Annotated in this window: 56 protein-coding genes, 2 tRNA genes and 1 pseudogene (2 of these 59 only partly in view); 21 read left to right on the forward strand and 38 right to left on the reverse strand. The window is 65.2% G+C overall.

The genetic code is table 11. The features are described 5' to 3' along the window. On the forward strand, positions 1-262 hold the end of the coding sequence (locus ACSSV8_RS10150) for a redoxin domain-containing protein (protein WP_354538676.1). 473 nt of this gene lie to the left of the window's left edge; 262 of the gene's 735 nt are visible here — the last part of the coding sequence; its start codon lies beyond the left edge, outside the window; its stop codon occupies positions 260-262. Here the strand turns inward: ACSSV8_RS10150 and ybgC are convergent. Then, on the reverse strand, positions 245-622 hold the full coding sequence (ybgC, locus tag ACSSV8_RS10155) for a tol-pal system-associated acyl-CoA thioesterase (protein ID WP_354538677.1): 378 nt from the start codon (positions 620-622) through the stop codon (positions 245-247). The genes ACSSV8_RS10150 and ybgC overlap by 18 nt on opposite strands. An 89-nt stretch (positions 623-711) precedes the next feature. Here ybgC and ACSSV8_RS10160 point away from each other — a divergent pair, with 89 nt between their 5' ends. Both ACSSV8_RS10160 and ACSSV8_RS10165 read left to right on the forward strand, forming a co-directional pair. Next, positions 712-1,965, forward strand: a complete 1,254-nt coding sequence (locus tag ACSSV8_RS10160; protein ID WP_454282361.1) for a DNA polymerase IV — start codon at positions 712-714, stop codon at positions 1,963-1,965. Positions 1,966-2,154: 189 nt separating this feature from the next. Beyond that, positions 2,155-3,396 (forward strand): NAD(P)/FAD-dependent oxidoreductase, encoded by a 1,242-nt coding sequence (locus ACSSV8_RS10165; protein ID WP_454282362.1) that lies wholly within the window; start codon positions 2,155-2,157, stop codon positions 3,394-3,396. 6 nt (positions 3,397-3,402) lie between these two features. Here ACSSV8_RS10165 and ACSSV8_RS10170 read toward each other — a convergent pair whose 3' ends face one another. Then, positions 3,403-3,885 (reverse strand): transglycosylase SLT domain-containing protein, encoded by a 483-nt coding sequence (locus ACSSV8_RS10170; RefSeq protein WP_454282363.1) that lies wholly within the window; start codon positions 3,883-3,885, stop codon positions 3,403-3,405. A 120-nt stretch (positions 3,886-4,005) separates the two neighbouring features. Here ACSSV8_RS10170 and ACSSV8_RS10175 point away from each other — a divergent pair, with 120 nt between their 5' ends. Further along, a complete protein-coding gene (locus tag ACSSV8_RS10175; protein ID WP_454282364.1) occupies positions 4,006-4,857 on the forward strand; it encodes an SDR family oxidoreductase in 852 nt (283 codons plus the stop codon). Between the two features lie 112 nt (positions 4,858-4,969). On the opposite strand, the gene groL is transcribed toward ACSSV8_RS10175, so the two are convergent. The 9 genes from groL to ACSSV8_RS10220 form a co-directional block, all read right to left on the reverse strand. Then, a complete protein-coding gene (gene groL / locus ACSSV8_RS10180; protein ID WP_454282365.1) occupies positions 4,970-6,610 on the reverse strand; it encodes a chaperonin GroEL in 1,641 nt (546 codons plus the stop codon). Positions 6,611-6,666: 56 nt separating this feature from the next. Then, on the reverse strand, positions 6,667-6,978 hold the full coding sequence (gene groES, locus ACSSV8_RS10185; protein ID WP_454282366.1) for a co-chaperone GroES: 312 nt from the start codon (positions 6,976-6,978) through the stop codon (positions 6,667-6,669). 336 nt (positions 6,979-7,314) lie between these two features. Further along, positions 7,315-9,447: a polyribonucleotide nucleotidyltransferase gene (gene pnp, locus ACSSV8_RS10190; protein ID WP_454282367.1), complete on the reverse strand. Its 2,133-nt coding sequence runs from the start codon at positions 9,445-9,447 to the stop codon at positions 7,315-7,317. 347 nt (positions 9,448-9,794) lie between these two features. Beyond that, positions 9,795-10,064 (reverse strand): 30S ribosomal protein S15, encoded by a 270-nt coding sequence (gene rpsO, locus ACSSV8_RS10195; RefSeq protein WP_354538684.1) that lies wholly within the window; start codon positions 10,062-10,064, stop codon positions 9,795-9,797. A 138-nt stretch (positions 10,065-10,202) separates the two neighbouring features. After that, the gene (locus ACSSV8_RS10200; protein WP_454282368.1) at positions 10,203-11,243 is read right to left on the reverse strand and encodes a calcium-binding protein; all 1,041 of its coding nucleotides are present in this window, start codon (positions 11,241-11,243) and stop codon (positions 10,203-10,205) included. Between the two features lie 143 nt (positions 11,244-11,386). After that, positions 11,387-12,688 (reverse strand): histidinol dehydrogenase, encoded by a 1,302-nt coding sequence (gene hisD / locus ACSSV8_RS10205; RefSeq protein WP_454282369.1) that lies wholly within the window; start codon positions 12,686-12,688, stop codon positions 11,387-11,389. A 63-nt stretch (positions 12,689-12,751) separates the two neighbouring features. Next, on the reverse strand, positions 12,752-13,222 hold the full coding sequence (locus ACSSV8_RS10210) for a DUF2948 family protein (RefSeq protein ID WP_454282370.1): 471 nt from the start codon (positions 13,220-13,222) through the stop codon (positions 12,752-12,754). Then, positions 13,219-14,487, reverse strand: coding sequence for a UDP-N-acetylglucosamine 1-carboxyvinyltransferase (gene murA / locus ACSSV8_RS10215; protein WP_354538688.1), 1,269 nt, complete (start codon positions 14,485-14,487; stop codon positions 13,219-13,221). Before murA ends, ACSSV8_RS10210 begins: the two co-directional genes overlap by 4 nt. 6 nt (positions 14,488-14,493) lie before the next feature. Next, positions 14,494-14,658 (reverse strand): hypothetical protein, encoded by a 165-nt coding sequence (locus ACSSV8_RS10220; RefSeq protein ID WP_354538689.1) that lies wholly within the window; start codon positions 14,656-14,658, stop codon positions 14,494-14,496. 221 nt (positions 14,659-14,879) lie between these two features. On the opposite strand from ACSSV8_RS10220, the gene ACSSV8_RS10225 reads away from it, so the two are divergent. Further along, positions 14,880-14,954, forward strand: a tRNA-Thr gene (locus ACSSV8_RS10225). Between the two features lie 210 nt (positions 14,955-15,164). On the opposite strand, the gene ACSSV8_RS10230 is transcribed toward ACSSV8_RS10225, so the two are convergent. The 6 genes from ACSSV8_RS10230 to ACSSV8_RS10255 form a co-directional block, all read right to left on the reverse strand. After that, positions 15,165-15,905: an aspartate/glutamate racemase family protein gene (locus ACSSV8_RS10230; protein ID WP_354538690.1), complete on the reverse strand. Its 741-nt coding sequence runs from the start codon at positions 15,903-15,905 to the stop codon at positions 15,165-15,167. A gap of 8 nt (positions 15,906-15,913) precedes the next feature. Continuing rightward, the gene (locus ACSSV8_RS10235) at positions 15,914-16,636 is read right to left on the reverse strand and encodes an ABC transporter ATP-binding protein (protein ID WP_354538691.1); all 723 of its coding nucleotides are present in this window, start codon (positions 16,634-16,636) and stop codon (positions 15,914-15,916) included. A 3-nt stretch (positions 16,637-16,639) separates the two neighbouring features. Beyond that, the gene (locus ACSSV8_RS10240) at positions 16,640-17,422 is read right to left on the reverse strand and encodes an ABC transporter ATP-binding protein (RefSeq protein ID WP_354538692.1); all 783 of its coding nucleotides are present in this window, start codon (positions 17,420-17,422) and stop codon (positions 16,640-16,642) included. Next, a complete protein-coding gene (locus ACSSV8_RS10245; RefSeq protein ID WP_354538693.1) occupies positions 17,419-18,405 on the reverse strand; it encodes a branched-chain amino acid ABC transporter permease in 987 nt (328 codons plus the stop codon). Before ACSSV8_RS10245 ends, ACSSV8_RS10240 begins: the two co-directional genes overlap by 4 nt. A gap of 4 nt (positions 18,406-18,409) precedes the next feature. Continuing rightward, complete coding sequence (locus ACSSV8_RS10250) at positions 18,410-19,279, reverse strand: branched-chain amino acid ABC transporter permease (RefSeq protein ID WP_354538694.1); 870 nt, start codon at positions 19,277-19,279, stop codon at positions 18,410-18,412. Positions 19,280-19,384: 105 nt separating this feature from the next. Further along, entirely contained in the window at positions 19,385-20,572 is a 1,188-nt protein-coding gene (locus tag ACSSV8_RS10255) for an ABC transporter substrate-binding protein (RefSeq protein ID WP_454282371.1), read from the reverse strand. 223 nt (positions 20,573-20,795) lie between these two features. On the opposite strand from ACSSV8_RS10255, the gene ACSSV8_RS10260 reads away from it, so the two are divergent. Further along, positions 20,796-21,563 (forward strand): GntR family transcriptional regulator, encoded by a 768-nt coding sequence (locus ACSSV8_RS10260; RefSeq protein ID WP_354538696.1) that lies wholly within the window; start codon positions 20,796-20,798, stop codon positions 21,561-21,563. Here ACSSV8_RS10260 and ACSSV8_RS10265 read toward each other — a convergent pair. Both ACSSV8_RS10265 and ACSSV8_RS10270 read right to left on the reverse strand, forming a co-directional pair. After that, positions 21,533-21,700, reverse strand: a pseudogene (locus ACSSV8_RS10265) (hypothetical protein); the annotation flags it as partial. The gene ACSSV8_RS10260 and the pseudogene ACSSV8_RS10265 sit on opposite strands and share 31 nt — an antisense overlap. 67 nt (positions 21,701-21,767) lie before the next feature. Then, positions 21,768-21,844: transfer RNA gene (locus ACSSV8_RS10270), tRNA-His, on the reverse strand. Between the two features lie 115 nt (positions 21,845-21,959). Here ACSSV8_RS10270 and ACSSV8_RS10275 point away from each other — a divergent pair. After that, positions 21,960-22,148: a DUF6324 family protein gene (locus tag ACSSV8_RS10275; RefSeq protein WP_354538697.1), complete on the forward strand. Its 189-nt coding sequence runs from the start codon at positions 21,960-21,962 to the stop codon at positions 22,146-22,148. Here the strand turns inward: ACSSV8_RS10275 and ACSSV8_RS10280 are convergent. From ACSSV8_RS10280 to ACSSV8_RS10320, 9 genes are all read right to left on the reverse strand, one after another. Beyond that, positions 22,143-22,583, reverse strand: coding sequence for an MmcB family DNA repair protein (locus ACSSV8_RS10280; protein ID WP_454282372.1), 441 nt, complete (start codon positions 22,581-22,583; stop codon positions 22,143-22,145). The two genes, ACSSV8_RS10275 and ACSSV8_RS10280, sit on opposite strands and share 6 nt — an antisense overlap. 266 nt (positions 22,584-22,849) lie before the next feature. Then, positions 22,850-23,182, reverse strand: a complete 333-nt coding sequence (locus ACSSV8_RS10285; RefSeq protein ID WP_354538699.1) for a hypothetical protein — start codon at positions 23,180-23,182, stop codon at positions 22,850-22,852. Between the two features lie 94 nt (positions 23,183-23,276). Then, a complete protein-coding gene (locus ACSSV8_RS10290) occupies positions 23,277-23,876 on the reverse strand; it encodes an extensin-like domain-containing protein (protein ID WP_354538700.1) in 600 nt (199 codons plus the stop codon). After that, the gene (locus ACSSV8_RS10295; protein WP_454282373.1) at positions 23,873-24,790 is read right to left on the reverse strand and encodes a prephenate/arogenate dehydrogenase family protein; all 918 of its coding nucleotides are present in this window, start codon (positions 24,788-24,790) and stop codon (positions 23,873-23,875) included. The genes ACSSV8_RS10290 and ACSSV8_RS10295 overlap by 4 nt, the downstream gene beginning before the upstream one ends. Continuing rightward, positions 24,787-25,872 carry a histidinol-phosphate transaminase gene (gene hisC, locus ACSSV8_RS10300; RefSeq protein WP_454282374.1) on the reverse strand — a complete coding sequence of 362 codons (1,086 nt, stop codon included), beginning with the start codon at positions 25,870-25,872 and terminating at the stop codon, positions 24,787-24,789. Before hisC ends, ACSSV8_RS10295 begins: the two co-directional genes overlap by 4 nt. A gap of 175 nt (positions 25,873-26,047) precedes the next feature. After that, on the reverse strand, positions 26,048-26,185 hold the full coding sequence (locus ACSSV8_RS10305; protein WP_354538703.1) for a hypothetical protein: 138 nt from the start codon (positions 26,183-26,185) through the stop codon (positions 26,048-26,050). A gap of 141 nt (positions 26,186-26,326) precedes the next feature. Further along, on the reverse strand, positions 26,327-27,055 hold the full coding sequence (locus tag ACSSV8_RS10310; RefSeq protein ID WP_454282375.1) for a lysophospholipid acyltransferase family protein: 729 nt from the start codon (positions 27,053-27,055) through the stop codon (positions 26,327-26,329). Further along, positions 27,052-27,945 carry a cell division protein FtsX gene (locus ACSSV8_RS10315; protein ID WP_454282376.1) on the reverse strand — a complete coding sequence of 298 codons (894 nt, stop codon included), beginning with the start codon at positions 27,943-27,945 and terminating at the stop codon, positions 27,052-27,054. Before ACSSV8_RS10315 ends, ACSSV8_RS10310 begins: the two co-directional genes overlap by 4 nt. Positions 27,946-27,953: 8 nt before the next feature. After that, positions 27,954-28,631, reverse strand: coding sequence for a cell division ATP-binding protein FtsE (locus ACSSV8_RS10320; RefSeq protein ID WP_454282377.1), 678 nt, complete (start codon positions 28,629-28,631; stop codon positions 27,954-27,956). Positions 28,632-28,795: 164 nt separating this feature from the next. Between ACSSV8_RS10320 and ACSSV8_RS10325 the strand changes: the two genes are divergently transcribed. Further along, a complete protein-coding gene (locus tag ACSSV8_RS10325) occupies positions 28,796-29,620 on the forward strand; it encodes a zinc-ribbon domain-containing protein (protein ID WP_454282378.1) in 825 nt (274 codons plus the stop codon). Between the two features lie 180 nt (positions 29,621-29,800). Here the strand turns inward: ACSSV8_RS10325 and ACSSV8_RS10330 are convergent, their stop codons facing one another. From ACSSV8_RS10330 to argH, 5 genes are read right to left on the reverse strand one after another with little or no spacing between them, the layout of a single operon-like run. Next, positions 29,801-32,380 carry a TIGR02302 family protein gene (locus ACSSV8_RS10330; RefSeq protein WP_454282379.1) on the reverse strand — a complete coding sequence of 860 codons (2,580 nt, stop codon included), beginning with the start codon at positions 32,378-32,380 and terminating at the stop codon, positions 29,801-29,803. A gap of 39 nt (positions 32,381-32,419) precedes the next feature. Then, positions 32,420-33,685 (reverse strand): diaminopimelate decarboxylase, encoded by a 1,266-nt coding sequence (gene lysA, locus ACSSV8_RS10335; RefSeq protein WP_354538709.1) that lies wholly within the window; start codon positions 33,683-33,685, stop codon positions 32,420-32,422. Positions 33,686-33,726: 41 nt separating this feature from the next. Beyond that, positions 33,727-34,035: a DUF2834 domain-containing protein gene (locus ACSSV8_RS10340; RefSeq protein WP_354538710.1), complete on the reverse strand. Its 309-nt coding sequence runs from the start codon at positions 34,033-34,035 to the stop codon at positions 33,727-33,729. Beyond that, the gene (locus ACSSV8_RS10345; RefSeq protein ID WP_354538711.1) at positions 34,032-34,232 is read right to left on the reverse strand and encodes a lipoprotein; all 201 of its coding nucleotides are present in this window, start codon (positions 34,230-34,232) and stop codon (positions 34,032-34,034) included. Before ACSSV8_RS10345 ends, ACSSV8_RS10340 begins: the two co-directional genes overlap by 4 nt. Further along, positions 34,229-35,620 carry an argininosuccinate lyase gene (gene argH / locus ACSSV8_RS10350; protein ID WP_454282380.1) on the reverse strand — a complete coding sequence of 464 codons (1,392 nt, stop codon included), beginning with the start codon at positions 35,618-35,620 and terminating at the stop codon, positions 34,229-34,231. The genes ACSSV8_RS10345 and argH overlap by 4 nt, the downstream gene beginning before the upstream one ends. Before the next feature lie 24 nt (positions 35,621-35,644). Here argH and ACSSV8_RS10355 point away from each other — a divergent pair, with 24 nt between their 5' ends. From ACSSV8_RS10355 to ACSSV8_RS10365, 3 genes are all read left to right on the forward strand, one after another. Further along, complete coding sequence (locus ACSSV8_RS10355; RefSeq protein WP_454282381.1) at positions 35,645-36,211, forward strand: TlpA family protein disulfide reductase; 567 nt, start codon at positions 35,645-35,647, stop codon at positions 36,209-36,211. Between the two features lie 274 nt (positions 36,212-36,485). Further along, a complete protein-coding gene (locus ACSSV8_RS10360) occupies positions 36,486-37,595 on the forward strand; it encodes an efflux RND transporter periplasmic adaptor subunit (RefSeq protein ID WP_454282382.1) in 1,110 nt (369 codons plus the stop codon). 24 nt (positions 37,596-37,619) lie between these two features. Further along, entirely contained in the window at positions 37,620-40,724 is a 3,105-nt protein-coding gene (locus ACSSV8_RS10365; RefSeq protein ID WP_454282383.1) for an efflux RND transporter permease subunit, read from the forward strand. A 58-nt stretch (positions 40,725-40,782) separates the two neighbouring features. Here ACSSV8_RS10365 and ACSSV8_RS10370 read toward each other — a convergent pair whose 3' ends face one another. Genes ACSSV8_RS10370 through ACSSV8_RS10385 form a run of 4 tightly spaced genes read right to left on the reverse strand, consistent with a single transcriptional unit; the run spans position 40,783 to position 44,656 of the window. After that, positions 40,783-41,340, reverse strand: coding sequence for a PqiC family protein (locus ACSSV8_RS10370; protein ID WP_454282384.1), 558 nt, complete (start codon positions 41,338-41,340; stop codon positions 40,783-40,785). A gap of 3 nt (positions 41,341-41,343) precedes the next feature. Continuing rightward, positions 41,344-43,410 carry an MlaD family protein gene (locus ACSSV8_RS10375; RefSeq protein ID WP_454282385.1) on the reverse strand — a complete coding sequence of 689 codons (2,067 nt, stop codon included), beginning with the start codon at positions 43,408-43,410 and terminating at the stop codon, positions 41,344-41,346. Next, positions 43,407-44,060 (reverse strand): paraquat-inducible protein A, encoded by a 654-nt coding sequence (locus tag ACSSV8_RS10380; RefSeq protein ID WP_454282386.1) that lies wholly within the window; start codon positions 44,058-44,060, stop codon positions 43,407-43,409. Before ACSSV8_RS10380 ends, ACSSV8_RS10375 begins: the two co-directional genes overlap by 4 nt. Then, positions 44,039-44,656: a paraquat-inducible protein A gene (locus tag ACSSV8_RS10385; RefSeq protein ID WP_354538719.1), complete on the reverse strand. Its 618-nt coding sequence runs from the start codon at positions 44,654-44,656 to the stop codon at positions 44,039-44,041. The genes ACSSV8_RS10380 and ACSSV8_RS10385 overlap by 22 nt, the downstream gene beginning before the upstream one ends. Positions 44,657-44,903: 247 nt before the next feature. Here ACSSV8_RS10385 and ACSSV8_RS10390 point away from each other — a divergent pair, with 247 nt between their 5' ends. From ACSSV8_RS10390 to ACSSV8_RS10415, 6 genes are all read left to right on the forward strand, one after another. Continuing rightward, positions 44,904-45,137, forward strand: a complete 234-nt coding sequence (locus ACSSV8_RS10390; RefSeq protein ID WP_354538720.1) for a hypothetical protein — start codon at positions 44,904-44,906, stop codon at positions 45,135-45,137. Positions 45,138-45,156: 19 nt separating this feature from the next. Continuing rightward, positions 45,157-45,492: a hypothetical protein gene (locus ACSSV8_RS10395; RefSeq protein WP_454282387.1), complete on the forward strand. Its 336-nt coding sequence runs from the start codon at positions 45,157-45,159 to the stop codon at positions 45,490-45,492. After that, positions 45,483-46,394, forward strand: coding sequence for an MFS transporter (locus tag ACSSV8_RS10400; RefSeq protein ID WP_454282388.1), 912 nt, complete (start codon positions 45,483-45,485; stop codon positions 46,392-46,394). The genes ACSSV8_RS10395 and ACSSV8_RS10400 overlap by 10 nt, the downstream gene beginning before the upstream one ends. Positions 46,395-46,447: 53 nt before the next feature. Continuing rightward, a complete protein-coding gene (locus tag ACSSV8_RS10405; protein ID WP_354538722.1) occupies positions 46,448-47,206 on the forward strand; it encodes an alpha/beta fold hydrolase in 759 nt (252 codons plus the stop codon). Beyond that, complete coding sequence (locus tag ACSSV8_RS10410; protein WP_454282403.1) at positions 47,206-48,183, forward strand: alpha/beta hydrolase; 978 nt, start codon at positions 47,206-47,208, stop codon at positions 48,181-48,183. Before ACSSV8_RS10405 ends, ACSSV8_RS10410 begins: the two co-directional genes overlap by 1 nt. Positions 48,184-48,258: 75 nt before the next feature. After that, complete coding sequence (locus ACSSV8_RS10415) at positions 48,259-48,987, forward strand: alpha/beta fold hydrolase (RefSeq protein ID WP_454282404.1); 729 nt, start codon at positions 48,259-48,261, stop codon at positions 48,985-48,987. 4 nt (positions 48,988-48,991) lie between these two features. Here ACSSV8_RS10415 and phaZ read toward each other — a convergent pair whose 3' ends face one another. Beyond that, complete coding sequence (gene phaZ / locus ACSSV8_RS10420; RefSeq protein ID WP_354538723.1) at positions 48,992-50,266, reverse strand: polyhydroxyalkanoate depolymerase; 1,275 nt, start codon at positions 50,264-50,266, stop codon at positions 48,992-48,994. 105 nt (positions 50,267-50,371) lie between these two features. Between phaZ and ACSSV8_RS10425 the strand changes: the two genes are divergently transcribed. The 4 genes from ACSSV8_RS10425 to ACSSV8_RS10440 form a co-directional block, all read left to right on the forward strand. Further along, positions 50,372-52,174 (forward strand): PHA/PHB synthase family protein, encoded by a 1,803-nt coding sequence (locus tag ACSSV8_RS10425; protein WP_354538724.1) that lies wholly within the window; start codon positions 50,372-50,374, stop codon positions 52,172-52,174. 139 nt (positions 52,175-52,313) lie between these two features. Beyond that, positions 52,314-52,763 (forward strand): phasin, PhaP, encoded by a 450-nt coding sequence (locus tag ACSSV8_RS10430; protein WP_354538725.1) that lies wholly within the window; start codon positions 52,314-52,316, stop codon positions 52,761-52,763. 150 nt (positions 52,764-52,913) lie between these two features. Then, positions 52,914-53,465: a polyhydroxyalkanoate synthesis repressor PhaR gene (gene phaR / locus ACSSV8_RS10435; RefSeq protein WP_354538726.1), complete on the forward strand. Its 552-nt coding sequence runs from the start codon at positions 52,914-52,916 to the stop codon at positions 53,463-53,465. A 6-nt stretch (positions 53,466-53,471) separates the two neighbouring features. Continuing rightward, on the forward strand, positions 53,472-54,319 hold the 5' portion of the coding sequence (locus ACSSV8_RS10440; protein WP_454282389.1) for a LysR family transcriptional regulator. 118 nt of this gene lie beyond the right edge of the window; the window shows 848 of its 966 coding nt (coding positions 1-848); its start codon is at positions 53,472-53,474; the stop codon falls past the right edge of the window.

The following is a 54,319-nucleotide window of genomic DNA, read 5'->3' on the forward strand; positions in this document are numbered from 1 at the left end:
GCACATCCGGCTGATCTTTGAGTATCCGATCTTCATCGGCCGCAATATCGAGGAGGTGCTGCGCACGACCCGCGCGCTGCAACTGCATGACGCGACCCGCGTGGCGACGCCTGCCGACTGGGATCAGGGCGATCTCGTCATCATCCCCGACACGCGCCCGGAAAGCGAGGTCATCCGGCAATTCGGTGCGCAGTCGCAGACCCTGACCCCGTATCTGCGGGTGGTCGAAAACAAAAGCGGGCGCTCAGGGCCGCAGCACTGAGGGAAGCCGCACCGGCGCGCCGTTTGGCCCGACGCAGACAACCGTGACCATGCCGCGGAAAAGCGCGGTGGTCCCGCGCATCACAACCTGTTCCATCACCAGACGCGCCGCGCTGACCGAGGCGGTTTCGGTCACCACCTCAAGCGCATCGTCGAAATGCGCGGGAGCCATGTAATCCGCCTCCACCCGGCGCACGACGAAAACCGTGCCGCCCGCGCGCATCGCGTTCTGGTCCATCCCCAGATCGCGGACCCAGGCGCTTCGGGCGCGCTCGATGTATTTCAGGAAATTGGCGTGATAGACGATACCGCCCATGTCGGTATCCTCGTAATAGACGCGAACGGGGAAACGATGGGTCATGGCGCACCTGTCTCGGGAAGCAAGACCGAAGCTAGACCGTCACGAAGGGACTGCCAAGGCGGTGCCCGACGGTGTAGACTGAACGCGTCATGCCAAGCCTCTGCCGCGATTGCCTTCACCCGTTCGAGCGCGCGCCGCGCTGCCCCGCCTGCGGCAGCCCGCGCATCGTCGCGCATCCCGAACTTTGGAACCTCTCCATTGCACACATGGATTGCGACGCGTTCTATGCCAGCGTCGAGAAGCGCGACAATCCGGCGCTTGCCACGCGCCCGGTGATCATCGGCGGCGGGCGGCGCGGCGTGGTCTCGACCGCGTGCTATATCGCGCGTATCCGGGGCGTGCGCTCGGCCATGCCGATGTTTCAGGCGCTGCGGCTCTGCCCCGAGGCCGAGGTGATCCGTCCGCGCATGGCCGTCTATGCCGAAGCCTCCCGCGCCATCCGCGCGATGATGCTGGATCTCACCCCTGCCGTGGAACCGCTCTCGCTCGACGAGGCGTTCCTTGACCTCTCGGGCACGGCGCGGCTCCACGGCGCGCCACCTGCGGTGATGCTGGCAGGTCTGGTGCGGCGGATGCGGTCAGAGCTTGGCCTCACCGGCTCCATCGGTCTCAGCCACAACAAGTTTCTCGCCAAGATCGCCTCGGATCTCGACAAGCCGCACGGGTTTTCCGTCATCGGGCAGGCCGAGACCGCCGATTTCCTGCGCGACCGTCCGGTGAGCCTGATCTGGGGCGTCGGCCAATCGACGCTGGCGGCACTCCATGGCGCGGGCATCCGCAGCTTTGCCGATCTGCTGCGCTGGGACCGCATGGATCTCGTGGCGCGCTTCGGCGCGATGGGTGAGCGGCTCTGGCACCTTGCACGCGGGCAGGATTACCGTCGGGTCTCAGCCGATGCGCCGGTCAAGTCGATCTCCAACGAGACCACCTTTGCCGAGGATATTTCCGACGCGGATCTGCTCGACGGGCACCTGTGGCGGCTCTCGGAAAAGGTGGCAGACCGCGCCAAGGCGCGCGGCCTTGCCGGCCGCGTGATCACGCTCAAGCTCAAACGCGCGGATCACGGGCTGCTTACCCGCCGTCAGTCGCTGCGCGAGCCGACGCAGCTGGCCGATACGCTCTACCGCTCGGCTCGCGCCCTGATGGACCAGACCCCTCGGGGCGTGGCGTGGCGGCTCCTCGGGGTCGGGCTATCGGACCTCCTGCCAGAGGCCGGGGCCGACCGCGCGGGCGACCTGCTTGATCCCGACGCGCCCCGCCGCGCCGAGGCCGAGCGCGCGACCGACCGCATCCGCGCCCGCTTCGGCCCGGATGCGATCCTCAAGGGCCGCGCCCTGCGCTAGAGCACGATGCTCAAAAGTGGGAACCGGTTTTGAGCTTCTCGAACATGCGAAATCAATAAGTTAGAGCGCGTCGCGTGAATGCGAATGAACGCGACACGCTCTAAGCGCGCGGCAATCCCATATCGGGGCTTGCGCCCGCGCCCGCGCTGCGCTTCCTTGGTGGCGCTCCAACCCATGAGGCCCGCGCGCATGTCTCCTTCCCGCACCGTCATCGTCATCGGGGCCGGTATCTGCGGCCTCTCGGCTGCGATCTGGCTCACCCGCGCAGGCCATCGCGTGACGCTTCTCGACCGGGAACACCCCGGCGCGGGCGCGTCCTTCGGCAATGCTGGGCTCCTGGCGCAATGGGCCATCGTGCCGGTCAACACGCCGGGCCTGCTGAAAACCGCGCTCAAATACCTGAGCGATCCCGACGCGCCGCTCTGGCTGCGCTGGCGCGACCTGCCGCGCCTTGCGCCCTGGCTCTGGCAGTTCGCACGCAACGCCAACCCGCGCGATACGGCGCGCATGATCGAGGGGCTTGTCCCCATCCTCACCGACAGCGTCGATCAGCACCGCGCGCTGACGCGCGGCACCCAGGCCGAAAAATGGCTCGCCACCAGCGATCTGGCCTACGCCTATGACAACCGCGCCGCGTTCGAGGCCGACGCCTATGGCTGGCGGTTCAAGCGCGAGGCCGGGTTCACCCCCGAGGTGATCGAAGGCGATGCCGTGCAGGAGGCCGAACCGATGCTTGGCCCTGCGATCCGCTGCCTCGCGATCCTGCGCGCACAGGGGCATGTGCTCAACCCCGGGGCCTATATGGCCGATCTCGCAGCGGTATTGCAGGCCGAGGGCGGCGCGTATCGCCGCGCCGAGGTGCGCGACATCACGCTCACCGATGGCCGCGTCACCGGGGTCGAGACGGATCAGGGGCCGATGCGCTGCGATGCGGCGGTGCTGACGGCGGGGATCTGGTCGAAACCGCTGATGCGCAAGCTGGGCCTCAAGGTCCCGCTCGAGGCCGAGCGGGGCTATCATCTTCACCTCGCGGAACCGTCACAGATGCCGCGCCAGCCGTTGATGATGGCCCGCGGCAAATTCGGCGTGACGCCCATGGCCCACGGGCTGCGCTGCGCCGGAACGGTCGAGCTTGGCGGGATAACGGCCCCCCCCTCGCGCGCCCCCTTCGCCATGATCCGGCGCGAGATCGGCCGCGTCTTTCCCGATCTGCGCTTTGAGGGGGCCGAGGAATGGATGGGCTTTCGCCCCTCCACCCCCGACAGCCTTCCGCTGATCGGCGAGATCGGCGCAACCGGCGTCTATGCAGGCTTCGGTCATCAGCATATCGGGCTGACCGCCGGACCCAGGACCGGCCGCCTCATCGCCGACCTGCTCAGCGACCGCCGCCCCAATCTCGACCTCGCGCCCTATGACGCCAACCGGTTCTAAGCGCCCTCAGGCGGCGCGCAACCCGGTCTCGACCAGCAGCCCCTTGCGCTTGGCCTCGTAATAATAGCCGCGCGCATACCACATGATCGCCGCATCCGGATCGCCCCCGGCCACCAGCCACGCGCCGCGCAGGTATTTCACGCCGTATTTCAGGTTCGTTTCGGCATCGAGCAGTTCCGAGGGCGGGCCGCTATGGCCCATGGTGCGCGCGGTCTGCGGCAGGATCTGCAACAGGCCATAATAGGGCCCGTTGCGCGCCTCGGGCCTATGCGTGCTCTCACGGATCGCCAGCCGATGCACAAGAGCGCGCGGCACCTCGTAGTGATCGGCATAGTGGTTGATGAGGCGCCGCAATTCCGGCGTCTCGTTGGGATGGAGCGGCGGGTCGAACAGATCGGGCGGCGCGGCGCGGCTCACCTCGGGCGCTTGCGCACAGGCGGCAGCGGCAAGACAGAGGGCAAGGGCGGCGCGGCGACTGAGACGGGACATGACACCTCGCATGTGAACGGGTCGCGCAAACCATGCCCGTCCGCGCGCGCGTCGTCCACCTCGCCTTTCATGCACAGGCGGAAGCTTGCCAAACCCCGTCTGCCCGGCCACAAAGAACGCATGACCAAAGTGCTTCTCTCCTTCGGGCACGGCTATTCGGCGCAGGCGCTGGCGCGGCTGCTCTTGCCTCAAGGCTGGCGCATCATCGGCACCACGCGCGACCCTGCAAAGGTCGCGCAGCTTGCCGGAACCGGCATCGAGCCGGTCCTCTGGGGCGACGACCTCTCCGCCGCCTTTGCCGCCGCCACCCATCTGCTTGGCTCGGCTGGCCCCTCGGAGGCGGGCGACCCGGTGCTGGGGCGCTACCGCGCCGAAATCGCGGCGCTCGCCCCCGGCCTCGACTGGGCGGGCTATCTCTCGACCACCGGCGTCTATGGCGATCATCAGGGCGGATGGGTGGATGAGGAAACGCCCCTCACCCCCGCCACCAAACGCGGCCGGTTGCGCGTTGCGGCGGAAACCGACTGGCGATCCATCCCTGGCCTGCCGCTCCATATCTTCCGGCTCGCGGGCATCTACGGCCCCGGTCGCGGCCCGTTCGAGAAGGTGCGGCAGGGAACCGCGCGCCGCATCGTCAAGCCGGGGCAGGTGTTCAGCCGCATCCATGTGGAGGACATCGCGCAGGCGCTCGCCGCCTCCATCGCGCAGCCCCGGCCCGGTGCGGTCTACAATCTCTGCGATGACGACCCGGCTCCGCCCGAAGACGTGATCGCCCATGCCGCGCATCTCCTTGCCCTGCCCGTGCCCGAGGCGGTGCCCTATGACAAGGCCGACCTCTCGCCCATGGCCCGCAGCTTCTACGCCGAATCGAAACGCGTCTCGAACCGCCTCCTGAAGGAAGAACTGGGCGTCACCCTGCGCCATCCCGACTACCGCAGCGGTCTCGCCGCGCTTCTGGCCGAAGGCGATTGACCGCGCGTTTCATCGTTCCAAAAATACTCACGATCCCCCTCACAGGGGCGCGCGCCAATGAAAAAGGGCCGCGACGCGCGCGACCCTTTCCCGTTTGCCTGCAAGGGCTGGCTTACATCATGCCGCCCATGCCGCCCATGTCGGGCATCCCGCCGCCGCCGGCGTTCTCTTTCTGCGGCTTGTCGGCGATCATCGCCTCGGTGGTGATGAGCAGACCGGCAATCGAGGACGCATCCTCAAGCGCGGTGCGCACAACCTTCGCCGGGTCGATCACGCCGAACTTGAACATGTCGCCATATTCTTCGGTCTGGGCGTTGTAGCCGAACTTCGGATCGGTGCTCTCGCGCACCTTGCCCGCGACAACCGAGCCGTCGACACCGGCATTCTCGGCGATCTGGCGCAAGGGTGCCTCGAGCGCGAGGCGCACGATCTCGATTCCGCGGTTCTGGTCCGGGTTGGCCCCGGTCAGACCGGCCAGTGCCTTGGCACCCTGCACAAGGGCCACACCACCGCCGACAACGACACCTTCCTGCACGGCCGCGCGGGTCGCGTTGAGCGCGTCATCGACGCGGTCCTTGCGCTCCTTCACTTCGGTTTCGGTCATGCCGCCGACGCGGATCACCGCAACACCACCGGCAAGCTTGGCCACGCGCTCCTGAAGCTTCTCGCGGTCATAATCCGAGGTGGTGTCCTCGATCTGCTGACGGATCTGCGCCACGCGGGCCTCGATCTCTGCCTTGTCGCCCGACCCATCGACGATGGTGGTCTCGTCCTTGGTGATCGAAACCTTCTTGGCGCGGCCGAGCATGTCGATGGTGACATTCTCAAGCTTCATGCCAAGATCCTCGGAAATCACCTGCCCACCGGTCAGGATGGCGAGATCCTGAAGCATGGCCTTGCGGCGATCACCAAAGCCCGGTGCCTTCACGGCCGCGATCTTCAGACCGCCGCGCAGCTTGTTGACAACGAGTGTGGCAAGCGCCTCGCCTTCCACGTCCTCGGCGATGATCAGAAGCGGCTTTTGCGACTGGATCACCGACTCAAGAAGCGGGACCATCGGCTGAAGGCTCGACAGTTTCTTCTCGTGCAGCAGGATCAGCACGTCATCGAGATCGGCCACCATCTTGTCGGCATTGGTGACGAAATAGGGGCTGAGGTAGCCGCGGTCGAACTGCATCCCCTCGACGACCTCAACTTCGGTCGCCAGACCCTTGTTCTCTTCGACGGTGATCACACCCTCGTTGCCGACCCGCTGCATCGCATCGGCGATGAAACGGCCGATCTCTGCCTCGCCATTGGCGGAAATGGTGCCGACCTGCGCCACTTCGTCGGAGTTCTCGACCTTGCGGGCCGCGGCCTTGATGTGCTCGACGACCTTGGTGGTGGCCAGATCGATCCCGCGCTTGAGGTCCATCGGGTTCATGCCGGCGGTGACGGCCTTGAGGCCCTCTTTCACGATGGCCTGCGCCAGAACGGTCGCGGTGGTGGTGCCGTCGCCGGCCTCGTCATTGGTGCGCGAGGCGACTTCTTTCACCATCTGCGCGCCCATGTTCTCGAACTTGTCTTCCAGTTCGATTTCCTTGGCGACGCTCACACCGTCCTTGGTGATGCGCGGCGAGCCGAAGCTCTTTTCCAGCACCACGTTGCGGCCCTTGGGGCCGAGCGTCACCTTGACGGCATCGGCCAGAATGTTGACACCGCGCAGCATGCGCGAGCGGGCGTCGTTGTTGAAACGGACGTCTTTAGCAGCCATGTTCAGACTCTCCTGATAACTTGTCTCGACTTGCGAATGGGAAACGGCTGGACGGCTCAGGCCGCCTTGGCAGCCGCATCGTCCCCGATGATCCCGAGGATGTCGCTTTCCTTCATGATCAGCAGCTCTTCACCATCGACCGTCACCTCGGTGCCGGACCATTTGCCGAAGAGGATGGTGTCACCGGCCGCTACGGCCATGGGGATCAACTCGCCATTGTCCTTGCGTGCGCCTTCGCCCACGGCAACGACCAGACCCTGGCTGGGCTTTTCCTTGGCGGTGTCGGGGATGATCAGACCGCCCTTGGTCTTTTCTTCGCTCTCAACGCGACGGACGAGGACGCGATCATGCAGCGGTTTGAATGCCATCTTCGAGGCTCCTTGGCTCAAAGTTTCTATTTTCATGGCCCCTCAGGGCCATTAGCACTCTCTCTTGCTGAGTGCTAACGAGGGACAGGTAAGGAGTGGCTCGTTCCCTGTCAACACCCCATTTCGGTAAAAATTGACCGCGCCCTGGCCGCAGCGCGGTTGTCACATCGTTGGTCGAACCGGGCATGACCTGATCAAAGCCAAAATGGCGCCATGGTGCCACACAAGATAAGGCCAACAGGCGGACAACGTCCCTGCGCCGGAACCGCACGCGACAAGAAAAAAGCGCGCCGCAAGGACTGCGACGCGCTTTTCCTCATGCTGAGAAAAGGCGGCTCAGTCTGCCGCTTCTTCCGCCTTGACCTCTTCGCCGGTCGCCTGATCGACGACCTTCATCGACAGGCGGACCTTGCCACGATCGTCAAAGCCCAGAAGCTTGACCCAGACTTCCTGACCTTCCTTGAGCACATCCGAGGGATGGTTCAGGCGGCGGTTCTCGATCTGGCTGACATGCACCAGCCCGTCGCGCTTGCCGAAGAAGTTCACGAAGGCACCGAAATCGACGATCTTGACGACCGTGCCCTTGTAGACGCCACCCTCTTCGGGCTCCGCCACGATGGACCAGATCATGTCATAGGCTTTCTTGATCGACTCGCCATTGGGCGAGGCGATCTTGATGATGCCCTCGTCGTTGATGTCGACCTTGGCACCCGAGAGCTCGACGATCTCGCGGATCACCTTGCCGCCCGAGCCGATCACTTCGCGGATCTTGTCGGTGGGGATCTGCATGGTCTCGATCCGCGGCGCGTGGACCGAGAAATCATTGGCCCCCGTCAACGCCTTGCTCATCTCGCCCAGGATATGCATCCGGCCCTCGCGCGCCTGCGCCAGGGCCTGCTTCATGATCTCGGGCGTGATGCCCGCAACCTTGATATCCATTTGCAAGGACGTGATGCCCTCCGCCGTGCCCGCCACCTTGAAATCCATGTCGCCGAGGTGATCCTCGTCGCCAAGAATATCCGACAGGATCGCGAACGATCCGTCGTCTTCGAGCACGAGGCCCATGGCCACACCCGCGACCGAGGTCTTGAGCGGCACGCCCGCATCCATCATCGCAAGCGACCCGCCGCAAACAGAGGCCATCGACGAAGAGCCGTTCGATTCCGTGATCTCGGACACCAGACGGATGGTATACGGGAAATCGGTCGCGGGCGGCAGCACCGCCTGAAGCGCGCGCCAGGCAAGCTTGCCATGGCCGATCTCGCGGCGACCCGGAGGGCCGACGCGCCCCGCTTCGCCCACCGAATAGGGGGGGAAGTTGTAATGCAGCAGGAAGTTCGACTTGAAATTCCCGTGCAGCGCATCGACGAACTGCTCGTCATCGCCTGTGCCGAGCGTAGTGACGACCAGCGCCTGCGTCTCGCCACGGGTGAACAGAGCCGAACCATGGGTGCGCGGCAGAAGGCCGGTTTCGCACACGATGTCACGGATCTCATCCAGACGGCGGCCGTCGATGCGGTTGCCGTTCTTGACGACATCGCCGCGCAGCACGGTCGATTCGAGCTTTTTCAGCGCGGCCCCAAGGTTGGCATCCTCAAGCTGTTCCTCGCTCAGTTGCGCCTTGATCGCTTCCTTGGCTGCGGAAATCGCATGGGTGCGCTCCTGCTTGTCGCGGATGGCGAAAGCGGCGCGCATCTGCTCTTCCCCGGCGGCCTTCACGGCAGCGTAAAGCGCGGAATAATCCGGCGGGGTAAAGTCGAACGGCTCTTTCGCGCATTCCTCGGCAAATTCGATGATCAGGTCGCAGACCGGCTTGATCTGCTCATGCGCAAAGGTCACGGCACCCAGCATTTCGTCTTCCGTAAGCTCATAGGCCTCGGATTCGACCATCATCACCGCGTCGCGCGTCGCCGCAACCACCAGATCGAGCCGCTGCTCGGGGTTGTTGCGCAGATCGTGCATGTCGTCGATCTCGGGGTTGAGGATATATTCCCCATCCACAAAGCCCACGCGGCAGGCACCAATCGGCCCCCGGAACGGCGCGCCCGAAATGGTCAGCGCGGCGGAAGTCGCGATCATCGCCACCATATCCGGGTCATTGACCAGATCGTGGCTCAGCACGGTGCACATCACCAGCGTTTCATGCTTGAAGCCGGGCACGAAAAGCGGGCGAATCGGTCGGTCAATCAGCCGCGCGGTCAGCGTTTCCTTTTCGGAAGGACGCGCCTCGCGCTTGAAAAAGCCGCCGGGCACCTTGCCCGCCGCATAGTATTTCTCTTGGTAATGGACCGTCAGCGGAAAGAAATCCAATCCCGGCTTCGGTTCCTTGGCAAAGGTCACGTTGGCCATGACCGAGGTCTCGCCAAGCGTGGCGATCACGGAGCCGTCGGCCTGACGGGCGATCTTGCCGGTTTCCAGCGTGAGCGTCTCTTCGCCCCACTGCATCGTCTTCTTCGTTTCGTTGAACATCATGTATCCTCTTGGAGGCTCTCCCGGGCGTATCCCGGGTCCTCCGTTTCCATGGCGGCCCCATTGCCGCCGACCCCTTTCAACCATACCATGCGCCGGGGCCAGGGCGTCACGTCTCAGATGTGGGGGCCGCATACATGTTTTTTGGCGTTTTGGAAAGAGCGGACAATGCGGGACCGACGGCCGCCGCAAGCAGCGGCGCAAGCGCCGGACGGGCGAAAATTCAGCCGGTCATGCGCCGATGCGATCCGATGAAATTGCGGATGGCTTGTGATGTCCGCGGCGGTTCGTCCAAAGACAAAAGGGGCCGCAAAGGCCCCTTTCCGTCGCGGTGACGGGCTCTGCGCTCAGCGGCGGATGCCGAGACGCTTGATAAGGTCGGTATAGCGTGCCTCTTCCTTGCGCTTCAGGTAATCAAGCAGCTTGCGGCGCTGCGCAACCATCATCAGAAGGCCACGGCGGCCGTGGTTGTCCTTCTTGTGGGTCTTGAAATGCTCGGTGAGCGTGGTGATCCGCGAGGTGAGAATCGCAACCTGAACCTCGGGAGAGCCGGTGTCGCCCTCCTTGGTCGCGAATTCCTTGATGACGCGGGCCTTTTCTTCGACAGTGATCGACATCGGGATCTCCTTTTATCAAAAATGTGGCGGGCACAAGCCGGGATGTCGTCCAGCAAGGTCCGGGTCGCGACGGGTCAAAACCCGAAGGATAGACGCATATAGGAGAGTTGCGCCGGAATGAAAAGCGGGAATCGGCTCTCACAGCCGCGCGATTGTCATCAACTCCGCTTGCGGCACCAACGCGACATGCGCGAGCGTCACGCCGGCCGCATCGGCGATGCGCGCGATCTCCACCCCGTCGAGCAGGAGGCGTTGATCGGCGGGATTGTCCGCATCGGGTTCAAGAGAGATATCCGGCTCGGGCCCGGTTTCGTCATAGAACACCATCAGCATGTCATCGGAGGCGGAGAAATCGAGGATCTCCGCCTGATGGTCCGCCGTCAGCCAATCGCCGAGCAGGACCGTATCCGCGCCGCTGCCGGTTGTGACGATGTCGCCCCGCCCGACAAGGATCACGTCATCGCCGCCGCCGCCATTGAGAAAATCGCGCGCATCGTCGATATCGTCGAACCGCGCGGTCCCGGGATCGTCAACGATGCCGATCACGGTGTCGTTGCCATGCCCGCCAAAGAGCGTGTCCGCCCCCATCCCGCCATGCAGCCAGTCATCGTCAAGCGCGCCATGCAGCGCATCATCCCCGTCGCCACCACGAAGCGTATCATCGCCCGCGCCCCCCACGAGGCTGTCACCGCCTGCGCCGCCCAGGATCACGTCATCGCCGTTATGGCCAAGCAGCCGGTCTTCCCCTGCGTCCCCGTCAAGCCTGTCGCCGCCGTCATCGCCGTGCAGCGTATCCGACCCCTCGCCGCCCCGGATCACGTCATCGCCCGCACCGCCGCGCACCTCATCGGCACCCGCGCCCGCCCCGATCGTGTCATCGCCATCGCGCCCGAAGATCATGTCCGGGGCATCGCTGCCGGTGATTGCGTCGCCCGACGCACCGCCTTCGACAATGACGGAACCTAGTCCGGGCAAGGGCCCATCGTCATTCCCGTCCTCGCCGGCCGTGTCGCCAATGCCCGCAATCACGTCGAGAAGATCAGGCCCGGCGACATCGTCCGCGACACTGTCCCGAGGCTGCGGGTCGCCCGGTTCCTCCTCGCCGATCTCATCGCCGAAACCGACAAAGGCCGTGGCCGAAACGGCCACCAGACCCAGAAGACTGGCGAACAGCAACATGGCATCACCTTGCAAACGACCAAGCCACAGTGCCACGAGTATTCGCACATCGGCAACGACAACCGGAATTTTCAGTTAACGCGTCGGTGCGTCGCGCAGGGCAGGGCGCAAACCACCGATGCCTGTCAGCGCGCCCATTGCCCTCAGCGGTTGAGATGATCGAGCCGCGCGCGCACCGAAAGGCCATGCGCCTCGAGGCTCTCGGCGCGGGCCAATGTCTCGGCGGCGGGGCCGATGGCGGCAAGCGCCTCGGGGGTCATTTTCGCCAGCGTGGTGCGCTTGAGGAAATCGAGCACCGACAGGCCCGAGGAGAACCGCGCCGAGCGTGCCGTGGGCAGCACGTGATTCGGCCCGCCCACGTAATCGCCGATCGCCTCGGGCGTCCATGCGCCCAGAAAGATCGCGCCCGCATGGGTGATCCGCGCCGACAGCGCGTCCGGGTCGGTCACGCAAAGCTCAAGATGTTCGGGGGCGATGCGGTTCGACAGGGTGGCGGCGGTGGCAAGGTCCGGCACGGTGATGATCGCGCCATAATCGCGCCAGCTTGCGCCGGCGATGGCGCGCCGCTCCAGCGTCTCGAGCCGCGCCTCGATGGCGGTGGCCACGTCGCGCGCGAGCGCCGCATCGTCGGTGATGAGAAGAGCCTGCGCGCTTGCGTCATGCTCGGCCTGGCTCAGCATGTCGAGGGCGATCCAGTCGGGATTCTGGCCCTTGTCGGCGATGACTAGTATCTCGGACGGCCCTGCGATCATGTCGATGCCGACGCGGCCGAACACCCGCCGTTTGGCGGCGGCGACATAGGCATTGCCCGGCCCGGTGATCTTGTCCACCGGTGCGATGGTTTCGGTGCCATAGGCCAGCGCCGCGATGGCCTGCGCCCCGCCGATGCGGTAAACCTCGTCCACCCCGGCCAGCCGCGCCGCGAGCAGCACCAGCGGATTGGCCTGACCGTCCGGCGTGGGCACGGTGATGGCCAGGCGTTCGACACCCGCGACCTTGGCCGGGATCGCGTTCATCAGAACCGAAGAGGGGTAAGAGGCCAGCCCACCCGGCACGTATAGCCCCGCCGCCGTGACGGGCGACCAGCGCCAGCCGAGCGTGGCGCCGTTCTCCTCGGTCCAGCTTGCGTCCTGCGGCATCTGGCGCGCGTGATAGGCACGGATGCGGGCCGCGGCCAGATCAAGCGCGTCGCGCTCTGCCTGCGGCACCTGCGCGATGAGCGCGTCAATCTCGGCCTCGGAAAACCGCAGGGTCCCGGGCGTGAGGGTCAACCGGTCGAACGTTTCGGTCAGTTCGATCACCGCCGCATCGCCGCGCGCGCGCACATCGGCGATGATCGCGGCCACGGTCGCGTCCACATCGGGGCTGTCCTCGCGCTTGGCCGAGAGCAGCGCGATGAAACGAGCCTCGAAATCAGGCTGGGACGCGTCAAGGGTAACGGGCATGGACGGCTCCTTTGGACAGGCGGGATAGCCGGGGCGCGGATCAGGCTCAAGCCCTGTCGGTGTTCAGATATCGTGCTGCGGCACCTTGCCCGAGGGCGCGCGGTAAGGGCGGGTCACGTCCTTGAGCGACACCTCGAGCGCCTCGACCGAAAGCCGGATCGCACCATCGCCCGCCAGCGTCAGGATCACGTGGCCCGCACCGTCCCCTGACGGCTCGAAGGCGAGCGACAGCAGCGACAGCACGGTGTCGCTGTCCGAGCGGTCGATCCCCTGGCTGGCCACGCTCAGCACGTTGTCGATCACAAGCAGTGATTGCACACGCTCCGGCCCGTGGCGTTCGCGCGCGGCATCCTCCCAGCGGAACCGATTGATGAGCAGCGCAAAGCGGCGGTCGCGCGCCACCCAGGTCATTTCGGTGATCGGAAAGACCGCGTCCTGTGCAAGGCCCGAGATCACCTGCAAATCGTCGGGGGCGAGCGCGCCCAGATTGAGCGGGGTTTCGCGCCCGTCCTCGAAGGTGGCATCGCGTGTCATTGGCCGCTGATCCTCTCGATTTTCGCGCCGACGGCGCTCAGCTTTTCCTCGACCCGCTCGTAGCCGCGATCAAGGTGGTAGACTCGGTTTACGATGGTCTCGCCCTCCGCCGCCAGCCCCGCAAGGATGAGCGAGACCGAGGCGCGCAGATCGGTGGCCATCACCGGCGCACCCTTGAGATGCGCGACGCCGGTGACGGTGGCGGATCCGCCATGCACCTCGATCCGCGCCCCCATGCGCATGAGTTCGGGGGCGTGCATGAAGCGGTTCTCGAAAATACGCTCCTCAAGCACCGAAACGCCGTCCGCCGTGCTCAGCAACGCCATCATCTGCGCCTGAAGATCGGTGGGAAATCCGGGAAACGGTTCGGTGACCACGTCGACCGCGCGCACCCGGCCATTCCTGCGCGCGACCTTGAGGCCCGTGGCGGTCTCTTCCACCGAGATGCCCGCCGCGTCGAGCCGCTCGCAGAAGGCGGCGACAAGCTCGATCCGCCCGCCGAGGCATTCCACCTCGCCACCGCAGATCGCGGGCGCCAGCATATAGGTGCCAAGCTCGATCCGGTCCGGGACAACCGCATGGGTCGCGCCGCCAAGCCGGTCCACGCCCTGAATGGTGATGGTGGACGTGCCCTCGCCCTCGATCTGCGCGCCCATCTTGCGCAGGCATTGCGCAAGATCGACGATTTCCGGTTCGCGCGCGGCGTTTTTCAGCACGGTCGTGCCCTTGGCCAGGGTGGCCGCCATGAGCGCGTTTTCCGTGGCCCCGACCGAAACGAAGGGGAACTCGACCGTGCCGCCCCTGAGGCCGCCGGGGGCCTTGGCATGAACATAGCCGTCGCGCAGTTCCAGCTCCGCCCCCATCGCCTCGAGCGCCTTGAGATGCAGATCGACCGGGCGCGCGCCGATGGCACAGCCACCGGGCAGCGAGACCACCGCGTGCCCGTCCCGCGCCAGCATCGGCCCCAGCACGAGGATCGAGGCGCGCATCTTGCGGACGATGTCGTAATCGGCGACATGATTGTTCAGATCGTGCGAGGACAGCGCCAGAACCTGCCCGCCCTGCATCTGTGCCACCTCCGCCCCCAGCGACTGCAAAAGCGTGGTCATCGTCTTGATATCCGACAGGCGCGGCGCGTTTGTCAGCGTCAGCGGTTCTTCGCTCAGAAGAGTCGCGGGCATGAGCGTGAGACAGGCATTCTTGGCCCCGGCAATCGGGATCTGCCCGCTGAGCGGGCCATTGCCCGTGACGATGATGGAATCCATGCTGCTCTAGTCCTCGTTCTTGTTCTTTGTAACGGCCCCGTCCTGAGCCGTGCCCCGCGCATGGGCTTGCGCCTTTCGCCGCGCCAGATTGGCCTTTAGCGCGGATTTGAGCCTCTCCTCCCGGAGAGCGGCACTGGCGGCGGGGCGTTTTTCGGGACGTTTTTCGGTCATGAAGCCTCTCTTATAGCAGGGGCGAAATTGCGTCCAGTTACCCCTTGCACGAGGGACGAGAAGCGTCTAATCAGCCCGCCACATACTGTTGCTGTTGCGCAGAGGTGGCGTTTTTCCGAACAAGGACGCATTCCTGATGGCAAGACGGCAACACCTGAAGAGCTTTCCAGAGCACGGTTGGCCCGGGGCATCGCCCCGAGTGGAGTTCTGGAATGGGTTAGGCTGTGGTAGCTCAGTGGTAGAGCACTCCCTTGGTAAGGGAGAGGTCGAGAGTTCAATCCTCTCTCACAGCACCATTCTCCCGAAGTAAGTCAAGCGGTTGGGCAAAACGTCCGAAATCTCCGGCCTGTTACCCCGCACCACCCCAACACGCCCGGCCAGATGCAGAACCGCCCCCCGGAATCGTGGGGTAGCAAGCAATCGGCCAAATTTGCGACCTCTACGACCCAACCGAGTGCCCGAACCATTTCAGGGCTGCCGGATCTGTCTCAAGCGAGCTGAAAAGGTCAGGTGCCTTCAAGCAGGGGACTTTCGTCGGGTATACGCGCGCTGCACTGCTTGATGACCGCAGGCGCATAGGCCCCGCGCTTTGACGTGGCCAGTCCAGCCGAAACAAGCGCCTCGGCCATGCCGACGGCGCAGGCGATCCCGTCGATCACCGGAATGGTGAACTCGGCGGACAGATCCTGCATGAGGTCCGCCATGCCGGCACAGCCAAGCACGATTGCCTCGGCCTTGTCCTGCGCAATGGCCGCCGCGATCTCGGATCGAATCTGATCAAGGCTGGCCGGGTCGCCCTCCTCGAGCTTCAGGACGGGAATATCGGTTGCTCGGACACTGGCGCACTTCGCATCCAGCCCGTAGCGCCGCAGATTGTCCGAAATGCCCGCCACCGACCGGCTGAGCGTCGTGACCACCGAAAAGCGATGCGCGAGCATGGCCGCCGCGTGATAGCCCGCCTCACCGATCCCGATCACCGGCACATCGAAGAGGCAACGCAGCGCGTCCAGCCCGGTATCGTCGAAACAGGCGATGACGACCGCATCGACATCCGGGTGTCGCCGCGCCTCCTCGATCAGGCCGGGCAGGCAGGCCGCGACATCGTAGAAGCCCTCGATGCTCGGCGGGCCGGAGCGCGAGTTGGTGGCGATCACCTGCGTGTCGGGACGCGCCACCCGGCGCGCGGCAAGCTCGGCCTTGCGGGTCATCGAGACGGTCGTGTTCGGGTTGATCAGTAACAGTTTCATGCCGCCCCCTAGACGTCGCCGCCAAGATAGGCGGCCTTGATCCGGTCATCGTGCAGCAACTCGCGCGAGTTGCCTTCGATCACCACCTTGCCGGTGCTGAGCGCATAGGCCCGGGTCGAGATCGACAGCGCCATGCGCGAGTTCTGTTCGACCAGCAGCACCGATACCCCCTCGTCGCGGTTGATCGCCACGATCGAGCGGGCGATATCCTGCACCAGCTTTGGCGCGATCCCGAGCGACGGCTCGTCAAGCAGCAGGAGGCGCGGCCGCGCCATCAGGGCGCGCCCGATCACCATCATCTGCTGCTCACCGCCCGACAGCGTGCCGGCCGATTGCTTGTAGCGTTCCCTGAGCCGCGGAAAGCGAGCAAGAACGCTGTCGAGCGTGTCCTGAATGTCCGCATCCCTGCCCCGCGTGAACGCCCCCATCATGAGATTGTCGCGCACGCTCATATAAGGAAAGACACGGCGCCCCTCGGGGACCATGGCGATGCCACGCGCGACGATATCGGCAGGGTTGGTGCCATCAATGCGCTCACCCTCGAAATGGACGCTGCCCGAGCGGGGCCGCGCCAGCCCGGTGATCGCGCGCAGAATCGACGATTTTCCTGCCCCGTTTGCCCCGATCAGCGCGACCGTCTCACCCTTTTCAAGGTCGATGGAGACACCCTTGAGCGCATAGACATGATCGTAATAAAGCTCGACATCGCGGAATTCCAGCATCTTGCCCATGGCTCAGATCCCTATCTCGTCATCGGCACTGCCCAGATAGGCCTCGATCACGCGCTCGTTGTTGCGGATCTCCTCGGGCGTGCCCTCGGCGATCTTTTCGCCGAAATTGAGCACGACGATCCGGTCGGAGATCTTCATCACGGCGGGCATGTCATGCTCGACCAGAAGCACGGTCACGCCGCGTTCGTCGCGCACCTTGCGCACCAGATCGACCATTTTCATGGTCTCGTCGTGGTTCATTCCGGCAAAAGGCTCGTCCAGAAGCAGAACCCTCGGATCGGTCGCAAGACCGATGGCGATGCCGAGCGCGCGCAGGTTGCCCTGCGGCAGGTTCGACGCCTGCTCATCGGCAATCGCGCGCATCCCGAGAAAGTCGATCAAGTCATCGGCATAGTTGCCAAAGCTCTCGACATCCTCGCGCGCGCGGCGCGTGCCCCAGAAATACCCGGCCAGAGACGCCCGCGCGCGCAGGTGCTGCGCCACGATGACGCTTTCGCGCACCGTCATCGACTTGAAGATCGTTGTCTCCTGAAAGGTGCGCACAATGCCCATGCGCGCCACGATATGCGGGCTGAGGTTCGAGATCCGCTCGCCGTTGTAAAGCACCTCGCCGCTCGTGGTGGGCAGAAAGGACGAGATCATCTTGAACAGGGTCGACTTGCCCGCGCCATTGGGGCCGATCACCGACAGGATTTCGTTCTCGTGCACGTCGAAGGAGATGTCGTTATTGGCCGTCAGCCCGCCGAATTTCTTGGTGACGTGTCGCAGTTCGAGAAGCGCGCTCATTTGCCCGACCCTCCCCGTTTCGGCAGACGCAGGCTCAAAAGCCCGTTGGGCAGAACGAGGATCAGCACGATCAGCAGACTGGAATAGATCAGCATCTGGTATTTGCCGAACTCGAACAGCAGATCCCACCCGAAATAGAGCACCAATGTCCCCAGCATCGGCCCGAACACATAGCCCAGACCGCCGAGAAAGCAGTTGAGCATGAAGTTGACGCTATCGGCGACCTGAAAGCTGGACGGGTAGACCGATTGCGCGATGGAGCCGAACATCGCCCCGCCGATGCCGCCGAAAAAGGACGAAATGGCAAAAATCACGATCCGGATATAGGCGATGTTGACGCCGATGGAGCTGGCCAGTTCCTCGTTTTGCTGCATCGACCGGCACAGATGGCCCAGCCGCGAATTGACCAGCCGATACATCGCCGCGAAAGTCAGCACCATCAGCACGGCGGTGGTGTAGTAGAACGCCTGCCGCGGACTCTCGAGGTCCGCGAAATCGGGGATGAGCGTGATCCCCAGAACCGACAACTCCCCCGGCAGCGGGATCGAGGTGATGCCCTTGGCCCCGTTGGTGATTGGCAGCGCCAGAGCGGTCAGCGTGACGACCTGCGTCAGAACAAGGGTGATCATGGCAAAGTAAACCCCCCGAAGCCGCAGGATCGGCAGACCGATCAACACCGCGCAAAAGGCGGCGAAAAGCCCCGCAATCGGCAGTGACAGCCAAAAGGACATCCCCGCCTTGGTCACCAGGATAGCCGAGACATAGGCCCCGATCAGCGCAAAGGCACCCTGTCCGATATTGATCCGACCGATATAGAAGGTCAGCCACACCCCCGCGCTTGCGATGGCCAACAGGCCGACCGAGGTCAACGTGAAGAACAGGTCGTTGCGCCCCATGGCGGCGATGGTCATGGGCACGGCGACGAACACCAGGGCCAGAAACACCGACAGACCGACCCATTCGGTTTTCGACAGGTTCAGCATCCCCTCACCCCCACGGCTTGCCCATCAGCCCTTGCGGGCGGAAGGCCAGGAAGATCATCAGCGACACGAAGATCATCAGATAGGTAATGTCGCCATATTGCGAGAGCACGGCCAGGCCGATCGCCTCGAGAAAGCCGAGGATGATGCCGCCCGCGATAGCGCCCGAAATGACGCCCGCGCCGCCGATCATCACCATCATGAAGGCCTTTATCGAGGTTGGCCCCCCCATCCCGAGATTGACCCCGGTGATGGTGACCAGAAGCCCGCCGACCAGCCCCGCGAGCATCGCGCCCAGGGCAAAGCCGATCATCGAATACCGCTCGACATTGACACCCATCAACTGCGCCGCCGTGCGGTCCTGAGCCAGCGCGCGCAGGGCGCGCCCGGTTCTGGAATGCTGCATGAAAAGGATGAATCCGACAATCGACAGGATCGCCAGACCGCAGATCAGGATGCGGTCATAGGGCATGATCAGGCGGAAATCCCAGTTGAACACGCCATCAACGATCTTGGGCACGCCGCGCTGTTTTTCGCCGAAAACAAGCAGGATCACCGCATCGAACAGGAACGCGAGCCCTGCGGCCAGAAGCATCGTGCTTTCTTCGCGCGAGGATCGTCGGATCACCGGCCCGAAGAGGAATTTCTCGATCAACGCGCCCAGAACGAACAGCGTGACGCAAGACATCAGCAGCCCCACGACAAACGGAAAGCCAAGCTGCCCGTAGAACGTGTAAGTGACAAAACCGCCGAGAACATACATTTGCCCATGGGCAAAATTGAGGACGTTCATCAGCGCGAAGATAAGCGTAAGCCCGAGGGCGATCATCGCGTATTGCGCGCCCAGATAGACCCCGTTCGCAAGAATTTGTTCCATGCCGTCCCCGCCGGTTTGTCAGTGTCCGCTCCGGGCCATGGCGCGGCCCGGAGATGAGCATGTCTGCGGCCGGGCATGACACCCGACCGGGAGGGCGCGCGCCGCTCAGTCGACCTCGGCGACGAACAGCGTCTCGAACCCGCCATCGCGGTAGACGTTGACGACCAGCGGCACCGCCACCTGACGCTTTTGCCCGAAGGACGTCATGCCGACGTAACGCAGCTTTGCATCGCCCACCATGTAGGGGTTGGGGGCCTCGAACGTGTCCATTGTCGCCTTGAACGCCTCGACATCACCAATCCCGGCCGGGTTGGCCTTGAGCGTCTCGAGGATGTATTCGAGCGCATAGACCTTGGTGTTGGACTCGTCGTTGTATTCGCCGAACATATCGGTATAGCGCGTCACGAAGTCGCGCATCATGTCCGAGGCAAGTTCGGGCGTGGAGGCTCCGCCGACCGAGATGAAACCGTTGGCCAGCTCGCCCGCACCCTCTTGCAACACCTGCGCATCCTGCGCGGTTTCGGTCGAGATGATCCTCTGGAAGCCCAGTTCGCGCGCTGAGCGGATCAGTTGCGGCGCATTGGCGGGCGATACGCCCGACAGCACCAGCAGATCCGGCCGCGTCCGCATCACCGGCGTCAGCACCGGGGTGAAATCGGTCGTGTCCACCTGATAGGTCACGCTGTCCGAAACCACTTCAAGACCGAGTTCTTTCGCGGCGGCCACACCGCCGTCACGCTGGCTGAGGGGGTCGGATTCGTTGGCCGCGATGAACGCCACCGTTTTCACGCCCTCGTTTTCCATCAGGTATTTGTAGATCGCGGGCCCGGACTGGTAATTGGCCACCATGCCCAGGACGGCGTTCGAGGCGGGGGGCGTGTATAGCTCCTTGGGAAAGGCATAGGGGAAATAGATGATGCCATTGGCCTCGGCCACCGGACGCACGGCGGCGGCACCGTCATCCACGTTCGGCCCGACCACGTAGTGAATGCCCTCCTGCGCCATCTTTTCCATGCCCGCGATCGCGCGCTTGGGGTCTTTCTGATCGTCAAACGACACGATTTCGATGTCATAGGTGGTGTCGCCGATGGTATAGCCGCCGGTCTCGTTGATCCAGGCGGCGCGCGTCTCCATCGAGCGCTGGTTGGAAATGCCCCAGGCCGCCGCCGGGCCGCTCGTGACCCCGACAAAGCCGATCTTGAGCGTCGGATTCTCGGCCAGCGCGCCGGTGCTCGTCAGCGCCGAGAGCGCAACCGCCGCCATGGTGGATTTCAATATCGTTCTGCGTTTCATGACTTTCTCCTCTGTTGAGCGTGACCCGATCGCCTCTGTGCCGGGGTTCACAAACCTATTCTTCGGTGCAGGCTGGTAACAGGGAAGTATTGTTAACAATACATGTCAACAAAAATATCGCGCGGACAACACAATCGAGAGGCTCCGTGTTGACCTCTTGCGCGGTTGGTGTCTTTTTTAGGCACATGCGTAACTCTGCCAGCGGGGGTCCAGAGCTTTGAGCGTGCGGCACATTCGGGATGCGGATTCTTCGCTTGACGACGAACACAGGATCGTTGACCGGATCTACAGCGCGGTGATGCAGCAGGCCCTCGCGCCCAGAACCAAGCTGAGCGAGGCCACCATCTGCGAGAGTTTCGGTGTCGGGCGGATGCGCGCCCGCCGAGCGCTTTTGCTGCTGGCGAGCCAGGGCATTGTCGAATTGCGCTCGAACCGCGGGGCCTTTGTGGCGAGCCCGGACCAAAGGGATGCCGACGAGATTTTCGAGGCCCGCATCCATATCGAGCCAAGCCTGACAGCCCAGGTGGCACAGCGCTACGACGCGGCGGGCCTGAGGACATTGCGCGATCATGTCGCCAAGGAAAAAAGCGCGCGAGCCTCCGAGAACAGGCAGGAAATCATCCGTCTGTCGGGAGAGTTTCATGTTCTCATCGCAACCGTGTCCGGCAATGGCTTTCTCACCCGCACCCTGCGCGAACTGGTGACGCGGACATCGCTTATCGTGGCGATGTTCGGATCGGGGCCGGCATCATGCTGCCGCGAGGACGAGCATGAAACGATCCTCGACGCCATCGAGGCGCGCGATGCCTCTCGCGCGTCAGACCTCGCAAGGGCGCATCTCGAGACGATCCGACGCAATCTGGACTTCACCAAGACCCCTGACTCCGGCTCCGATCTGGTCAGCGTTCTGCGGTCACCATCCTTCTCCGGTTCGGTCACAAGCCAGACGGCCGCGCCGAAGGAATTGAAGAATTTCGCCAACGGGTCGTGATCGAAATCGCGCTGGCGGGCACACGTGCCAATGCGCGCAAGCGTGAGACCGAACGTTGTTTGCGGCCTGTGTCGGTCTCTCAATATGGCCGAAAGGAGCTTCTGGCGATGACGGATGGCTTTTGCGAAAGCAAGCAAGGCTGGCGCGCGCTGCTGCTCGATCTCTAGCGCCTCAAGTTGATTTACTGATTTTTGATTTGTTTTTTGGTACCGCCTCCCTGGCTTGAACAGGGGACCTCTGGATCCACAATCCAGCGCTCTAACCAACTGAGCTAAGGCGGCACTGGAGGGCGATTTAACTTTACCGCTCTGTGATTGCAAGCCCGTTCTGACGCCTGCGGCCCTTGTCAGCCATGGACAAACCCGCTAGCAAACTTCGCAGATCGAGGAGGCGGCCATGGGCATCAATACCGAGCGCGACATCGAGGCCAATCTTCAGATCGGACCGACGGATCAGGGCATGGTGCGGCTGTTCATCGAGGCGCAAGGCCTCGAGATACCCATGGATTTCGACCCGGAAGAGGCCGAGGAGATCGCCGAGGAACTGCGTGCCGCCGCGGCTGCGGCGCGGCGCAAGGGGTCATAGGCCGGGATCGCTCAGGCGCTGAACCCGGCGCGCGGCGTCGCGGGCAAAGCGCCGGATGAGGGCTGTGCGGCGCGCCGGTGCCAGCCGCGTCCCGGGAGCCATGCGCAGGATTTCGGCATCGTAATCGTCGGCGATGATGAGGCCGGTGCCTTCCGGCAGAAGGTCGGTAGGGAAATCCGCATCCACCGCCCAGAAATACCGGTCACACCAGTCAAGATAGCCCTGCCACTTGCCATCGCCGAGGTAATCGGCGCGGCTCGATTTGCATTCCACCACCCAGATCTCTCCCTTGGGCCCAAGCGCCATGACATCGACACGCCGCCCGCGTTCGGGAACGAATTCCTCCAGTGCCGCGAAATCGAGGCTGGAGAGGTGCCGACAGACGCCGCGCGCAAGGCGCTGACCGGGCAGGCGGGGGCGGAGGGGGTGTGCCATGGTGAAATTATGAACAGAACACGAACGTGCGCAACCCCTTGTCGTGGGACCTGCAAACGCCTACTTCTGCGATGTGACGGGTGCTGCTCTTCTCGACAACGGTTGCATTCCAGTGGCCTTAAGCAATTCCGAGGGAGTTGGCTCTGTCCGGATCCTGGTCCGGTTACCCGACGCCCACCTGTATATACAGGTCCTCGGGAATGAGAACACCGAACGGCTGCGGCGGGCCCGTCACACCCTCCGGCAACACCATGAAAAACGCGGGATTACTGCCCGCGCCACGGCGTCCGGTTGCGGGCCTCCACCCGCACGGGGATGGTCGCATACTCGCGCCGCATCACGCGCTGACGGTGGCCGCCGCGCGGCTCGTCATCGTCATCATCCTTCATCCGCATCACGGCAATGGCGAATTGCACCCCGGCAAAGACGATACCGTTGGCCAGCCAGAGGATCAGCACGGCCAGCACGCCCTTGTCCGAATGGGTCACGAGATGCCAGAGATTGGCGATGTTGAACCACAGGAGCATGGCCACAAAGACGCCCGCGAGGCCAAAGCCGATGGCAACCTGCGTGATGTAGAGGCGAATGAGCTTGGGCATGGCGGACCTCCGTTACTCCGCACATAAGCCTAAGACGTTAAGAATGAATTACAAGCGTTGAAATGCGGATGTGACCCGGACAGCGGCCCTCCGCTCAGCGGCAATAGGGCCCGCCCCGGTGCCGCGCGGTATCGAAATGAAAGTGATCGCGGTGGTGACGGTCCGATTCGGGGCCGAGCACCGTGCCGAACGGCCCGCAGGCATCGCGATGCAAGCGTCTGAGAATGCGCCCCTTCTGCCCCCGGTCCCAATCCTCGAGCACCGAGATTTCCGAACCATCGCGCAGTTGCAGCGCGGCGATGTCGATGGCGCGGCCCTTGCCGTGTTCGGAGATGCGCGCGCCGCTTTGGTGGTTGCGGGTGCGGCAGACGTAATGCGCCGGCACGCGCAGGCCCACAAGCCCGCCCCCCATGCGCCCCACCTCCGGCTGCGCGCTCTCGCGCACCCATTGGCCGAGGCTGCGCGCGGTCGGGCAATCGAGCGTGGCAGGCTGGCTGAGGCGCACACCATGCACCGCTTCGAGGCGCACCGCGCGCTCGACCCCGCAGCCCGGGACCTGATCGGGGACAAGGCCCGAGACCGTGCCCGAGAGACCCGGCACGCCGCACAATTCTCCTGCGCGGCTCACCTCAGTGTCACCGCGCCCGCAAGAGGTGGCCATGAGGGCGAGGGCGAGGGCAAGCGCGGACCTCATGCCTTTTTCGCCCGCCCGAAATCGGGCGCGTCCACGTCCTGACCAGCCTCGATGATGCCGCGACGGATCGCGCGGGTGCGGGTGAAATAGGCGTGCAGGTGATCGCCGTCGCCGGTACGGATGGCGCGTTGCAGCGCGAAAAGCTCTTCGGTGAAGCGGCCCAGAATCTCCAAAGTCGCCTGACGGTTGTTGAGAAACACGTCGCGCCACATGGTCGGGTCCGAGGCCGCGATGCGGGTGAAATCGCGGAAACCGGCGGCGGAATACTTGATCACCTCGCTGTCGGTCACGCGGCGCAGATCGTCGGCCACGCCCACCATGGTATAGGCGATGAGATGCGGCGCATGAGAGGTCACCGCCAGCACCAGATCGTGATGCTCGGCATCCATCTCGTCGGTATGGCTTCCCAGCGCCTGCCAGAACGCCTCCAGCCGCTCGACGGCGGCGCGGTCGCTGCCCTCCTGCGGCACGATGAGACACCAGCGGTTGTCGAAAAGCTCGGCAAAGCCCGCGCGTGGCCCGGAATGCTCGGTCCCCGCCAGCGGATGCGCGGGGACGAAATGCACGGTGTCGGGCAGATGCGGCGCCACCGCCTCGATCACCGCTTTCTTGACCGAGCCGACATCGCTGACCGTGGCCCCCGGTTTCAGCACCGGGCCGATTTCGGCAGCGACCGCGCCCATGGCCCCCACCGGCACGCAGAGCACCACAAGATCCGCGCCCGTCGCGGCCTCGGCGGCGCTGTCGCAGACGCGGTCACAGAGGCCGATCTCACGCGCGATTGCACGGGTCTCTGCGGTGCGGGCATAGCCCGTGATCTCGCCAGCGACACCCGCGCGGCGCATCGCATGGGCCATGGACGAGGCAATGAGCCCCAGCCCGATCAACGCGACCCGTTCATAAAGGACACTCATCGCGCGCCTGCCTTGAATTGCCCAACGGCATGGGCGACGCGGCGGCAGGCAGGCTCGTCGCCCACGGTGATGCGCAGGCAGTTGGGCAGTTTGTAGCCCGCCACGCGCCGCACGATCAGCCCCTCGGCGCGCAGGTAGGCGTCGCAGGCTTCGGCCTCCTCGCGGTTGCCAAACCGGGCCAGGATGAAATTCGCGGTCGATGTGTCGGAGGGCACGCCATGCTCGGCCAGCGCTTCGGCCAGCCAGGCGCGCAGGCGGGTGTTCTCCTCGCGGCATTTCTCGGCCCAGGCGGTATCGCGTATCGCCGCCTCGGCGGTGGCAAGCGCCGCGCTCGAGAGGTTGAACGGCCCGCGCACCCGGTTGAGCACATCGACGACATGCCCCGGCCCGTAGCCCCAGCCGACGCGCAGCCCGCCCAGCCCGTAAAGCTTGGAAAAGGTGCGCGTCATCACCACGTTCTCGCGCGCCTCGACCAGCGCTGCGCCGCCATCATAGCCCTCGACATATTCGGCATAGGCCCCGTCGATCACCAGAAGCGCGCGGTCGGGCAGCCCCTCGGCCAGACGGCGCAATTCTGCCTCGCCGATCATCGTTCCGGTGGGGTTGTTGGGATTGGCGACAAAGATCAGTCGCGTGGCCTCGGTGCAGGCGGAAAGGATCGCGTTCACATCGGTCACGCGCTCGCGTTCGGGCACCTCGACCGGGGTTGCGCCATTGGCCAGCGCGCTGATGCGATACATGGCAAAGCCATGCTCGGTATGGATCACCTCATCGCCGGGACCGGCATAGCACTGGCAGAGAAAGGCAATGATCTCGTCGCTGCCCACACCGCAGACGATACGCGCGGGATCAAGCCCGTGAACCTCGGCGATGGCCGCGCGTAGCGAAGCGTGATCGGTGGACGGGTATCGGTGCAGATCGAACGCCGCGCGGCGGAACGCCTCCTTGGCGGCCTCGGAGGGGCCGAACGGGTTTTCGTTGGAGCTGAGCTTGACCACATTGGCCACACCCTCCACATGCGAGGCACCGCCCTCGTAAAGGGCGATGTCGAGGATGCCGGGTTGCGGCGCGATCTGGGTCATGGCAGGTCTCTCCTTGGCCGTTCCCGTATCTAGCCTCGGGCGCGGGGCAAGGAAAGATTGAAACTGCCACCAAAGGGGCCCTGTGGCCCTCGGGTCTCATGCCGACGGTAGACCACCGCTTTCGGGGGGATGACGGTGCGCCGGTGGCCAAGCGCACGTCAATCGCGGCGCGCGATCAGGCGGTCTTGAGGCTGCGCAGCAACTCGAACAACTGCGCGCGCCGCCGGGCCTGCCGGGCCGCGCGGTGATAGGGCAGGGCGGGGGCCGCCTCGTTGCTGTGTTTCACCACGGATTTGAGCCACCGCTGTTTCATCTGCCTTGTCCTTTTGCTCGATTGCCGCCTTGGGCATTGTTTCGGTTAAGGCAACGATGCTCCCGGTTTGAGGCCGTGATTTGACAAAACCGGGATAATATCGGGCAGAGTAAGACTTTCTTTCGCCGCAATCCAAGCGGGTCACACGGCAAAGCCCGCCTCGCGCATGAGCCGGTTCGAGGCGGTCTCCACCTCCTCCTCCAGCCGCGCGAGAAACACGTGCTTCTCAAGACCGGGGGCGATCTCGGGCAGGTATTCGATCACCGCTACCCCCGGCTTGCGGTAGATGCCGCGCTTGGGCCAGAACACGCCCACATTGGTCGCAACCGGGTGGCAGGTCTGCCCCAGTTGCTCATAGAGAACGGCGGTGCCGATCTTGTAGGGGCGCACATCTCCCGGCGCCACCCGCGTTCCCTGGGCGAAAATGATGAGCTGACCGGGCCGCGCCAGCCCGCGCGCGACGTCGGCCACCATCTTCTTGATCGCCGCGCCGCGCTTGCCCCGGTCCACCGGCACACAGCCGATGCGCAACCCGTATTGGCCAACGATGGGTGCCCAAATCAATTCGCGCTTCATGATGAACTTGCCGGAGGGCAGGCTGCCGAAGATCATCAGGATGTCGAGAAAGCTCTGATGCTTGGCAGCGACCAGCACCGCGCCCGAGGGCGGCGTGCCGCGCACCTCGGTCTTCAAGCCCACCATCCAGCCGGCGGTCCAGCACACCCAGCGGCAATAGCTCTTGCACGCCGCCAGGGCACCGCGCGGGCTGAGCAGGGCCCAGGGTAGAAAGCCAATGCCGATCACCCCCAGCATGACATACATCTGGCAAACGAAAAGCAGCGAGCGCACCCATTGCACGACATATCTCATGGCATTTCCTCCAATGTGCGGCGCGCGGCGGTCAGCGTCGCCCCAAAGGCCACCAGCCCCGCGAGCGGCGGAATGACGAAGGGCCAGAGCCAGTGCCAGCCCTGAAAGCCGAGGCCCGTCAGAAACCCGCCCTCGACCTGCGCCGCAGGCAGCGCCAGAATCGCCAGACAGCCCAGAACCGTGCCGATCGCCGCCCCCGCCAGCCCGCGCGCGGCAAAGCGGCGCACGAAGGCGCGCGCGATATAGCCGTCCTGCGCCCCCACCAGCCGCAACACGCTGATTACCTGCGCATTGGCGGCAAGGGCGGCCTGCGCCGCCAGCGTGATCATCGCCGCCGTCGCCGCCGCAATGAGGCCAAGCGCGACCAGCCCAAGCAGCCGCAGCCGCCCCGCCGCCCGCGCCAGCGGCTCGCGCCAGCGGGTGTGATCGTCAAGCACGGCACCCGGCACCTCGGCCGCCAGCCGCAGCCGCAGGCCCTGCGCGTCGAACCCCGCGCCGGTCTCGATCACCTCGATCAGGCGGGGAATGGGCAGTTGATCGAGCGGCAGGCCCGGGCCGAACCACGGCTCCAGCAGCGCCGCCTGCTCGATATCCGAAAGCGCGCGGGCGCGCGCCACGCCGGTCGTCGTCTCGAGCACCCGCAACGCCGCGGCGGTCTGCGCGGCCATCTGCGCCTCCGGGGCCGAGATGCGCACGGTCGCGGTGCGCGCAAGCTCGTTGCCCCAGCGATCCGCAAGCCGCCCCGTCGCCAACGACAGCGCCAGCGCGAAGACCGCGAGAAACGCCATCGCCCCCGCGCTGAAGAGCGTGAGCCAGGCCGTGAACCCGGTGGGTGGCACGACCCGGTCGGCCTGCGCGTCCCCCGCAAGCATCCCCCGCACCGCGTTCATGTCGAGCCTCAAAGGTCCGCCCCCGCGAATTGCAACCGCCGCGACGCGATCCGCAGCACCCGCGTCTGCACATGCGCCTTGGCCGCGCGGATGAGCGCCAGATCATGCGTGGCGATAAGGATGGTCTTGCCCATGCGGTTCAGTTCGATCAGCAGGCGCAGCAGGCGCTGCGACATCTCCCAGTCCACGTTGCCGGTGGGCTCGTCCGCCAGCACCACATCGGGCGACATGATCACCGCGCGCGCCAGCGCCGCGCGCTGACGTTCTCCACCCGACAGTTCCGGCGGCAGGGCCTGCGCGCGCTCCTTGAGACCGACCCAGCCCACCAGTTCGCGCAGGTTCGGCTCCTCGGCCAACAGGTCGCGCCCCGAAACCGACAGCGGCAGCGCGATATTGTCCGCGACGCTCAGATGATCCAGAAACTGGCAATCCTGATGCACCACCCCGATGCGGCGGCGCGCCATGGCCACGTCGTCGCGTGTCATCTCGCGCCGGTCCTGCGCAAACAGGCGCACCGTGCCGGCACTTGGCACCAACGCGCCGTAGCACAGCTTCAGCAGCGTCGTCTTGCCCGACCCGGACGGCCCGGTAAGGAAATGGAACGAGCCGGGCGCAAGCGAGAGCGACACATCGCCAAGCAACTCTCCCCCGCCATAGGAATAGGCCACAGATTCAAGCTCGATCACCGCACCGCCCCTTGTGTCCAGCAGCCCCCTTCATGCCCCAGAGGCCACACATGTGCAATCACTGCACGCGTGATTCGCTTTGTCCTTTTCCATGAGCGGTGAAGCGCTTATGGTCCTTAACAACGAGCACAACCCAAGAAGCGGAACAGGCGGCAGGGGGTGAAATGAGGCTGACATGTCCGAATTGCGGGGCACAATACGAGGTGCCCGACGCGGTCATCCCTGTGTCGGGCCGCGATGTGCAATGCTCGAACTGCGGCAATACGTGGTTTCAGCATCATGCCGACCATGCCCCGGACGACACGGAACCGGAGCCAGGGGCGGTTGCGCCAGAGCGTGAACCGGAGCCAGAGCCGGTCCCCGAGGCCGTGCCTGTATCCCCGCCGGAAGCGGCCCCCGAACCGCCGCGACAGCCGGGGCCGCCCCCCGCCGCGCAACGCCGCATCGACCCCGAGATTGCCGAAATCCTGCGCGAAGAGGCCGAGCGCGAGCGCGCCGCGCGCGCGTCCGAGGCAGGCGACCGGCTTGAGACCCAGCCCGATCTCGGGCTTGACGCCCCCGCCTCCGACGAACGCAGCCAACAGGCCCGCTCGCGCATGGAGCGGCTGCGCGGCGGCGCGACCCGGCCAGAGCCCCCTCCCGAGGACACCACGCCCGAAGAGATCGACCCGCCCTCGCGGCGCAACCTTTTCCCCGATATCGACGAAATCAATTCCTCGCTCTCGGCGCACGAAGACAATGGTGCCGTCGTGCGCCCCCCCATCCTGCCCGAAGAGGCGCTGCCCACGCCTCGCAAGAGCGGCTTTCGCACCGGCTTTCGCCTCGCGGTGATCACCTGCGTGGTCGCGCTCATTGTCTATCTCATGGCCCCGACCATCACCGCCATGGCACCGGGTCTGGAACGCCCGGTTGCGCAATATGTCGCTGCGGTGGATGCTCTGCGGGGGTTGCTGTCACAGGCGGTCGCAGGGATCATCGGGCGGGGGTAGCGTCTGACTGATCTTCCGCATCGCCCCATTCCGGGCTGCGTGTCGGTCCAACCGGTCCCACGCCGGAACTGACCGTCCAGAGCGTGTCGCGTTCATTCGAATTCACACGACACACTCTAACTTATTGATTTCGCATGTTCGAGAAGCTCAAAACCGGTTCCCGCTTTTGAGCAACATGCTCTAGAACCGCTCCAGCAGCCGCTTGAGATACTCAAGCTCCACATCCGGGCGCGCGCCCTCGCCCGAGCGGCGGCGGATCTCATCAAGCAGGTCGCGCGCGCGGCGATAGACGTCGTCACCTTGCAGCAGGTTGTCCTGCGTGCCCGCGTTGCGGCCCTGCCCGCGCTCGCGGCCCAGCGGATCGGCCTGCGCCATGCCCGGCTGACCGCGCTCGCTGCCCGGACCGCCCGGCTGGCCCTGCTGCGCCATCGCCTCGCCCATGTTGCGCATCCCCTCGCGCAGCGCCTCCATGGCGTCGGCCTGCTCGCCCAGCGCGCCCGCCAGATCGTCGTTGCGCAGCGCCTCTTCGGCCCCTTCCATCGACCGCTCGGCACGTTCCAGCGCGTCGCGTGCGGCCTGTCCGGCCTCGCCGCCCAGTTGCGGCAACCCGCCGCGCTGACGCTCCAGCTCGCGGCGCAGCGCCTCCTGCCGCTCCGCAAGCGATCCGGCCTCATTGCCCTCGGCCTGATCCTGACCCTGCCCGCCGGGTTGCGCGCCGCCTTCACCGCCGCCCTGACCCTGCTGACCGTCATGGCTCTGGCCGCGCCCGTCGCCGCCCGACCGGCCCTCATTGCCCTGCGACTGACCGCGCTGCGCATTGGGGTTGAACTGTTCCTGAAGATCGCGGAACGCCTGATCCGACAGGCCCTGCTGCTCGCGCAGCGTCTCGGCCAGACCCTCCATCGCCTGCTGGCCCTCCGACTGGCCCTGGCCTTGGGTGACCTGCATGTTCTCCATCATGCGCTGGAATTCCTCCAGCGCCTGCTGCGCCTCGGCAAAGCGGCCCTGTTCCATCAATTCCTGGATGCGGTCCATCATGTCCTGCAGATCCTGTTGGTTCATCTGCATCATGTTCTCGGCGCTTTGCTGGCTGCCGCCCTCCTCGTCCTCGCGCTGTGCCTCGGCCATCTTCTGGCGCAGATAGTCCTGCGTCGCGTCGCGCAGATCCTGCATCAGGCGCGCGATTTCCTCAGGCGTGGCACCGTTCTTCATCGCTTCGCTCAGCCGCTCCTGCGCCGCGCGCATCCGCTCCAGCGCGTCGCCGATATCGCCATCCTCCAGAAGCAGCGCCAGATCCCACAGCGCCTGCGCGATCTCGTCACGCCCCGCCTCATCCAGCCCTTCGACCGCCTTCGCCTCCAGTTGCCGCAGAATCACCCGCAGCCGCAAATAGGCTTTCTCGGAGCGAAACAGCCCCTCGCGCGGCTTGTAGGACACCGCCCGCAGCACCTGCGCCACGCGCGCGGCGTTGTCGCGGGTCCACAAAAGGTCGCGCCGCTGTTCGATCACCGCCGCCGCCAAAGGGTTGAAAAAGCGCCGCGCGGGGAGGGCCATGTCCACCGGGTCGGAAAGCCCGTCCTGCCCCGCAGCATCCGTGACCCGCAGCCGCAGCGTGACCGGCAGATGCGCCCAAGGGTGTTCCGAAAGGTTCTCGATCAGCGTCTCGGTGAAGTCCGCGCGGTTGCCGGTCAGCGGCAGCGGCAGATCGAGCGTGATCGCCTCGCGCGGCTCGGGGTCCGCCGCCAGACCATGCCGACGCTCGAGCCGGTCCATGTCGAGCGCGAAAACCGCCGCGCCCCCGGTCACGCCGTAATCGTCGCGCGCCTCGAAGGGCTGGCTCATCTGACCGTCAAAGGTCGTCTTGGCCTCGCCCTCGATGATCGCCACCTCGGGGGCGGTGTCGGGCACCGCCGTCACCCGCCAGCCGCGCCCGCCCGGACCGGCAATCGTGATCTCCCCGTCGCGCGCGATGGTCAGGCTCTGCTCGGGTGCCTCCGGCGTGGCAACAGGCTCGCCCGAAACCGTCTCTTCCAGCCGCAGCGCCCCCACCTCGCCGTAGAAACGCAGCGTGACCCGGCTGCCTGCCGGAGCCTGTAGCGTCTCACCCTGATCAGCCAGGTAAAGGCTCGGCAGGCCGGTATGGACGGGCGGCTCGATCCAGCCTTCCCATGCCGGACCAGAGGCCAGCGCCGCGCCCGTGCCCGCCCCCGGCACGATCTGTGCCACGGTGCCCGCGCGCCAGACCGACCCAAAGACCAACCCCGTCACCAGCGCCAGAAGCGCCACGTATCGCATCCCGTAAGGGTCGCGCCGCGCCAGCCGCAGATCGGGAGAGACGGCGCGCGCGTCTTGCGCCCGAGCGGCCATGCGCGCCTGATGCGCGCGCCAGAGCGCGGCAGAGGCGGCATCGCCCGCCCCCACCGCCTGCACATCGCCCAGCGCCGCCAGGGGCCGCCCCGGCATCACCGCATCGACCCTCGCCAGCGCCTCGGCGTGCGCGGGCCACTGAAAGCGCCGCCAGCCCCGAACGCCAAAGATCATCGCCGCCAGCGCGATGACGCCCGCCGCCGCCTGTGCCACCGCCAGCGGCACCAATTCGTGCAGGCCCAGCAAGACCGCCGCCGCCCCAGCCGCCAGCACGCTCCACAAAGGCCAGAAGGCGCGCACCAGCCGCTCGGCAAGCAGTCCCGCCCAGGTCAGCCACAGAACCCGGCGCAACCGCGCCAGAATCGGGGTCAGAAGCTCGCCTTGCTCGGTCATCGCGTCACCGCTCCTATCCGGCCCTTGACGCGCCGTGCGTCAGAGCCACTCGGGGATGGTATCGCGATTCAGCATTTCGTCAAAGCTTGGACGCGCACGGATCACGGCAAAGTCACGCCCGTTCACCAGAACCTCGGGGATCAGGGGCCGTGTGTTGTATTCGCTCGCCATCACCGCGCCATAGGCCCCGGCGCTGCGGAACGCCACCAGATCGCCCGCCGCCAGCGGGGGCATCTGGCGCGCGCGCGCGAAGGTATCGCCGCTCTCGCAGACGGGCCCCACAACGTCATAGGGGCGGTGCTCTACCCCCGGCGCGGGTTCGATCACCGGGACGATATCGTGATGCGCATCATACATGGCCGGGCGAATGAGGTCGTTCATCGCCGCGTCGAGAATGAGAAAATCGCGCCCCTCGCCCTCTTTCACGTAGATCACCCCGCTCACCAGCACGCCGGCATTGCCGACGATCAGGCGACCCGGCTCGATCTCGATCTCGCAATCCAGATGCCCCAGCACCTCGCGGATCAGCGCGCCGTATTCGGTGGGCAGGGGGGGGGCCTCGTTCGAGCGGGTATAGGGAATACCCAAGCCCCCCCCCAGATCGAGACGGCGGATGTCATGACCATCGGCGCGCAACGCATGGGTCAGCTCGGCCACCTTCTCATAGGCAGCGCGAAAGGGCGCAAGCTCGGTCAACTGGCTGCCGATATGCACGTCGATACCAACCACCTCCAGCCCCGGCAGTCGGGCCGCTTCGGCATAAACGGTGCGGGCGCGAGAAATCGGAATGCCGAACTTGTTCTCGCTTTTGCCGGTGGCGATCTTGGCATGGGTTTTCGCGTCCACATCCGGATTGACCCGGATGGTGATCGGGGCAACCTTGCCAAGGCTTGCCGCCACCTCGCTCAGCACGCGCAGCTCGGGCTCACTCTCGACATTGAACTGCCGGATCCCGCCGATCAGCGCCACGCGCATTTCCTCACGCGTCTTGCCCACGCCCGAGAACACGATCCGCTCCCCCGGCACGCCCGCCGCGATCGCGCGGGCATATTCCCCGCCCGAAACCACATCCATCCCCGCGCCAAGCGCCGCCAGCGTGCGCAAGATCGCCTGATTGCTCGCCGCCTTCATGGCGTAGCACACCAGATGATCCATCCCCGTCAGCGCCTCGTCGAAGAGGCGATAATGCCGCGCCAGCGTCGCGGTGGAATAGCAATAGAACGGTGTGCCCACCGCTGCCGCGATCTCCGGCAGCGGCACCTCCTCGGCATGCAGCACACCGCCCCGGTAGATAAAATGATCCAAGCCCTAGCCCCGCTTCATCTTGCCAGAAATATCCAAATCGCTCACGCCTGCCGCAGGCCGCGCAAGAAAAGATAGAGCGGCAGGCCGCAACTGACACCGATGCCGAACGTCGCCGGAATCGCCAGCAGGCCCAGCCAGCGCCGATGCTGCACCGCCTCGGCCACGACCCAGACCGTCAGCGTCACGGCGGCAATCGTCAGGTCCCAGACCAGCCCCGATGTGGCCGCGTTGACATGCCAGGCATCGACCATCGCCATCAGGTCATAGCCGTTCTCACCGAACCACGCCAGAAACCACGACATCGGATGCACCGCGCCCCAGAGCGCCAGCGCCAGCCAGACCCATCTCACAGGCTCACCCCCACGCCGACGCTGACCCCGTTGTTCGAGGCCCCGGCGGTGACATTTCCCACCTTGACGCCCACCCCCGCCGAGACGTTCCCGCCGCTGCCGGCCGTCACCACGGTGTCGACCTTGGGCCGCACCGGATCGCCCTCCACGCCGCAGCCCGCCAGCGTGAGCGCGGACATCAGAACCAAGAGCCTCATTTCAAACGCTCCTTCCAGCGCGCCACCTGCACGCGCACCTGTTCGGGGGCGGTGCCGCCGTAGCTCATCCGTGACGCCACCGAATTATGCACGCCCAGCACATCATAGACCGCTGCGGTGATTTCGCCATGCACCTCTTGCATCTCGTCAAGGCCGAGATCCGGCAGGTCACAGCCCCGCGCCTCGGCGCGGGCCACAAGACTGCCGGTGACGTGATGCGCATCGCGGAACGGCATGTCCAGCACCCGCACCAGCCAATCGGCCAGATCCGTCGCGGTCGAAAAGCCGGACCCGGCGGCGGTCTCCAGATTGTCCCTTTGCGCCACCATATCGCGGACCATCCCCTCCATCGCCGCCAGCGCCAGCATCAGGTTGTCGGCGGCATCAAAGACCTGTTCCTTGTCCTCCTGCATGTCCTTGGAATAGGCCAAGGGCAGCCCCTTCATCACCATCATCAGCGCCACATTGGCCCCGAAAATGCGCCCCACCTTGGCGCGGATCAATTCCGCCGCGTCGGGGTTCTTCTTCTGCGGCATGATGCTTGATCCGGTCGAGAACCGATCCGACAAAGCGACAAAGCGGAACTGCGCAGAGGACCAGATCACCAGCTCCTCTGCAAAGCGACTCAGATGCATCGCGCAGATGCTCGCCACGCCCAGAAACTCCAGCGCGAAATCGCGGTCGCTGACGGCATCGAGCGAATTGGCACAGGGGCGATCAAACCCCAGCGCCTGCGCCGTCATCTCCCGGTCGATCGGAAAGGATGTCCCCGCCAGCGCCGCAGCCCCCAGCGGGCATTCGTTCATCCGCACCCGCGCGTCCCGCACCCGGCTCAGATCGCGGCCGAACATCTCGACATAGGCCATCATGTGATGGCCCCAGGTGACGGGCTGCGCGGTTTGCAGATGGGTGAAGCCCGGCATCACCCAATCCGCCCCCGCCTCGGCCTGTGCCAGAAGGGCGCGCATCAACGCTTGCAAGGCCTGATCCACCGCATCCAGTTGATCGCGCACCCAGAGCCGGAAATCCGTGGCCACCTGATCGTTGCGCGAGCGGCCCGTATGCAATCGCCCCGCCGGCTCCCCCACCAAAGCCTTCAATCGTGCCTCGACATTCATGTGAATATCCTCAAGGGCGGTCGAAAATTCGAATTCCCCCCCCTCGATCTCTGACAAGACCGTGAGAAGCCCTTCCCTCATGGCCTCGGCATCCTTATCACTGACAATACCCGTGGCGGCCAGCATGGCGGCATGGGCACGCGACCCGGCGATATCCTGCGCCGCCATCCGCTTGTCGAATGAGATCGAGGCATTAATTGCCTCCATGATCGCATCCGGCCCGGCGGCGAAGCGGCCGCCCCACATCTGGTTCGAGGTCGTGTCAGTCATGTCTTTTGCCCTTCGGAGGGATTTATGAGAACCATTCGTCAGCTCGTCCTTTATATGTCCCTCGCGCTTGGTGCAAACGCCGCCGTGGCCGATACCGCAGCCCTTGAGGCGCTGCGCGACGGGCACATGAAAAAGCTCATGTTCCACGCCGCGCCCAAACCCGCCCCGCTCACCGAATTCGAGCGTGCAGACGGCACGCCCGGCACGCTTGCCGATTATCGCGGGCAGCATGTGGTGCTGAATTTCTGGGCCACATGGTGCGCGCCCTGCCGCGCCGAGATGCCGACGCTCGCCAATCTCCAGACCGAGTTGGGCAGCGAGGCGTTTTCCGTCGTGACCATCGCCACCGGCCGCAACCCACCGCCCGCGATGAAGAAATTCTTCGACGAGATCGGCGTCACCAACCTGCCGCTGCACCGCGACCCCAAGAGTGCACTTGCCCGGGAAATGGGTGTCTTCGGCCTGCCCATCACGGTGATCCTCGACCCCGACGGCCATGAGCTTGCGCGGCTCACCGGCGACGCCGATTGGGACAGCGACAGCGCCAAGGCGATTATCCGGGCGCTGGTCGAGGGGACGGCAGAGGGCTGAGTTCGGGCAAGCGTCATGCGGGGGGTGTCCTGCCCGTCCGGCATCCAGTGTCGTCCAGTGTCGTCGTCCCGTCCTCATCCGCGACTTGCCCATCCCGGGCGGGGCGGGTAGTTTCGCGCTGTGACCGGGGGTCAGGGCGTCGGTCATCATTTAAATCCGGTTGGTCGGGTGGTCTCTATCCGACTGCGTTTCGCCCTCACCGCAACGGCGACATGACCCCTGCCGTTGCGCCAACCAGATCTTGAAAGGGCGTTTGATGGCGCAGTTTTCCAGAATGATCCGCGTTCTCGCACTCTGCACGGGTCTGGTGCCAGGTTTGGCCATGGCGCAACAGGCGGCACCCGCCCCGCCCGTGACGGTGGTGACACTCTCGCCGCAGGATGTGACCTTGACCTCGCTCTTGCCGGGGCGTGTGGCGGCCTCGGCCGAGGCAGAGGTGCGCCCACAGGTCAATGGCATCATCACCGAGCGCCTGTTCGACGAGGGCGCGGATGTGACGATGGGCGACCCGCTCTATCAGATCGACACCGCCACCTATGAGGCCGCCGTGCGACAGGCGCGCGCCCGTGTGGCGCAGGCCGAGGCGCAATTGCGGGCGGCAGAACGCGAGGCACGCCGGCTGGTGGAATTGCAAGCGCGCAACGTGGCCAGCGAACAGGCGCTGGATGAGGCGACATCGACCCGCGATTCGGCGGCGGCGGGGCTTGACCTGGCCGAGGCGCAGCTCAATTCCGCCGAGATCGAGCTGTCGCGCGCCACGATCCGGGCGCGGCTGTCGGGGCGTATCGGCCTGTCGAAGACCTCACAGGGGGCGCTTGTGACCGCCAGTCAGGCAGAACCGCTGGCGGTGATCCGCACCATAGATCCGGTTTATGTCGACGTGACCCAATCCGCCGCCGAGCTTCTGCGCTGGCGTCGCGGCGAGACGGCGCGCGACCTTGAAGGCGCGGACGCCACGGTGCGGTTGCGGCTGGCGGACGGATCCGACTTTGGCGAGACCGGCCATCTCAAGGCGGCAGAGCCGAACGTGAACCCGCAAACCGGCGTCGTGACGCTGCGGATGCAGTTCGACAATCCCGATCTGCTCTTGCTGCCGGGCATGTATGTGCTGGTGGAAATGCCCGTCGAAAAGGCCGAAGCGGTCTATCTCGTGCCGCAGGAGGCCGTGATCCGGGACCGGCGCGGGCGGCCCATGGCCTGGGTGGTCAATGGCGCGGGCGTGATCGAGGAACGCGCGCTCAGCGTCATTCAGGACCGGGGCAACGCCTGGGTGGTGGATGAGGGGTTGAACCCCGGTGATCGCGTGATGGTGGCTGGGTTCCAGAAAACCGCGCCCGGTGCCACGGTCACACCCGAAGAGCGCGCCGACGCGCCGCAACAGTAACCAACCGGGCAGGGATTATTCCGCATGGCCAGCTTTTTCATCGACCGCCCGGTATTCGCATGGGTCATCTCCATCCTGATCATGGGGGTCGGAGTGCTGGCCATCCTGATCCTGCCGGTCGCACAATATCCGCAGATCGCACCGCCCTCTGTCACGGTTTCGGCCGCCTATCCCGGGGCCTCTGCCGATACGGTGGCCAACACGGTCACGCAGGTGATCGAGCAGCAGATGACCGGGCTGGATGGTCTTCGGTATTTTTCGTCGCGGTCGACCTCGGCGGGGAGCGCAGAGGTCACCCTGACCTTCGAGACCGGCACCGATGCCGACATCGCGCAGGTTCAGGTGCAAAACAAGCTGGGACAGGCCACGCCTCTTTTGCCCGAGATCGTGCAACGGCAGGGTATCACGGTCGAGAAATCGTCCGCCGGGTTCCTGATGGTGGTGGGGATGATCTCGACCGATGGCACGCTCGAACAGGTGGACCTGTCGGATTACATGGTCACGAACCTTGTTGATGAACTGAGCCGGATCGCGGGGGTCGGATCGGTCAATGTGTTCGGCGCGCAATATGCGATGCGCATCTGGCTTGATCCGTCCAAGCTGGCAGGGTTCGGCCTGACGCCGTCGGATGTGGTGGCGGCGGTTTCGGCGCAGAACGCGCAGATCTCGGCGGGCGCTTTTGGCGCGCTCCCGACAGTCGAGGGACAGCAGCTTAACGCCACGGTCACCGCGCAATCGCTGCTCGGCACGCCCGAGGAGTTCCGCCAGATCGTTCTGCGCGCCGAGACCGATGGCGGTCTCGTGCTGCTTGACGATGTGGCGCGGGTCGAGATCGGGGCGGAAAACTACGCCACCACGGCGCGGTTCAATACGGACCCGGCGGCGGGCATGGCGATCACCCTCGCACCCGGTGCCAATGCGCTCGATACCGCCCGCGCGATCAAGGAGCGGATGGCCGAATTCGCCCGGTTCTTTCCCGAAGGTGTCGATTACGTGATCCCCTATGACACCACGCCCTTTGTCGAGATTTCGATCAAGGAGGTGGTCAAGACCCTGTTCGAGGCGATTGGCCTCGTGTTCCTCGTGATGTTCCTCTTCTTGCAGAACCTGCGCGCCACGCTCATTCCCACACTGGCGGTGCCGGTGGTTTTGTTGGGCACCTTCGGGGTGCTGGCGGCGGCGGGGTTCTCGATCAACACCCTGACAATGCTGGCGATGGTGCTGGCGATCGGCCTCTTGGTCGATGACGCCATCGTGGTGGTGGAAAACGTCGAGCGGATCATGGAGGAAGAGGGCCTTGGGCCCCGTGAGGCCACGCATAAATCCATGGGCCAGATCACCGGCGCGCTGGTGGGCATCGCCATGGTGCTCTCGGCGGTGTTCGTGCCGATGGCGTTCTTTCCTGGCTCCACCGGCGTGATCTATCAGCAATTCGCCATCACCATCGTTTCGGCCATGGCGCTGTCGGTGGTGGTGGCGATCACGCTGACACCGGCACTTTGCGCGTCCCTGCTCAAGCCCAAGGGCCATGCCCCGGCGCGCGGACCGTTCGCGTGGTTCAATACAGGGTTTGGCAAGCTCACCAATGGCTATGGTGGCACGGTGGGCTGGTCGGTGCGCCGACCGGTGCGGGTCTTCGTGGTCTATCTGGCGCTTGCACTCGGCATGGCGCTGATGTTCCTGCGCACGCCAACGGGCTTTCTGCCCGAAGAGGATCAGGGTATTCTATTCACCCTCATCCAGACGCCCACCGGTTCGAGCGCCGAGCGGACGCTGGAGGTGATCAAGCAGGTCGAGGACTATTATCTGACGCAGGAAACCGATGTGGTGAATTCCATGTTCGGCGTCGTCGGCTTCAGCTTTTCCGGCAACGGTCAGAACATGGGTCTGGCCTTCGTGCAACTCAAGGACTGGGACGAGCGCCCGCGCCCTGATCAAAGCGTGCAGGCCCTTGCGGGCCGCGCCTTTGGTGCCTTCAGCCAGATCCGCGACGCGATGGTGTTTCCCGTCGTGCCGCCCTCGGTCATCGAGCTTGGCAATGTCTCGGGGTTTGATTTCTATCTGCAAGCGCGTGCCGGGCAGAGCCATGGCGACCTGATGGCGGCGCGCAATCAGCTTCTGGGCATGGCCGCGCAAAGCGATCTCATCGCCTCCGCCCGGCCCAACGGGCTGGAGGATGCGGCGCAGTTCAACCTCGATATAGACTGGCGCAAGGCGGGGGCCATGGGCCTTACCCCCACGGATGTGGGTCAATTGCTGCAAATCGCCTGGGCCGGGACCTACGTGAACGATTTTCTCGATCAGGGCCGGATCAAGCGGGTCTATGTGCAGGGCGAGGCCGATGCGCGGGCACAGCCCACCGATATCGAGAAATGGCGGGTGCGCAACGCCAGCGGCGGGTTGGTGCCGTTTTCCAATTTCACCGAAGGCCGCTGGGATTACGGCGCGCAGGGCCTATACCGCTATAACGGCATCCCGTCGGTGCAATTGCAGGGCACGCCAGCGCCCGGCGTCTCGACCGGCGAGGCGATGGCCGAGATGGAGCGTCTCGTTGCGCAACTCGGGCAGGGGTATGAACTGGCCTGGACCGGCCTGTCACTCGAGGAACGCGAATCGGGCAGTCAGGCACCGCTGCTTTACGCGCTCTCATTGGCGGCGGTGTTCCTGTCGCTCGCGGCGCTTTATGAAAGCTGGTCGATTCCCTTTGCGGTGATGCTCGCCATGCCCATCGGTATCGTCGGCGCGCTCACAGGCGCGTGGATCGGCGGCTTCGAGAACGGGGTGTTCTTTCAGGTGGGCTTGTTGACGGTGGTCGGCCTGACCGGCAAGAACGCCATCCTGATCGTCGAGTTCGCCCGCGACCGATATGAGGCGGGCGAGGGCATTCTTGAGGCCGTGACCGAGGCCGCGCGCCAGCGGTTTCGGCCCATCATCATGACCTCCATGGCCTTTTCCCTGGGCGTTCTGCCGCTGGTGCTGAGTTCCGGCGCGGGCTCCGGCGGGCGCAATGCCATCGGCTCCGGCGTGCTGAGCGGGACGATTTCCGGCACGGTGCTGGGCGTGGTGTTCGTGCCGCTCTTCTTTGTCATCGTGACGCGGCTCTTCGGGCGGGCCAAGCCGCGCGAGTGATCCTTTGCCCGTGCTTGCGGGGCCTCGGGTGCTGACGCCTTCCGTGCGGCGGCGGATCCTATCGCAGGCCGCGCCGGGCCAGATCGAGCGCCAGATCGCGCACCAGTCGCGCGCGCGCATCCGCCAGATCCGCGGGGGTCCGCTCGCCGCCGATACGGGTGCTCAGATCGAAAAGAAGCGCGCGGTCACGGCCGTTTTCGGAGGTGACGAAATACTGTCCCGAGACCCCGAACGTGCCATCGGCCCGCGCGTGCATGGCCTCGACGCGGATTTCCACCTCGGCGGCGGCCGGATCCAGAAACGGCCACGGCTCCGAGGCCACGCGCGCGCCGGTGATCGCGGTCAGGTGCCGCGCCAGTTCCAGGGTCATCGCGCGGCCTGGATCGTCCGCCCATAAAAGCCCGCCGCTGGTGCGCAGACGCCCCGTCTCATCGGCGACAAAGATCGCCTCGCCCGCCGCATAGGTCGGCAGGGAGACCGTGCGCAGCGCGACGCTTGAATGGGCGATTCGCTGGGTTTCCGTGACCTGCGCGCGCGGCACGGCGATGCGCTCTTCGGGAACGGTGGCGCAGGCCGCAACCGCGACAAGGCCCGCGATCGAGATGGATTTGAACATGGGTCAGCGTCCTCGGATCAGGGAACTCGGATTGCGTTCGATGGCCCGCGCGAGCGCGGCGACGGCCCTGGCCGCGGCCTCGACCTCGCGCAGGGCGGTGCGGACATCCCGCCCGACGCCCCCCGTGGCCTGATAGCCCTCGAGCGTGGTATTGGCGCGCGCCAGCATGCCGCGCGCCTCGGCGATGAGACCGGGCAGGTCATTGCCGGCCGCGGCGAAGGTATCGGCGGCGCTGCGGGCGGACTCGAGTGTGGCGACGGCATTCTCCACCACGCCACCTGCCCGCAGGTCTTCCAGCACGAGGGCCAATTCGCCAAGCGTGCTGTTGAGCTGGCCGGGCAAGGCACGGGTCTCCGCCTGCCCGATCAGGGCATCCGCACTTTTCAGCAGCGCCGAGAGATCGGCGGCCAGCACGTCGAGGTCCACCGCACCCGCGCGCGCGGCGACTGCATCCAGCCGCTCGACCAGTTGCGGGATGCCTTCGGTGGCGGCACCGACGCCGCGCGCGGCCTCTGCCGCCTCGGTCAGCAGATCGGACACGCGCGCGGCCAGCGCCTGCTCGTTGATCTGCGCGATCAGGCTTTCAATCTCCGAGAGCGTCGCGTCAAGCCGCGCGGGCAGGGCCTGCGCCCCGGTCAGAAGCGCGTTCACATTGCCGGGCACGGCGCGGGTGTCGTCGCTGGCGATGAGCGCGTTGGCGTTCTGCATCAGGGTGATGGCCTGCGCCATGATCTCTTCGACCGGCAGCGCGTTGATCCGTTCGAACACGCCTTCGGCGGTGGCCGCGACATCGGCAATCTCGCTGTCGGTGGCGGGCAGGACCGGGGGCGCACCGTCGATCTCGGTGATCGCCGCTTCGGGCGCGTTCGGCACCTCGACCAGTTCCACCTTGAGGCCGCCGGTGAGGATCGACGCGGTGGCAAGCCGCGCGCGCAGGCCCGCGGCAACCCGCGCGCGCAGGTAATCGAGCGCAGCGGCAGGGCTGTTCTCGCCGCCAAGGCCAAGTCGGCCGGGCCGGATTGCCAGCGTCACCGCAAGGCGCACGTTGCCATCGCCAAAGCGCGCCTCGTCCACCACACCGTTGAGCGCCTCGACATCGCCGATGCGCAACCCGTTCAACTCCACCGGCGCGCCGGTGGCGAGGCCGGTAATGTTCTCGTCGAAGAGCACCGAAAGCGTCAGCGTCTCGCCCTCGTTACCGGCAAAGATACTGGCCTGGGCCGCGGCCTCATCGGCAAAGACGGTAAAGCGCGCGCCGGGATCGACGGGTGTGCCGCCCGAGAGCAAGGTATCGAACGTGATCCCCCCCGAGACCAGCGAGGCGATGGACGAAAAATCGATCGCAGCGCCCCCCGGACCGAAGGACACCGAGAACCCCGAGGCATCCCAGAACCGCGTCGCGCTGTTGATGAGCCGGTCATGCGGGGCGTAGATCACCGCCTCGGCCTCGGCGGTGCTGCCTTCGGAGGAGATGACCGGCTTGCCGATACGCCCCACCTCGATTCCGCGATAGAGGATCGGCGCGCTCTCGGTCAGGGATGCCCCGCCCGCAGCCCGCAGCATCAGCCGCAACCCCGCTTGCCCCAACCGGTCCAGCGGGGCGTCGGGCAGCCCGTCAAACCGGGTGGCGGCCGTGCCCGGCTCATTGTCCCAAATCCCCTCGATAAAGACACCCGAGAGCACCGTGTCGAGCCCCGATACGCCCTGCGTCGTCACCCGTGGCCGCACCACCCAGAACCGCGCCTCGCGATCGACATAGGGGGCCACCGTCCTGTCCAGCCGCACCCTGACCAGCACCTGCCCCAGATCCTCGGCAAAGCCCACCTGCTCGACCAACCCGACCTTGACGTCACGATAGCGTAATTCCGTGCTGCCCGCGCGCACGCCACTGGCATTCTCGAACCCGATCTCAATCAGCGGGCCGCGTTCCGCATAGCTCTGCCAGGCGATGGCCAGCACCACTACGAGCGCGGCAAGCGGCACGATCCAGACGATCGACAACCGCTGCCAGATCGGGCGGCTGGCCGGGCTGACCGGGGCCTCGGGCGGGGATGTGCTCTGGTCGCTCACGTGGGTCGCACCTTCGGTTTGCGGGCGCGCGGCACGGTGTCCGCGCTGTCCCAGATGAGGCGGCTGTCAAAGCTCTGCGCCGACAGCATGGTGAAGATCACCGAGAGGGCGAAGAACAGGCTCGCCCGTCCCGGCGTGATCGAGGCCAGCGCCTGAAGCTGCACCAGCGAGGACAGGATGGCCACCACGAAAACGTCGATCATCGACCAGCGCCCTATATAGTCCACCACCTCATAAAGGCGATGCCGCCACGCCTCGGATATCTGCGGCCCGTGCCGGACCCCGATGGCGAGCCCCGCAAGCGCCACGAACTTGCCCACGGGGATGAGAACGCTGGCAATCAGGATGATCGCCGCCACCCCCCAATTGCCGTGCCTTGCCAGTTCGACCGCGCCGCCGACGATCGTGTCGCTCTGGGTGCTGACCAGCGTGCGCGTCTCCAGCATCGGGTAGAGATTGGCCGGGATATAGCAGCCCAGCCCTACCAGCCACCACGCCCAGACCTTTTGCAGCGACATCGCATCGCGCGATTGCAGCCGGCTGCCGCAGCGCGGACAGTGCGCGGTGCCAGCGGGTGAGGGGCGGGTGCAGCGGGTGCAGCCGACAAGCCCCTGTTCCCTTGCGGTTTTCACTCCTTCAGGGAGGTCCATATCGAATACCTGCACATCAATCGGTCACTTGCCACCACGAGCACGACGAGCACGGCAAAAAGCCATGCCGCCGGGCCAAAGATCACCTCTGCCAGATCGCTCAGCTTGACAAGGGCCACCGCACAGCCAAGCGCGAAAATCTCGGCCATCGACCACGGCAGGAGTTTCTCCGACAGGCGGAACGCGTCCCGTGCATATGGCGCGGGCGGCCGGTCGCGGATGATCGGGGCCAGCACGTAGATCAGCAAGATCAGCCGCAGCGCCGGGATGATCACGATGAACAGAAGCACCGCCACCGCGACCCCCGACAGGACCCCGGAAAAGGCAAAGGCGGTATCGAGCACCGATGCCTCGTGCCGCACCCCGCCCGCGCCGATGGCGAGAAACGGAAATACAGTGGCCGCAGTGATCAGGATCAGCACGGTCAGAGCAAGCGCGATAAGCTGTTTGCCCGCCTTGCGCCGGGGCGCGATCAGCACGGTATGACAGCGCGCGCAATAGGCCCGCTCGCGCGCCGCCACCTTGGGCGCGCGATAGACCAGATCGCAGCTTGGGCAGACGATCATGCCATCGAGTTCGTCCGTTGCGTCGGGCATCGGTCCCTTTCATCCATGTCGCGGGTGCATCGCGGCAAGTGCCGAGAGTGGGCGAAGCCGGGATGGAACTCAACCCCTTGGCGCCCTGAGGACGGCGCGGCCCGGTTCGGCCGGATCGGGCGATGACGGCAGGGCATACATATCGACGCAGGGTGAAAAACCCACTGGACATGTCGCATATCGCGCCCTAAATGCCGCATATCCGCCGCGCAAGAATGTTGCGCAGCCAGTTCAAAGGGGGCAAGACATGCCGGGTTACAATTCGAAATTCGAACTGTCGGTCGAGGACATGGACCTGATCGAGACCGCGTTGCACCGCACGAGGACAGAGCTTTCGTCGCGCGCCATAGCGCCCGAGGGGATTGCCAACGAGGACGAGGCCCCCGCGGCGACCTTGCGCAGAGTTCATGACCTTCTGGGCCGGTTGCACAATCAGAAGGTGTTTTACCGTCCGCGTCGCGGGGGCTATGTCGGGGGCTGACCTGCCCCCGGATATGCCCTTGTCCCTGCCCGACCGCCTTACCGCGCGCCTGATCTCCACTGGCCTTGATGAGACCGAAGCCCGGAACGCGCGTCGACACGTGGGCGCGCTGACGCTCTCCAAGCTCGCCGACGGCCTTGTCGATCCCAAACTGATCCTGAGCTGGCTGCTGGGAAGCCTTGGCGCGCCCGCGGCGTTTGTGGCGCTTTTAGTGCCCATCCGTGAGGCGGGCGCGCTTCTGCCGCAGCTTGTGATCGGTGCCTGGATCGGGCGCTTGCGCTATCGCGTCTGGTCTGGGCCGGGGGCAGCGCGCTTCAGGGGGCGGCGGCGGGCGGGATCGCGCTTGTGGCGCTGATGGTGTCCGGCTGGCTGGCGGGGGCGCTCATCTGTGCCTTGCTTGCCGTGCTGGCGCTGGCGCGCGCGGCCTGCTCGGTGAGCTACAAGGACGTGCTCGGCAAGACGATCGAACAGTCGCGGCGCGGCAGGGTGACGGGGCTTGCGGGGTCTGTTTCGGCGGCATTGGTGGTTGGTTTCGCCGGCTTGCTCATCGCGGGCACCTTGCGCAACGAGGCAGCGGTGATCGCGGCCATCGCGCTGGCCGCACTGGCGTGGTGTGCGGCAGCAGTGATTTTCGCGGGGATCGACGAAGCGGCGGGCACGCCCGAAAACATCACATCGTCAGGTGGTTATCTTGCCATCCTGCGCGAGGATGCGAACCTGCGCCGGTTCATTCTCGTGCGCGGACTTCTGGTCTCGACCGCGCTGGCCCCGCCTTTTTTCGTGCTTCTTGCCACCGAGGGGGCCGGGTTGAACCGCCTCGGCGCGATGCTGCTGGCCGCGTCGCTGGCGACGTTTCTCGGCTCCTATTTCTGGGGGCGGCTGGCGGATCGTGACAGCCGCCATGTCATGCTGGGCGCGGGATGCCTCGGGGCGGCGGCGATGGCGGCGGCAATTCTGCTCCACGTCGCCGGGAAGGCCGGGGGAATCCCGGTTGCGCTCTTCGTGCTGATGCTGGGCTGGAACGGGGTCAAGCAGGCGCGCACGATCTACCTTGTGGACATATCCGACGCGGATCTGCGCGCGCGCAACACCGCGCTCGCCAATACCGCGATCGGCATGATCCTGCTGCTGGCGGGCTTTCTGGGCGGGGCGCTGTCGGTTCTCGGGCCGGTGGCGGCGCTGGCGGGCTTTGCCGTCATGGCGCTGGCGGGCGGGCTGTTGGCGCTGACGCTGCGCCCTGTGGGCGGGGCGCGGTAAAACCGGTTTACGGGTGCCTGCGCCCCGGTGCATGATCAGGATCCGGAGGAGCCATGCCCGAACCAGAATTTTTCGAGACCGCCACGGGCCGCTGCCTGGCCTTTCACCGCACCGGCGGTGCGGGTCCGGGCGTCATCTTTCTCGGCGGATTCAAATCCGACATGGAGGGCACCAAGGCGCTCTGGCTTGAGGACCGGGCGCGCGAGCGGGGTCGTGCCTTTCTGCGGTTCGATTATTCGGGGCATGGCCAATCCTCGGGGGCGTTCACCGAAGGCTGTATCGGTGATTGGGCCGAAGATGCGCGCAGGGCGCTGGAGGGGCTGACCACGGGGCCGCAAATCCTTGTCGGGTCCTCCATGGGGGGCTGGATCGCGCTCTTGCTGGCGCGCGCCTTGCCGGACCGGGTGGCGGGGCTTGTGACCATCGCCGCCGCACCGGATTTCACCGAGGACTCGATGTGGGCCGGGTTCGACGCCGCACAGCGCGAGGCGTTGATGACCAAGGGACAGGTTGCGTTGCCGTCGGAGTATGGCGAGCCCTATGTCATCACCCGCCGCCTGATCGAGGAGGGGCGCGGGAATCTCGTGCTGCGCACGCCGCTCGCCCTGCCGTTTCCGGCGCGGTTCCTGCAAGGGACGGCGGACCGGGATGTGGATATGTCAGTCGCGCTGCGCCTGCTGGACCATGCAAAGGGGCCGGACATGCGCCTGACGCTGGTCAAGGGGGCCGACCACCGGTTTTCCGATCCCGACTGCCTCGCGCTCATCGGTGCGGCGGTGGACGAGGTCACGGCGCGGGCGACAAAGGCGTGATGCGCTGGATCGGGCGCGCGCTTCTTGCCCTTGCCGTCCTTGTCGCAGCGGGGCTTGTCCTTGCCCCGAAAGAGCCGCTCGAAATGCCACCCGCCTTCGAGCCGCGCCGCTTTGGCGAAGGCATCGGCGTCTATCTGGAGGCGATGGAATCGCGCTTTGACGACATCCGCCCCGACAGCCACAAGCGCGTGATCTGGGCGGGCGAGCAGGAGACGCGCACAGCCCTCTCCATCGTCTATTTTCACGGGTTTTCCGCGTCGTCACAGGAAATCCGGCCGGTGCCGGACCTGCTGGCGCAGGCCTTCGGCGCCAATCTCGTCTATACCCGGTTTCGCGGTCACGGGCGCGACAGTGACGCCATGGGAGAGGCGAGCGCCTCGGACTGGCTTGCCGATGCCGCCGAGGCGCTGGCGGTCGCGCGCGCGACTGGCGAACGGGTGGTGATCCTTGCCACATCGACCGGCGCGACGGTCGCGGCGGTGGCCTTGCAGGACCCGGCCTTGCGCGAACAGGTGGCGGGCGTCATTTTCGTGTCGCCCAATTTCGGGATCAACAATCCGCTGGCCCCGCTGCTGACATGGCCCGGCGCGCGTCACTGGCTGCCGCTTTTGGCCGGTGACCGCCGCAGCTTCGAGCCACGCAACCCCGAACAGGCCGCCGAATGGACGACCGAATACTCGAGCATTGCCGTCTTTCCCATGGCGGTGCTGGTGGCCCATGCCCGCAGGCTCGATTTTTCCGCGATGACGCTGCCCGCGCTGTTCTATTATTCCGACGATGACAGGGTCGTGCGCCCCGATCTCACAGACAAGGTTGTGGCCCGATGGGGCGGGCCGGTCACGCGCATCGCACCTGATCTCGGGCCTGAGGACGATCCCTTTGCCCATGTCATCACCGGCGACATCATGTCACCCGGCACCACGGACGCAGCGGTGCAGACCATGACCGAGTGGCTTGCGCCGATCCTCGCGCGATAGGGCTTGCCCTTGTCCGCGCGCAGGTGTCATGCTGATGGCCAAGGGGCGCAGATCCCCGGAGTAGAGGCCATGTCGATGAACAGTGATCCGGTTGTTTTTCTACCCGGCATGATGTGCGACGCGCGCCTCTTTGCGCCGCAGATTGCCGATCTGAGCCGTGACACGGCCGTGACTGTCGCGCCGATCACCTGCGGCGAGCGGATCGAGGAAATCGCATCGAACCTGCTCGATCTCCTGCCCGCGCGCTTTGCGCTGGCGGGGCTCTCGATGGGTGGCATTGTTGCCATGGAACTCCTGCGGCGAGCGCCGGAGCGCATCACCAAACTCGCGTTGATGGATACCAACCCGCTGGCCGAAACCCCGCAATCCGCCGCCGGATACGAGCCGTTTGTCGCCAAGCTGCGCGCAGGGCTGATGTCCGAGGCGGTGGCGATGATGCTGGGCGGAGATGTTCTGGCACCGGGGCCTGCGCGCGCCGAGGTGCTGGCGCTGGCCGCGCTGATGGCGCAGGGGCTGGGGGCGGAGGCCGTCATCCGCCAAGTGCGCGCGCTGCAACGGCGGCGGGATTATCAGGGCACTCTGAGGCGCTGCAAGGTGCCCACGCTGATCCTGTGCGGGGCCGAGGATCGGCTCACGCCGCCGCGCCGCCATGAATTCATGGCCGGGCTGATGCCCAATGCGCGGTTGGTCACCGTCGAGGGTGCCGGACACCTGCCCGTTCTGGAGCAGCCCCAGATCGTCATCGCCGCACTGCGCGGCTGGCTGGCGCAACCGCTCGTGCTGCAAAACCGGGTTCGCGCCTGACGGGTCAGGCGCGCGCGGTGTTGCGGTTGGCGGGTTGCGGTGCGGCCTTGGCCGCGTTCTGGTCGATGAAATCGAGCACCAGCGGGCGGATGTTGTTGCGCCACGACCGGCCCGCGAAGATACCGTAATGGCCCGCCTCCGGCTCGATGTAATTGGCCTTCATGTGATCGGGCACGCCGGTGCACATATCAAGCGCGGCGACGCATTGGCCGGGCGCGGAAATGTCGTCCTTGCCGCCCTCCACGGTCTTGATCGCGACACGGGTGATCTTGCCGATATCGACTCGGTGGCCGTCCACCACAAAGCGGTTCTGCGCGATTTCCAGCCCCTTGAACACACGTTCGACCGTCGAGAGGTAAAACTCGGCGGTCATGTCCATCACCGCCAGGTACTCGTCATAAAAGCGGTTATGGGCGTCGTTGTCGCTGGCCTCGCCCTGCGCCACGCGCACGATCTGATCGGTGAATGCCTTGGAGTGCCGCTCGGCGTTCATCGACATGAAGGAGGCGAGTTGCAGAAGGCCGGGATAGACCATGCGCCCGACACCCTTATGGGAAAAGCCGACACGCTGGATCATCATCTCTTCGAGCTGGCCCATGGTCACACGGCGACCAAAATCCGTCACGTCGGTGGCCGCCGCATCGGGGTTGACCGGCCCGCCGATGAGAGTGAGGGTGCGCGGCTGCGCCTCGGGGTCAAGCTCTGCGAGATAGGCGGTGGCCGCCAGCGTCAGCGGCGCGGGCTGACAGACGGCGATCACGTTGATATCGGGACCGAGTGCCTTCATGAAATCGACAAGATAGAGGGTGTAATCCTCGATATCGAACTTGCCCTCGGAGACCGGGATATCGCGCGCGTTATGCCAGTCGGTGACATAGACCTCGCAATTGACGATCAGCGATTTGACGGTCGAGCGCAGCAGCGTGGCGTAATGACCCGACATGGGCGCGACCAGCAGGATCTTGCGCGGCTGTTCCGGGCGGCCCGAGACGTTGAAGTGAATGAGATCGCCGAACGGCCGAGAGACGACGGTCTCGATGTTCACCAGATGGTCGCGCCCGTCCTCGTGCGTAAAGGTGCGGATGCCCCAATCGGGCTTGGCCACCATGCGCTCGAACGTGCGTTCCGTGACCTGACCCCAGGCAGACATCCATTGAAAAGCAGGATTTGGCACCATGCTGAAAAGCGGATAGGATGCGAATGACAGCGCGGAGGCCCCCAGCCATTGGTTTGCATTGCGGAAAGATTCCATCAGGTCATAGGTTGCCATCTGGCGCATGATCGTCTCCTTGAGAGGGAGTGGGCGGAAAATTTACCGCGGTCGAGTCTCCGGCATGAGAACCGTATGCTGCATAGCAGAAATTGTTAAGGGGAAATGTAAAAAATGACAACCGAGACCGAAGTCGCAGGTAAAAATGTCGATAAGCTCAACGAAAACCTTGCGAAAGTCGAAGAGTTGTCGCAGCGCTTCATCAAGGCGCTGGCCTCACGCAATCCCGCGAATCCCACGCTAAGCGCCCCCTCGCAGGAGCTTTTCGTCAAGGCGGCCCAATCTTACTGGTCTGAAATGATTGAGAATCCGGGGCGGATTTACGAACAGCAACTGGAATACTGGGGCAAGTCCGTGCGCCATTTCCTGGATGCCCAACAGTTGTTGATCCGCGGCACCCCGGTCGAGGAGGAAGGGCCCGATCCTCTGGAAGGGGACAAGAGATTCGCCAACCCGCTGTGGAACAGCCACCCGTATTTCCGTTACATCAAGCAGCAATACGCCCTGAATTCACAGGCCATCGAACATGCCCTCGACGACATCGAGGAGGACCTGCCGCCCAAGGAGCGCAAGCGGCTCGATTATTTCGCCCGGCAGATCATCGACATGATGTCGCCCACCAACTTTCTGAGCACGAACCCCGACGCGCTTGAACGCGCCGTGGCGACCGAGGGCGAGAGCCTTGTGAAAGGGCTGGAGAACCTGATTGCCGATCTGGAGGCCAACAGCGGCGAACTGGTCGTGCGGCTGGCCGATGACCGCGCGTTCGTTCTGGGCGAGAACATCGCCACCACGCCCGGAGAGGTGGTCTATCGCAATCACATGATGGAACTGATCCAATATGCCCCCGCGACAGATGAGGTTCATGCCACGCCGATCGTGATCTTCCCGCCCTGGATCAACAAGTTCTACATTCTCGATCTCAAGCCCGAGAACAGCCTGATCAAATGGATCACCGAACAGGGCTACACGCTCTTCGTGGTCAGTTGGGTCAATGCCGATGCCAGCCATGCCGATATCGGCATGGATGATTACATCGAGGACGGGTTCCTGACCGCCATCCGGGAGGTCAAGGCGATCACCGGCGAGAAACAGGTCAATGCCGTGGGGTATTGCATCGCGGGCACGACGCTGCATCTCACCCTCGCGCTGATGGCCAAACGCGGCGACAAATCCGTGAAATCGGCCACCTTCTTCACCGCGCTCACCGATTTCTCGGAGCAGGGCGAATTCACCCCCTTCCTGCAGGACGATTTCATCGACGGTATCGAGAAAGAGGTCTCGGCGCAGGGCGTGCTGCGCTCCTTCATACTGGGACGCACCATGTCCTTCCTGCGGTCGCGCGATCTGATCTATCAACCCGCCGTGCGCCACTACATGATGGGCGAGGCCCCGCCCGCCTTCGATTTGCTCTACTGGAACGGTGACGGCTCCAACCTGCCGGGACGGATGACGGTGCAATATCTGCGCGGCCTGTGTCAGGGCAACGAATTCGTCGAGGGCGGAATCGAGCTTTGTGGCGAGCGGCTGCATGTCTCGGATGTGAAGGTGCCGCTGATGTCGGTCACTTGCGAAGGCGACCATATCGCGGCGTGGAAGGATTGCTATCGCGGCTTTCAGCAGACAGGTGCCAGGGACCGCACCTTCATCGTATCGGAATCCGGCCATATCGCGGGGATCGTCAACCCGCCCGCCAAGAAGAAATACGGCCACTACACCAATGACGACCTGAGCGGGAACGCCGATGCCTGGCTGGCGGGCGCGGCCCGGCACGAGGGCTCGTGGTGGCCGCGATGGGAGGCGTGGCTGGCCAAGCGCTCGGGCAAGATGATCCCCGCCCGCGACCCGGGCGATTCGGAGCACAAACCCCTCGCCCCGGCCCCCGGAACCTATGTCCGGAAAAAGGCAACCATCTGATCGCACGGATAAATCCGGACTCCATGACAGTTTTGCTGCACCGCAGAAAAAATCCTTGAAATGCTGCGGTGCAGCACGTATATTCCTCTCAGTTGCACAACACAGCGGATGCCCCGCTCCAACTGAAAGGACTACGATCATGACCAAGACCCAGGACTTCACCGCCGTGTTCAAAGATTTCCTCGGCGCGTTCCCGGTTGACACCAAGGCGTTCGAGGACTCCTTCAAGAACCAGGCCGCCCTGAACGAGAAGCTGTCGGGCGTTGCCCTTTCGGCTGCCGAGAAGTCGGCTGAAATCTCGAGCAAATGGACCAAGGAAACCCTGGCCAAGCTGGCCGAGATGTCCAAAGCCAAGACCGAGCCGGCAGACTACGCCAAGGCGATGACCGATTTCGCATCGGCCAATGCCGAAGTGGCCGCCGAGCACCTCGCCGCCTATGCCGAAGTCGCGAAAAAAGTGCAGGCCGAGACCGTCGAACTGCTTCTCGCCGCTGGCAAGAACATCCAGGAAGAAGCCGCCAGCGCCGTCAAGAAAGCCGCTGACGACGTGACCGCCGCGACCAAGAAAGCGACCACCGCCGCCAAGTAATCGGCCACGGTCGGAGTTGCCGGACTGTCCCATTCCCCTCCCAAGCGGGACAGGATCCGTGCAGGGCGAGCCAATGCGGCTCGCCCTTTCTTTTTGCCGCGCACGCAGCTAAGCTGCAATGCAGCGCTGCACACCCTGGGAGGGTTCCCTTTGGCCGATACGAAAAAACCGCTGCTGATCAAACGCTATGCCAGCCGCCGCCTCTACAATACCGAGACCTCGGATTACGTGACGCTCGAGGATATCGCCTCGTTCATCCGAGAAGGGCGCGAGGTTCAGATCATCGACCTCAAGTCAGGCGATGACCTGACACGTCAATACCTGCTCCAGATCATCGCCGAACACGAGAGCCGCGGCGAAAGCGTGCTGCCCATCAACGTGCTCACCGATCTGGTGCGCAGTTACACGACGCAGGCCACCAGCGTGGTGCCCGAATTCCTTGCCGCCAGCTTCGAGATGCTGCGCGACGGACAATCCAAGCTGCTCCAGAACATGACCAAGGCCAACCCGCTCGCCGCCATGCCGGGCATGGAGGCGATGCGCGCCCAGCAGGAGGCCTTCATGAAGGCGATGACGGGCGGCTTTGGCGGCCTGTCCGGGACCGGACCGAAGCAGGAGACCGGCGACGAAGGCGAAGATCTCGACTCGATCCGCAAGCAGCTTGCCGAATTGCAGGCCAAGCTGTCGAAAATCGACAAGTAGGCCGCGATGGCCGAGGGTCGGGGGCGGATCACCCTCTGGGGCATAGAGGTGTTCATGGCCGCCGCCGACGAGCGGTCCATTTCCGCTGCCGCCCGCCGTCTCGGGTCCAGCCCTTCGGCGGTGAGCCAGCAACTCACCAATCTCGAGGGTGCGGTGGGGGCCACGCTCCTGCAACGCAACGCGCGCCCGATCCGTCTCACGCCCGCAGGCGAGATCATGCACCGGCGGGCCCGCGCCATCCTCGACGAGGCGGCACAGGCCCGCGCCGAACTTGCCATGTCGCATCTCTCGACGCTGACGCGATTCCGTCTCGGCACGATCGAGGATCTGGAGGCCGATGTAACACCGCATCTGCTCACCCATATGGCGGGCGATCTCAAGGGGTGTCAGTTCCTTCTGGAAACCGGGGCCAGCCATGACCTCTATGACCAGCTTGACGCGCGCGCGCTCGACATCATCGTGGCGTCGGAACTGGGCGACGGTGATGACTGGACCGAGGTGCATCCCGTCTTGCGCGAATGTTTCGTGGTGGTCGCCCCCAAGGGCGCGATCCGCCCCGAACGCGAGCTTCTGCGCGAGTTGAAGCGCCTGCCGCTGATCCAGTATACGCAGCGGCATTACATGGGCCGCCTCATCTCGGCGCATATGGCACGCGAGGGGCTGAGCCTGCCCTACCGGTTCGAACTGGACAGCTACCACTCCATCCTTGCGCTGGTGGGACAGGGGGCGGGCTGGTCGGTCCTGACGCCTCTGGCGCTCATGCGGGCACGCCGCTTTGCCGATCAGATCGACGTGATGGAACTGCCGCTGCCCCCCCTCACCCGCACGATCAGCGTGATCGCGCGCAAGGGCAT

The sequence above is a fragment of the Roseovarius sp. MBR-79 genome, from assembly GCF_053628555.1.

What these genes read in the sequence shown, in the direction of transcription:
- ybgC (WP_354538677.1), bottom strand. Translation starts at nt 622, where the DNA reads ATGACCCATCGTTTCCCCGTTCGCGTCTATTACGAGGATACCGACATG.
- ACSSV8_RS10160 (WP_454282361.1), top strand. Translation starts at nt 712, where the DNA reads ATGCCAAGCCTCTGCCGCGATTGCCTTCACCCGTTCGAGCGCGCGCCG.
- ACSSV8_RS10165 (WP_454282362.1), top strand. Translation starts at nt 2,155, where the DNA reads ATGTCTCCTTCCCGCACCGTCATCGTCATCGGGGCCGGTATCTGCGGC.
- ACSSV8_RS10170 (WP_454282363.1), bottom strand. Translation starts at nt 3,885, where the DNA reads ATGTCCCGTCTCAGTCGCCGCGCCGCCCTTGCCCTCTGTCTTGCCGCT.
- ACSSV8_RS10175 (WP_454282364.1), top strand. Translation starts at nt 4,006, where the DNA reads ATGACCAAAGTGCTTCTCTCCTTCGGGCACGGCTATTCGGCGCAGGCG.
- groL (WP_454282365.1), bottom strand. Translation starts at nt 6,610, where the DNA reads ATGGCTGCTAAAGACGTCCGTTTCAACAACGACGCCCGCTCGCGCATG.
- groES (WP_454282366.1), bottom strand. Translation starts at nt 6,978, where the DNA reads ATGGCATTCAAACCGCTGCATGATCGCGTCCTCGTCCGTCGCGTTGAG.
- pnp (WP_454282367.1), bottom strand. Translation starts at nt 9,447, where the DNA reads ATGTTCAACGAAACGAAGAAGACGATGCAGTGGGGCGAAGAGACGCTC.
- rpsO (WP_354538684.1), bottom strand. Translation starts at nt 10,064, where the DNA reads ATGTCGATCACTGTCGAAGAAAAGGCCCGCGTCATCAAGGAATTCGCG.
- ACSSV8_RS10200 (WP_454282368.1), bottom strand. Translation starts at nt 11,243, where the DNA reads ATGTTGCTGTTCGCCAGTCTTCTGGGTCTGGTGGCCGTTTCGGCCACG.
- hisD (WP_454282369.1), bottom strand. Translation starts at nt 12,688, where the DNA reads ATGCCCGTTACCCTTGACGCGTCCCAGCCTGATTTCGAGGCTCGTTTC.
- ACSSV8_RS10210 (WP_454282370.1), bottom strand. Translation starts at nt 13,222, where the DNA reads ATGACACGCGATGCCACCTTCGAGGACGGGCGCGAAACCCCGCTCAAT.
- murA (WP_354538688.1), bottom strand. Translation starts at nt 14,487, where the DNA reads ATGGATTCCATCATCGTCACGGGCAATGGCCCGCTCAGCGGGCAGATC.
- ACSSV8_RS10220 (WP_354538689.1), bottom strand. Translation starts at nt 14,658, where the DNA reads ATGACCGAAAAACGTCCCGAAAAACGCCCCGCCGCCAGTGCCGCTCTC.
- ACSSV8_RS10230 (WP_354538690.1), bottom strand. Translation starts at nt 15,905, where the DNA reads ATGAAACTGTTACTGATCAACCCGAACACGACCGTCTCGATGACCCGC.
- ACSSV8_RS10235 (WP_354538691.1), bottom strand. Translation starts at nt 16,636, where the DNA reads ATGGGCAAGATGCTGGAATTCCGCGATGTCGAGCTTTATTACGATCAT.
- ACSSV8_RS10240 (WP_354538692.1), bottom strand. Translation starts at nt 17,422, where the DNA reads ATGAGCGCGCTTCTCGAACTGCGACACGTCACCAAGAAATTCGGCGGG.
- ACSSV8_RS10245 (WP_354538693.1), bottom strand. Translation starts at nt 18,405, where the DNA reads ATGCTGAACCTGTCGAAAACCGAATGGGTCGGTCTGTCGGTGTTTCTG.
- ACSSV8_RS10250 (WP_354538694.1), bottom strand. Translation starts at nt 19,279, where the DNA reads ATGGAACAAATTCTTGCGAACGGGGTCTATCTGGGCGCGCAATACGCG.
- ACSSV8_RS10255 (WP_454282371.1), bottom strand. Translation starts at nt 20,572, where the DNA reads ATGAAACGCAGAACGATATTGAAATCCACCATGGCGGCGGTTGCGCTC.
- ACSSV8_RS10275 (WP_354538697.1), top strand. Translation starts at nt 21,960, where the DNA reads ATGGGCATCAATACCGAGCGCGACATCGAGGCCAATCTTCAGATCGGA.
- ACSSV8_RS10280 (WP_454282372.1), bottom strand. Translation starts at nt 22,583, where the DNA reads ATGGCACACCCCCTCCGCCCCCGCCTGCCCGGTCAGCGCCTTGCGCGC.
- ACSSV8_RS10285 (WP_354538699.1), bottom strand. Translation starts at nt 23,182, where the DNA reads ATGCCCAAGCTCATTCGCCTCTACATCACGCAGGTTGCCATCGGCTTT.
- ACSSV8_RS10290 (WP_354538700.1), bottom strand. Translation starts at nt 23,876, where the DNA reads ATGAGGTCCGCGCTTGCCCTCGCCCTCGCCCTCATGGCCACCTCTTGC.
- ACSSV8_RS10295 (WP_454282373.1), bottom strand. Translation starts at nt 24,790, where the DNA reads ATGAGTGTCCTTTATGAACGGGTCGCGTTGATCGGGCTGGGGCTCATT.
- hisC (WP_454282374.1), bottom strand. Translation starts at nt 25,872, where the DNA reads ATGACCCAGATCGCGCCGCAACCCGGCATCCTCGACATCGCCCTTTAC.
- ACSSV8_RS10305 (WP_354538703.1), bottom strand. Translation starts at nt 26,185, where the DNA reads ATGAAACAGCGGTGGCTCAAATCCGTGGTGAAACACAGCAACGAGGCG.
- ACSSV8_RS10310 (WP_454282375.1), bottom strand. Translation starts at nt 27,055, where the DNA reads ATGAGATATGTCGTGCAATGGGTGCGCTCGCTGCTTTTCGTTTGCCAG.
- ACSSV8_RS10315 (WP_454282376.1), bottom strand. Translation starts at nt 27,945, where the DNA reads ATGAACGCGGTGCGGGGGATGCTTGCGGGGGACGCGCAGGCCGACCGG.
- ACSSV8_RS10325 (WP_454282378.1), top strand. Translation starts at nt 28,796, where the DNA reads ATGAGGCTGACATGTCCGAATTGCGGGGCACAATACGAGGTGCCCGAC.
- ACSSV8_RS10330 (WP_454282379.1), bottom strand. Translation starts at nt 32,380, where the DNA reads ATGACCGAGCAAGGCGAGCTTCTGACCCCGATTCTGGCGCGGTTGCGC.
- ACSSV8_RS10345 (WP_354538711.1), bottom strand. Translation starts at nt 34,232, where the DNA reads ATGAGGCTCTTGGTTCTGATGTCCGCGCTCACGCTGGCGGGCTGCGGC.
- argH (WP_454282380.1), bottom strand. Translation starts at nt 35,620, where the DNA reads ATGACTGACACGACCTCGAACCAGATGTGGGGCGGCCGCTTCGCCGCC.
- ACSSV8_RS10355 (WP_454282381.1), top strand. Translation starts at nt 35,645, where the DNA reads ATGAGAACCATTCGTCAGCTCGTCCTTTATATGTCCCTCGCGCTTGGT.
- ACSSV8_RS10360 (WP_454282382.1), top strand. Translation starts at nt 36,486, where the DNA reads ATGATCCGCGTTCTCGCACTCTGCACGGGTCTGGTGCCAGGTTTGGCC.
- ACSSV8_RS10365 (WP_454282383.1), top strand. Translation starts at nt 37,620, where the DNA reads ATGGCCAGCTTTTTCATCGACCGCCCGGTATTCGCATGGGTCATCTCC.
- ACSSV8_RS10370 (WP_454282384.1), bottom strand. Translation starts at nt 41,340, where the DNA reads ATGTTCAAATCCATCTCGATCGCGGGCCTTGTCGCGGTTGCGGCCTGC.
- ACSSV8_RS10380 (WP_454282386.1), bottom strand. Translation starts at nt 44,060, where the DNA reads ATGGACCTCCCTGAAGGAGTGAAAACCGCAAGGGAACAGGGGCTTGTC.
- ACSSV8_RS10385 (WP_354538719.1), bottom strand. Translation starts at nt 44,656, where the DNA reads ATGCCCGACGCAACGGACGAACTCGATGGCATGATCGTCTGCCCAAGC.
- ACSSV8_RS10390 (WP_354538720.1), top strand. Translation starts at nt 44,904, where the DNA reads ATGCCGGGTTACAATTCGAAATTCGAACTGTCGGTCGAGGACATGGAC.
- ACSSV8_RS10405 (WP_354538722.1), top strand. Translation starts at nt 46,448, where the DNA reads ATGCCCGAACCAGAATTTTTCGAGACCGCCACGGGCCGCTGCCTGGCC.
- ACSSV8_RS10410 (WP_454282403.1), top strand. Translation starts at nt 47,206, where the DNA reads ATGCGCTGGATCGGGCGCGCGCTTCTTGCCCTTGCCGTCCTTGTCGCA.
- ACSSV8_RS10415 (WP_454282404.1), top strand. Translation starts at nt 48,259, where the DNA reads ATGAACAGTGATCCGGTTGTTTTTCTACCCGGCATGATGTGCGACGCG.
- phaZ (WP_354538723.1), bottom strand. Translation starts at nt 50,266, where the DNA reads ATGCGCCAGATGGCAACCTATGACCTGATGGAATCTTTCCGCAATGCA.
- ACSSV8_RS10425 (WP_354538724.1), top strand. Translation starts at nt 50,372, where the DNA reads ATGACAACCGAGACCGAAGTCGCAGGTAAAAATGTCGATAAGCTCAAC.
- ACSSV8_RS10430 (WP_354538725.1), top strand. Translation starts at nt 52,314, where the DNA reads ATGACCAAGACCCAGGACTTCACCGCCGTGTTCAAAGATTTCCTCGGC.